Origin of the sequence: Methanococcoides sp. LMO-2 (genome assembly GCF_038432375.1) — an archaeon.
In the GTDB taxonomy this organism is placed as follows: domain Archaea; phylum Halobacteriota; class Methanosarcinia; order Methanosarcinales; family Methanosarcinaceae; genus Methanococcoides; species Methanococcoides cohabitans.
In genome coordinates, this window is the sequence record NZ_JBCAUS010000003.1 from 1 (window position 1) to 57671 (window position 57671).

Annotated in this window: 42 protein-coding genes, 1 tRNA gene and 3 pseudogenes (1 of these 46 running past the window's edge); 24 read left to right on the forward strand and 22 right to left on the reverse strand. The window is 40.5% G+C overall.

The window, feature by feature from the left end:
* The first annotated feature begins 738 nt into the window (after positions 1 to 738).
* The 4 genes from eif1A to WOA13_RS05230 all read left to right on the forward strand — a co-directional run bounded on the left by eif1A (position 739) and on the right by WOA13_RS05230 (position 2952).
* Positions 739 to 1059, forward strand: a complete 321-nt coding sequence (gene eif1A, locus WOA13_RS05215; RefSeq protein ID WP_342127172.1) for a translation initiation factor eIF-1A — start codon at positions 739 to 741, stop codon at positions 1057 to 1059.
* 2 nt (positions 1060 to 1061) lie between these two features.
* Positions 1062 to 1859 carry a serine protein kinase RIO gene (locus WOA13_RS05220; protein WP_342126902.1) on the forward strand — a complete coding sequence of 266 codons (798 nt, stop codon included), beginning with the start codon at positions 1062 to 1064 and terminating at the stop codon, positions 1857 to 1859.
* A 38-nt stretch (positions 1860 to 1897) separates the two neighbouring features.
* A complete protein-coding gene (locus WOA13_RS05225; RefSeq protein WP_342126903.1) occupies positions 1898 to 2434 on the forward strand; it encodes a KH domain-containing protein in 537 nt (178 codons plus the stop codon).
* A 110-nt stretch (positions 2435 to 2544) separates the two neighbouring features.
* Positions 2545 to 2952 carry a fasciclin domain-containing protein gene (locus WOA13_RS05230; RefSeq protein WP_342126904.1) on the forward strand — a complete coding sequence of 136 codons (408 nt, stop codon included), beginning with the start codon at positions 2545 to 2547 and terminating at the stop codon, positions 2950 to 2952.
* Between the two features lie 16 nt (positions 2953 to 2968).
* Here WOA13_RS05230 and WOA13_RS05235 read toward each other — a convergent pair whose 3' ends face one another.
* The 5 genes from WOA13_RS05235 to WOA13_RS05255 form a co-directional block, all read right to left on the reverse strand.
* Entirely contained in the window at positions 2969 to 4549 is a 1581-nt protein-coding gene (locus WOA13_RS05235) for a sensor histidine kinase (protein WP_342126905.1), read from the reverse strand.
* Positions 4550 to 4828: 279 nt separating this feature from the next.
* Positions 4829 to 5926, reverse strand: a complete 1098-nt coding sequence (locus WOA13_RS05240) for a (Fe-S)-binding protein (RefSeq protein ID WP_342126906.1) — start codon at positions 5924 to 5926, stop codon at positions 4829 to 4831.
* Positions 5927 to 7351, reverse strand: a complete 1425-nt coding sequence (locus tag WOA13_RS05245; RefSeq protein WP_342126907.1) for an FAD-binding oxidoreductase — start codon at positions 7349 to 7351, stop codon at positions 5927 to 5929. It abuts the gene before it with no gap.
* 10 nt (positions 7352 to 7361) lie between these two features.
* Positions 7362 to 8612 (reverse strand): nickel-dependent lactate racemase family protein, encoded by a 1251-nt coding sequence (locus WOA13_RS05250; protein ID WP_342126908.1) that lies wholly within the window; start codon positions 8610 to 8612, stop codon positions 7362 to 7364.
* 323 nt (positions 8613 to 8935) lie between these two features.
* Positions 8936 to 10135: a mechanosensitive ion channel family protein gene (locus tag WOA13_RS05255; RefSeq protein WP_342126909.1), complete on the reverse strand. Its 1200-nt coding sequence runs from the start codon at positions 10133 to 10135 to the stop codon at positions 8936 to 8938.
* 264 nt (positions 10136 to 10399) lie between these two features.
* Here WOA13_RS05255 and WOA13_RS05260 point away from each other — a divergent pair, with 264 nt between their 5' ends.
* Positions 10400 to 13075: a tetratricopeptide repeat protein gene (locus WOA13_RS05260; RefSeq protein ID WP_342126910.1), complete on the forward strand. Its 2676-nt coding sequence runs from the start codon at positions 10400 to 10402 to the stop codon at positions 13073 to 13075.
* Between the two features lie 43 nt (positions 13076 to 13118).
* Here the strand turns inward: WOA13_RS05260 and WOA13_RS05265 are convergent, their stop codons facing one another.
* The gene (locus WOA13_RS05265; RefSeq protein WP_342126911.1) at positions 13119 to 13631 is read right to left on the reverse strand and encodes a hypothetical protein; all 513 of its coding nucleotides are present in this window, start codon (positions 13629 to 13631) and stop codon (positions 13119 to 13121) included.
* 254 nt (positions 13632 to 13885) lie between these two features.
* Here WOA13_RS05265 and WOA13_RS05270 point away from each other — a divergent pair, with 254 nt between their 5' ends.
* The 4 genes from WOA13_RS05270 to WOA13_RS05285 are packed head-to-tail and all read left to right on the forward strand — an operon-like array spanning position 13886 to position 18957.
* On the forward strand, positions 13886 to 15649 hold the full coding sequence (locus tag WOA13_RS05270) for a PAS domain S-box protein (RefSeq protein ID WP_342126912.1): 1764 nt from the start codon (positions 13886 to 13888) through the stop codon (positions 15647 to 15649).
* Positions 15650 to 15697: 48 nt separating this feature from the next.
* Entirely contained in the window at positions 15698 to 17464 is a 1767-nt protein-coding gene (locus tag WOA13_RS05275) for a PAS domain S-box protein (RefSeq protein WP_342126913.1), read from the forward strand.
* 60 nt (positions 17465 to 17524) lie between these two features.
* Positions 17525 to 18250: a sensor histidine kinase gene (locus WOA13_RS05280; protein ID WP_342126914.1), complete on the forward strand. Its 726-nt coding sequence runs from the start codon at positions 17525 to 17527 to the stop codon at positions 18248 to 18250.
* A gap of 26 nt (positions 18251 to 18276) precedes the next feature.
* Complete coding sequence (locus WOA13_RS05285; RefSeq protein ID WP_342126915.1) at positions 18277 to 18957, forward strand: hypothetical protein; 681 nt, start codon at positions 18277 to 18279, stop codon at positions 18955 to 18957.
* A gap of 120 nt (positions 18958 to 19077) precedes the next feature.
* Here WOA13_RS05285 and WOA13_RS05290 read toward each other — a convergent pair whose 3' ends face one another.
* On the reverse strand, positions 19078 to 19239 hold the full coding sequence (locus WOA13_RS05290) for a hypothetical protein (RefSeq protein ID WP_342126916.1): 162 nt from the start codon (positions 19237 to 19239) through the stop codon (positions 19078 to 19080).
* Positions 19240 to 19393: 154 nt separating this feature from the next.
* Positions 19394 to 20968, reverse strand: coding sequence for a sensor histidine kinase (locus tag WOA13_RS05295; protein WP_342126917.1), 1575 nt, complete (start codon positions 20966 to 20968; stop codon positions 19394 to 19396).
* 353 nt (positions 20969 to 21321) lie between these two features.
* Between WOA13_RS05295 and WOA13_RS05300 the strand changes: the two genes are divergently transcribed.
* Entirely contained in the window at positions 21322 to 21984 is a 663-nt protein-coding gene (locus WOA13_RS05300; RefSeq protein WP_342126918.1) for a DUF7662 domain-containing protein, read from the forward strand.
* Positions 21985 to 22096: 112 nt separating this feature from the next.
* Here the strand turns inward: WOA13_RS05300 and WOA13_RS05305 are convergent, their stop codons facing one another.
* From WOA13_RS05305 to WOA13_RS05325, 5 genes are all read right to left on the reverse strand, one after another.
* Positions 22097 to 28609: a NosD domain-containing protein gene (locus tag WOA13_RS05305; protein WP_342126919.1), complete on the reverse strand. Its 6513-nt coding sequence runs from the start codon at positions 28607 to 28609 to the stop codon at positions 22097 to 22099.
* A gap of 335 nt (positions 28610 to 28944) precedes the next feature.
* A complete protein-coding gene (locus tag WOA13_RS05310; RefSeq protein WP_342126920.1) occupies positions 28945 to 29106 on the reverse strand; it encodes a hypothetical protein in 162 nt (53 codons plus the stop codon).
* A gap of 59 nt (positions 29107 to 29165) precedes the next feature.
* Complete coding sequence (locus WOA13_RS05315) at positions 29166 to 29462, reverse strand: hypothetical protein (protein ID WP_342126921.1); 297 nt, start codon at positions 29460 to 29462, stop codon at positions 29166 to 29168.
* Between the two features lie 63 nt (positions 29463 to 29525).
* On the reverse strand, positions 29526 to 30905 hold the full coding sequence (locus WOA13_RS05320) for a monomethylamine:corrinoid methyltransferase (protein WP_342126922.1): 1380 nt from the start codon (positions 30903 to 30905) through the stop codon (positions 29526 to 29528).
* Positions 30906 to 30914: 9 nt separating this feature from the next.
* A complete protein-coding gene (locus tag WOA13_RS05325; protein ID WP_342126923.1) occupies positions 30915 to 31565 on the reverse strand; it encodes a cobalamin B12-binding domain-containing protein in 651 nt (216 codons plus the stop codon).
* Between the two features lie 274 nt (positions 31566 to 31839).
* On the opposite strand from WOA13_RS05325, the gene WOA13_RS05330 reads away from it, so the two are divergent.
* The 3 genes from WOA13_RS05330 (at position 31840) to WOA13_RS11625 (ending at position 35120) form a co-directional block, all read left to right on the forward strand.
* Positions 31840 to 33282, forward strand: a complete 1443-nt coding sequence (locus tag WOA13_RS05330) for a trimethylamine methyltransferase family protein (RefSeq protein ID WP_342126924.1) — start codon at positions 31840 to 31842, stop codon at positions 33280 to 33282.
* A gap of 502 nt (positions 33283 to 33784) precedes the next feature.
* Positions 33785 to 34999 (forward strand): CRISPR-associated endonuclease Cas1, encoded by a 1215-nt coding sequence (cas1, locus tag WOA13_RS05335; RefSeq protein ID WP_342126925.1) that lies wholly within the window; start codon positions 33785 to 33787, stop codon positions 34997 to 34999.
* A 25-nt stretch (positions 35000 to 35024) separates the two neighbouring features.
* Positions 35025 to 35120 carry an SEC-C metal-binding domain-containing protein gene (locus WOA13_RS11625; RefSeq protein ID WP_419095407.1) on the forward strand — a complete coding sequence of 32 codons (96 nt, stop codon included), beginning with the start codon at positions 35025 to 35027 and terminating at the stop codon, positions 35118 to 35120.
* Between the two features lie 51 nt (positions 35121 to 35171).
* Here the strand turns inward: WOA13_RS11625 and WOA13_RS05340 are convergent, their stop codons facing one another.
* The gene (locus WOA13_RS05340; RefSeq protein ID WP_342126926.1) at positions 35172 to 35987 is read right to left on the reverse strand and encodes a hypothetical protein; all 816 of its coding nucleotides are present in this window, start codon (positions 35985 to 35987) and stop codon (positions 35172 to 35174) included.
* A 193-nt stretch (positions 35988 to 36180) separates the two neighbouring features.
* Here WOA13_RS05340 and WOA13_RS05345 point away from each other — a divergent pair, with 193 nt between their 5' ends.
* The 3 genes from WOA13_RS05345 to WOA13_RS05355 are packed head-to-tail and all read left to right on the forward strand — an operon-like array spanning position 36181 to position 39856.
* A complete protein-coding gene (locus WOA13_RS05345; protein WP_342126927.1) occupies positions 36181 to 36816 on the forward strand; it encodes a hypothetical protein in 636 nt (211 codons plus the stop codon).
* Positions 36817 to 36828: 12 nt separating this feature from the next.
* Positions 36829 to 37161: an HNH endonuclease gene (locus WOA13_RS05350; RefSeq protein WP_342126928.1), complete on the forward strand. Its 333-nt coding sequence runs from the start codon at positions 36829 to 36831 to the stop codon at positions 37159 to 37161.
* A complete protein-coding gene (locus WOA13_RS05355) occupies positions 37154 to 39856 on the forward strand; it encodes a DNA polymerase (protein ID WP_342126929.1) in 2703 nt (900 codons plus the stop codon). The genes WOA13_RS05350 and WOA13_RS05355 overlap by 8 nt, the downstream gene beginning before the upstream one ends.
* A gap of 591 nt (positions 39857 to 40447) precedes the next feature.
* On the opposite strand, the gene WOA13_RS05360 is transcribed toward WOA13_RS05355, so the two are convergent.
* From WOA13_RS05360 to mttB (WOA13_RS05370), 3 genes and pseudogenes are all read right to left on the reverse strand, one after another.
* The gene (locus tag WOA13_RS05360) at positions 40448 to 40915 is read right to left on the reverse strand and encodes a response regulator (protein WP_342126930.1); all 468 of its coding nucleotides are present in this window, start codon (positions 40913 to 40915) and stop codon (positions 40448 to 40450) included.
* A gap of 176 nt (positions 40916 to 41091) precedes the next feature.
* Positions 41092 to 41742, reverse strand: a complete 651-nt coding sequence (locus tag WOA13_RS05365; RefSeq protein ID WP_342126931.1) for a B12-binding domain-containing protein — start codon at positions 41740 to 41742, stop codon at positions 41092 to 41094.
* A 27-nt stretch (positions 41743 to 41769) separates the two neighbouring features.
* A pseudogene (mttB, locus tag WOA13_RS05370) lies at positions 41770 to 43236 on the reverse strand ([trimethylamine--corrinoid protein] Co-methyltransferase).
* A gap of 224 nt (positions 43237 to 43460) precedes the next feature.
* On the opposite strand from mttB (WOA13_RS05370), the gene WOA13_RS05375 reads away from it, so the two are divergent.
* The 5 genes and pseudogenes from WOA13_RS05375 to WOA13_RS05395 all read left to right on the forward strand — a co-directional run bounded on the left by WOA13_RS05375 (position 43461) and on the right by WOA13_RS05395 (position 48733).
* On the forward strand, positions 43461 to 44558 hold the full coding sequence (locus WOA13_RS05375) for a DMT family transporter (protein ID WP_342126932.1): 1098 nt from the start codon (positions 43461 to 43463) through the stop codon (positions 44556 to 44558).
* Positions 44558 to 44845 carry a hypothetical protein gene (locus tag WOA13_RS05380; protein ID WP_342126933.1) on the forward strand — a complete coding sequence of 96 codons (288 nt, stop codon included), beginning with the start codon at positions 44558 to 44560 and terminating at the stop codon, positions 44843 to 44845. The genes WOA13_RS05375 and WOA13_RS05380 overlap by 1 nt, the downstream gene beginning before the upstream one ends.
* 172 nt (positions 44846 to 45017) lie before the next feature.
* Complete coding sequence (locus WOA13_RS05385; RefSeq protein ID WP_342126934.1) at positions 45018 to 45665, forward strand: cobalamin B12-binding domain-containing protein; 648 nt, start codon at positions 45018 to 45020, stop codon at positions 45663 to 45665.
* 44 nt (positions 45666 to 45709) lie between these two features.
* Positions 45710 to 47074: pseudogene (gene mtbB / locus WOA13_RS05390) on the forward strand ([dimethylamine--corrinoid protein] Co-methyltransferase).
* Positions 47075 to 47365: 291 nt separating this feature from the next.
* Entirely contained in the window at positions 47366 to 48733 is a 1368-nt protein-coding gene (locus tag WOA13_RS05395) for a monomethylamine:corrinoid methyltransferase (RefSeq protein WP_342126935.1), read from the forward strand.
* A 554-nt stretch (positions 48734 to 49287) separates the two neighbouring features.
* On the opposite strand, the gene WOA13_RS05400 is transcribed toward WOA13_RS05395, so the two are convergent.
* Entirely contained in the window at positions 49288 to 49575 is a 288-nt protein-coding gene (locus WOA13_RS05400) for a response regulator (RefSeq protein WP_342126936.1), read from the reverse strand.
* A gap of 333 nt (positions 49576 to 49908) precedes the next feature.
* Positions 49909 to 51369, reverse strand: a pseudogene (gene mttB, locus WOA13_RS05405) ([trimethylamine--corrinoid protein] Co-methyltransferase).
* A gap of 223 nt (positions 51370 to 51592) precedes the next feature.
* Between mttB (WOA13_RS05405) and WOA13_RS05410 the strand changes: the two are divergent.
* From WOA13_RS05410 to WOA13_RS05420, 3 genes are all read left to right on the forward strand, one after another.
* Positions 51593 to 52690: a DMT family transporter gene (locus tag WOA13_RS05410; protein ID WP_342126937.1), complete on the forward strand. Its 1098-nt coding sequence runs from the start codon at positions 51593 to 51595 to the stop codon at positions 52688 to 52690.
* The gene (locus WOA13_RS05415; RefSeq protein ID WP_342126938.1) at positions 52690 to 52977 is read left to right on the forward strand and encodes a hypothetical protein; all 288 of its coding nucleotides are present in this window, start codon (positions 52690 to 52692) and stop codon (positions 52975 to 52977) included. Before WOA13_RS05410 ends, WOA13_RS05415 begins: the two co-directional genes overlap by 1 nt.
* 358 nt (positions 52978 to 53335) lie before the next feature.
* Entirely contained in the window at positions 53336 to 55450 is a 2115-nt protein-coding gene (locus WOA13_RS05420) for an S-layer protein domain-containing protein (protein WP_342126939.1), read from the forward strand.
* A gap of 424 nt (positions 55451 to 55874) precedes the next feature.
* Here the strand turns inward: WOA13_RS05420 and WOA13_RS05425 are convergent.
* The 3 genes from WOA13_RS05425 to WOA13_RS05435 form a co-directional block, all read right to left on the reverse strand.
* A tRNA-Thr gene (locus tag WOA13_RS05425) sits at positions 55875 to 55946 on the reverse strand.
* A 53-nt stretch (positions 55947 to 55999) separates the two neighbouring features.
* The gene (locus WOA13_RS05430) at positions 56000 to 56995 is read right to left on the reverse strand and encodes a class I SAM-dependent methyltransferase (protein ID WP_342126940.1); all 996 of its coding nucleotides are present in this window, start codon (positions 56993 to 56995) and stop codon (positions 56000 to 56002) included.
* A 72-nt stretch (positions 56996 to 57067) separates the two neighbouring features.
* On the reverse strand, positions 57068 to 57671 hold the 3' portion of the coding sequence (locus tag WOA13_RS05435) for a LysE family transporter (protein ID WP_342126941.1). 8 nt of this gene lie beyond the right edge of the window; 604 of the gene's 612 nt are visible here — the last part of the coding sequence; its start codon lies off the right edge, out of view; the stop codon is at positions 57068 to 57070.

Consider the following 57671-nt stretch of genomic DNA (forward strand, 5'->3'; position numbering starts at 1 on the left):
ATCAACCAGAGTTATTTGTTAAAGCACACAAAATTTGGAAGTTAACTAAGAATTGTCGGAAAAGAACTCTATTTAATTAGAGAGTTGTTTTCTATGCACAATAGTTGGTTATTTCTTTTTGATAGATAATGTCACTATCAGTCAGAATTAACCGAACTGCCACTTTCAACGTCAGACCGGAAAAGCTCCGGTCTCCACCAATGATTTTGATTTGGAGGTGATAAATCCACACACATTGTGCGGAATTGAATATATGTCGTTTTTAGTATATAAGACTTTGGATTGCTTATATACTTGCAGACTCACAATAGAAAGCGATAAAGCGAATCAAACGTAATTGTTGACCCGTATTATTGCCCGCCTTGCGAGGTCTCCTAAATGCACGGACTTGTATATAAGCGTTTTGATTGCCCACATACATCCATGCTCGCAACGAAGAGCAAAAGAAACGACCACTGATCATAGTGATCCGCATTCTTACTCGCCTTGCGAGGACTCCTACATATACAAACTAGTATAAATAGATATCCATTGCCATACTTTTTACTTATCTACTCGAGGAGAAACTCGCGATATTGCCATACTCTAATAAGGCCAATAATGCAATACAACTTCATGACAAAAATAGCAGAATAATTACAAAAACGGGTCCAAACAATAGAAAACATACGCAACCTTTAACAATATATGGTGCATAAATGATGCGATATATTGTATAAATTTGAAAGAGGAATCAAACTGTACAAAAAGAACTCCGGTAACAACAATGCTGCACCTCAGCAGGTAACACGTGTAAGAACACCACGAAAAGAGAACGGAGAAATCCTTGCAACCGTAGAGAACCTTCTGGGTGCAAACCGACTAAGACTGCGGTGCATGGATGGTGTGGTCCGCATGGGACGCATTCCCGGATCTATGAAAAAGAGAACATGGATACGCGAAGGTGACATTGTTATTGCAGTACCATGGGATTTCCAGGATACAAAAGCAGATGTCATCTGGAAATATACCCGCCCACAGGTAAACTGGCTTGAACGCAAAGGTTTCCTCAAAGGATAATTATGAAAAAAAAACTAGAAGGCAAAATAAAGCGTCTTGACAATGATGTCGATAAATTACGTGTTCGACGCAAAGACAGCGATACGCTCAAAGTGATCGAGAATGTATTTGATAATGCCACTTTAAAAGCACTCTATACTCTCTCAAACAAGGGGATTGTAGAAGCCCTGGGCGGGTCCATCAGTACAGGAAAGGAAGCAAACGTGTTCCTCGCCAGTGGCGAAAACGAAAAGGATATCGCAGTAAAGATCTACAGGATATCTTCAAGCACTTTCAGATCAATGGAAGATTACATCCTCGGAGATCCGCGTTTTAGTAACGTACGCCACAACAAAAGGGACATAATCTTTGCATGGACAAGAAAAGAGTTCAGAAACCTTATGCGTGCAAAGGCCGCCGGGATCCGCGTACCAGAACCCATTATAACTGAAAGGAACATCCTGATAATGGAATTCATGGGCGAGAATGGAAATCCTTACCCCCTGCTCAAAGAAACAAAACTGGATGAGGAAGAAGGACAGAAAATCTTCGAAACAATAGTAGAAGACATGCATAAGCTTTACAAAGAAGCAAGCCTCGTCCATGGTGACCTGAGCGAATACAACATACTTATCGATCCAGAAGACATAACACCCATTATTATCGATATGGGACAATCTGTGACTCTGGAGCACCCGCGCGCAGACCAGTTCCTGAGGCGAGACATAGAGAACCTGCTCAGGTACTTTAAGCGATACAAGATCGATGCGTCACCTCAAAGCATCTACGAGCGGATAAAAAGAACAGAACCTGATAACTAAAAACGTAATTAAGATCACAATAATCAACAGGAATACATATGACCCATATCAAAGTACCACAGGACAGGATCGGCGCGATCATCGGCCCAAAAGGCAATGTTAAAAAGATGATCGAGGAAAAATCCACCTCTAAATTGGAAATTGACAGTGAAAACGGAACCATCGAGATCGTACCCGGAGACGACCCGGTAGGGGCTATGAGAGCAGCCGATGTAATACAGGCCATAGGAAGAGGATTCAATCCTGAAAAGGCCTACAGCTTCTTTGACAACGATATGCTGATGCTTGAAATAATTGACCTCTCACATGCAGCATCCACTCCAAAAGAATTGCTGCGCCTCAAAGGAAGGATCATCGGCAAAGGTGGAAAGACCAGAGAGATCGCAGAGAGCCTCATCGGTGTAAAGATATCAGTCTACGGGAAAACAGTAAGCATAATCGGTGACCCTGAACAGATAATCATAATCAGGACCGCAATGGAAATGCTCATCGACGGTGCGAACCACGGTTCAGTATACAGCTTCCTCGAAAAGAAGAAGCAGGACCTTATGCGAGCACAACTTGATTCATATTAATACCAGATCTTTGAAGGGGTACCATACAGCACATACAAAACCCCTTCATACCACATTATTCCTTGAGCCGGACACTTCATTCCTGTAAATACCTCCCGGAGGCTAATGAAATGGGTGAAACAAAGACCATCGTACAAAAAGCAATCGAAATGGGTGATTTTTCAACACTGGTAGATGCGGCTAAAAAATTAGGCCTTGACAAGAAGTTCGATAGCGACGGACCATATACAATATTCGCACCTATGGAAAAGGCATTCGAACCAATACCCGATAGTGTGATAGATGAAGCTTTTGATGACCCTGATTACCTCATGAATGTCATAAACTACCATATCGTAAAAGGAAAATACCTGATATCAGACCTTATGGAAACTGACTCATTGACCGCACTCAATGACAAGGAACTGGAAATTTCAAAAGATGGTGATGTAAAGATCAACGGGATCCCCATCGAAAAAGAAGATATCGAATGCAGCAATGGGGTAATTCATGCCATTGCAGATATACTGATACCCTGAATCCTGCAATAAAGGCTTAAAGTGGAAGCATCACATGAACCGTGGTGCCCTTCCCCTGTTCACTTTCTACCCACATCTGCCCTTCATGCAGACCTACAAGTTTCTTCGTGAGCGCAAGCCCCAGACCGGTGCCACTATAAAGCCTCTTTGTAGAACCATCTACCTGATAGAACTTGTCATAAAGATGAGGCAATTGCTCCTTTGGAATACCAATACCATCGTCCTTAATGGTGATATGCACCATCTCACCAAGCGTTACGGCATCAATGGCAACAGTTCCCCCCTCTGAAGTGAATTTTACAGCATTTGATAATAGGTTGTAAATAATATGCCTGAACTTTGCCTTGTCGGCATTGACCTGTGGAAGATCCGGATCCAGATCATAAGAGAATGACACATTCTTTTCCAGAATAGAATGCATTATAGAATCTTTTGCCTCCATGATAACCGGGATCATAGCAAACGTTTCGAAGGTTACTTCCTCTTTACCTGCTTCTATCATTGAGATCTCAAGAATATCATTTATGATCTCAGAAAGGTGGTTGCCGTTCTTGGAGACGTTCTGCAGATATCTTCGCTGAACATCGTTGAGCTCACCGCATCTGCCATCAAGCAGTATCTCCGAAAACCCTATAACTGAATTAAGAGGCGTCCTGAGTTCATGACTTACATTAGCAAGGAACTCACTCTTGGAACAATTAGCAGCATCCTCAAGAGCCTGTGCACGTTTAAGACATTCTTCAGCATTCTTTGTTTCACTGATATCATGGATCATTATAGAAAGCTGAGAGGGTACATTGTCCTTGTCAACCATAACATTACAATCAACCATAGCAGGGAAAATACTGCCATTCTTCCTCATATTCCAAACCTCTTCCTGTTTGAAATTACCATCTGCAAGCACCATGTCAAGCAAATATTTCAAGCGAGGAACCTGATCATCGTCACAGAACATAAGGAAGTCACCTCCGGGAATCTCTTCCGGAGAATATCCATGCATTATTGCAAAAGCCTCGTTAAGATAAAGGAGAGTTCCCTTCATATCCACGATTGCAACCCCATATTTTGCCGTATCTGCAAGAGTCTTAAAAATAACCAGGTCCTTTTCCACAAGTATTTGCTCGGCAAAACTTCCAAGGAAATCTGAAATGCAGTCGATGAGATCCTTTTCTTCATTCAAACAAGAGAGAATACCGGCACTATCCGGCATTTCCTGAAAATAAACCTCTAACTTTCCATGGACAGTCCCTTCAACAAGTATGTCAGAAGCATATTTCGAAGACGAAAGATTAAACTCCCCTGACTGAAAAACCATATCATCGAACTTGATCCTCGAACAGGATATGGAGGATTTTTGCATCCCCGATGGAACCATGTTCACAACATTCCGAAAACCAGCCTCCAGAGAGGCGGAATCATTAATAGCTTTATGAACCGAATTCAAAAAACGCACAAAACTCATCCGATTATCATGAGTTGGGGCCTGCCCTTTTGGAACACTGGCCAGGTCAGACCTATTAATAATTTCAACATTACCAGGGTCGTTACTATTGACCATTACGCACGAGGAGCGTCCATTTTCCTTTTCTGAGATCATCTATCTTCCACATCTACGCCTGAACTAACTGCAAAGACAACTACACAGAATTGCTTTACAAAGACATGAATGACATCTTTTTCAATGTCACCGTACTACCACCTTTACCGGAATGATTGAACCATGATACCTTTTGGTTCCAACAATACCTATAGGTCAATTGATACAAAAGATATTAAAGACTTTCTTCATAAAAACAGAAAAAAGATAGACCGAACCGCCAATAAATGAACGATTCGGGAAGCAGATTGTCATTAAAGGATGAGCTCACTACAAACGTTAATCCGTTTCCAGAAGTTCATCAATAAGCTCAAGCAGATCACGAATCTCAAGATCAGAAGTTCCATCCAGTCCAAGTGTCAGGTTATTGACACAGAAAGGACATGTTGTAAGCAAAACATCTGCTATCCGGGCCTGTTCAACTCGTTTTGCTGCGATCTGTTGTGAGATCTCCGGGAACTGTGACCTGACACCACCGCCGCCACCACAGCAACGTGCAGATTCCCGACTATCTTTCATTTCCAGAAAATCGATCTCAGGTATCATGTTGATAAGATCACGGGGTGCATCATAAATACCCAGATGCCTTCCGATGTGGCATGGGTCATGGTAAGTCACTTTCCTGTTGAAAGGCTTTAGATCGAGATCCTGCTCGCTGAGCCACTCTACGAAGTGCATGGCTTTGAAATTCATATTCACTAAATGAGGGTATTCTTTCCTGAACATCCTTAAACACCCCGCACATGAGAAAAGCACGATCTTAGCACCGGTGTCTTCTATAGCTTTAATGTTAGCCTCCGCCTGCCCCCTTATGACCTCATCGGAAAAACCGATCCTTCCGAGTACGCTGCCACAGCAGACCTCATCAAGCAGTGTATAATCAACACCAAGTTTCTTCAATATGGAGATCCCTGCCATAGAAGTCTCCTGGTTACGGTAAGCTGCGCTGCACCCTGTAAAATATGCGATCTTAGCGGGATGAGGATCTTCTCCAAATACCTCCCTTCGGCTTTTCGATTCACCGAACGGATTTCCCAGTGTAGCTATTGAATCTGCTATCTTCCTGTGAGTTGAACCTACGGCACCTGAAGCCACGATGTCCTTCCTGGCAGCTTCGATGACCCCAACTACCTCCGTGGACGAAGGGCACCTGCGGGTACAATCGGCACAGGTAGTACACTGATATATGCGTTCCAGCACCGATTCATCAGGTTCGATGTCACCTGCGTATAGCCCATAACAAAGAGCCATCTTACCCCTTGCTACTGACGAATCCCATTCAAGATTATCAAAAATAGGGCAGATCTCCTTACAGAAGCCGCACTGCGTGCAGTTAAGCATCTCCTTTTTCCATTCCTTCAGATTATCTGTCCTCATTCACTCTTCCTCCAGATGATACCTCAGACGGGAAATGAAATTATCCTCCCAGTCCATGATCTTGTTCGGGTTCATAATATTATTAGGATCAAGAGCCATCTTGATCGTTCTCATGGCATCAAGGCTGCATTTTCTCTCCCTGAGGAAGAAAGGAGCTTTGGTCATACCAACCCCATGCTCCCCGGTGATCGTACCGCCAAGATCCATGACCTTGCTGTAGATCTCCTCCACTGCCTTTTCTGCCTGATCCCAGTGAGACCTCTTCGTGGGATCCATTAAAACTTTTGTATGCAGGTTCCCATCACCTGAGTGACCATAACTTGCAATTACAATGTCATATTTATCGGAAATTTCCTGAAAAGCTGTTACGGCTTCAGGAACCTTGCTCATTGGCACAGCCATGTCATCGGCAAGCATAACGGTCACCAGATCATCATCATACTTCGACAATGCAGGGATCATCGCCTTTCTGCCCTTCCAGAGCTCCTCCTTTCTCTCAGGATGATCTGTGAAGTCAACAGAAAGCGCACCGGAAGACTTGCAAACTTCCATCACTTTTCGTATCTGGTCCTTCACATCATTAACACTACCATCAACCTCGATCAACAAAATGGCCTCCTCATCAGGAAGTCCCATGCAAACAGCCTTGTTCACTGCCTCGATGCAAACCCTGGACATCAGTTCAAGCCCCGAAGGTATCAATGGCCTTGCGATCATGTTAGCAACACACTGACCTGCTTTTTCCAGGGTATCGAATACCGCCACTGCAACCGCAGTTGCCTCCGGCAATGGGGCGATCCTCAGTGTTATCTCGGTTATGATTCCAAGAGTACCTTCCATGCCACACATCAGCTTTTCCAGCTGGTAGCCAGCGGAGTTCTTCAGAGTCCTTGAACCAAGCTTTGCAATATCCCCCTTGGGGAACACAACCTCCATGCCAAGGACATAATCTCTTGTAGCACCATATTTCACAGCATTACCACCCGAGGCATTGGTAGCCACCATTCCCCCGATGTTAGCAACATTCCCACTGGATGGACCGGGGATGAAAAAACCATATTTTTCAAGCTCTGCGTTCAGGTCCTTGTGGGTCACACCAGGCTCTACCACCACATAAAGGTCCTCAATATGCAACTCCTTTATTGTGTTCATCCTCTGCAGATCAATGACCAAGCCACCTGCAACAGGTACACTGTGACCACAAAGTGCGGTTCCGGCACCCCTCGGTACTATCGGGAAAAGATGCTCATTCGCAAGCTTCACTATTTTCTCGATCTCAGCAGTCGTCCTTGGCCTTATCACAGCATCAGGCATACTACGGTGGATGCCGGCATCGGTAGAGTAGGCATACAGCTCAGCCGTGGAGGTCCTGATATGAGCCTCACCTACAATATCCCGCAACTTGTTAATGATCTGCTGGTCCATTATTTCACCTTTATTCAATAAGAGGAATTGTCAGACTGCCCTGTGGCAGAATAATAGCATGTGGTTCCTTGCCCTGTTCCCTGATAAGACCGACCGCTTTATCGAAAGCTTCCTGGATCCCTTCCTGTGATTCCAGTTTCGCAGACCTCAGGACATCACTATCAAGGTCGGAAACTGCCCACATCTTAGCCCACGTACCTATCTGTGCCATCCTTGCTGCCTTGTGGAATCCAAGCTTGTAACATTCGGATGTCTTCTCCATGACTTCAGAGCAGGTCGCTGAGGAACCAAGCAGATTAAGGAAAGTATCCTCCCCTACGCCATCACGGCACTTGGACACTAATATAATGATACCGCCCTCTTCGAGAGCAAGCCTTCCATTTTCGAGAGCCTTTTGCGACTGGTAAAGATCTATATCCATTGGATATGGTGCCGCTGTGAGTACGATGTTCCCTTTTTTGCTGAGCTTAGTGCAGAATACCTCATTGGCCTTATCAACAGCAGCATCAAAGGACCCGAACAGGTCCCCTGCTGTCATTGCATAAAGACCATGGTCTGCAGTAAGAACTGTCTGGACCGAGAATATATTAAGGTCCTTAAGCACCTCCATGGCATCGGTCATGTCCTCTGCCACAGGATTGCCTTCAAGTGCAAGCGATTGTGCCGCATTGGAAAGAGCATGCTTATGGTTCATCTCAATTGTCTTATAGCCTGCAACTCCCGGAAGGAAGGCTTTTCTGCCACCGGTATAGCCTGCAAAATAATGTGGCTCCACACTTCCGATAACAAGAATGTTGCCTGCCTGGCGCACCATCTTGTTGATATACATTTCAGTGCCATTGGAGGAAACACCCAGATACTCCATATCTTCGTCCTTTCTGGCATCATGCACGAAGATCTGTTCCTTCATTTCATCATAGATCTCACCGAAAATAAACCTGAACTCATCCTCTGTAGGTGCCCTGTGTGCACCGGTCGCCACTATGAACTTCACATCAGGATGATCCGCCAGGATACCTTTCATGTCCTGAAGGACACGGGCAGTTGGAGTCGGGCGGGTGGCATCATTAACTATGACCAGAAGGCTGTCAGTATTCTTCACAAACTCATCAAAAGGTTCCCTGCCGATCGGATGTGAAAGTGCATGTGAGATTATCCCGGACTCATCCCCTACCTCCGGCTCATTTGGCGAAAGTACCTCATGCGGGATATTTACTTCAAGATCAACAAAATCCTTACCATAGGGAATCTTCACATTCATTCCATCTTCTCCTTTTACGCGCATCAGGACATACAATTAATACTACCATAACCGGACCAGACCGGATTATAACATAACAGTGTATAATTGCACCACTGTAAGCAAAGTTAGTATAAAAAGGCTAGCTATGGTACAAAGAAACAAGTTACAATATAAAAGAATAACCCTTGTGATCCTCAAGGACAAATAAAAGAGATAATCAAGAGTATATCAAAAAAATGACTCAACCCTCACAGAACAAGGTCATCGATTACCAAAAGGACTCATCGGAAATTAGCAGTGATGTATTTTATTTTTCCCTTCAATTGTATTATTACACCGTCTTATTTTTTTTGTTCAATTTCATTACTGACCCTGTCCAGCAGTTCCTTAAGTCCAATATTGATGTCACCTGCCCTTGAGTCGAGATACTGGAGAGATTTTAGCCGGACACCATCCGTAGAAGTATTCTCTTCATTTCCCAGGGACTCGATTACAGAAGCCAGATCTTCTTTAAGATCTTCCTTTTGCCCCAATAAGGAATCAAGAGCTTTTTTTTCCGTTGCCCTGAGATTCTCATCAGCTACCCGATTGACAAGGCCGACAAACTCATTCTGCTTCTGTTCCATATCTTCTATCATTTTGGAGATCTTCTTGGTTATCTCAGCCTCAATGGCCTTTCCAAATATGACATCCTCTGTGGTAACCTCCGTAACATACTCATAGGTCGCTGGTGGCTTAACAGTTACCTTATCGTGATCAGCAGGTATGAAAATAGCATCATCGGGATAAACTCTCTGGTTCATGAATGTCGGAGATACTATTTCGATGTGATCTTCATGAAGGCTGTCAAACATCATCTTTTTCAGGTCTGACCTTTTGGTTATAAGGCTGGATACATCCTTCAAAAGACCTCCTACCTTGTATGTAACTGAAAAATCCCCCAATTCGACCACATGCACAAAGATGTTCTCAAGCTCTACCTCCTCTGCTGCCTTGACAAGAGACTTTTCAACCCTTTCCCTTGACACATTATAACCTAACGAAACAGTGGTAGAAATAACCGTACCGGATGAACTAATAGTTACCAGCGGATTAGAGATCAGTTTCAGATTCGGGATCGTTATGAGATCACGATCAATTGACTGGACCTGAGTATGCAGGATACCAATGTCAGAAACCCTTCCAAAGGTATCTTCAACCCTGATAAAATCGCCCGCCTTGAAAGGCTTTATGCGGCTTAGCATTATGCCTGACATACCATTTGCCACAAAAGTTGTAGATGAAAGAGCGATGGTAGCACCAATCAGGATACCAAAAAAGCTCAGAAGGGTCTGCTTCGTGTTGTCCGGTATCGGAAGGCTAAGCACGAGAACAACTAGCCCGATAAAAGCGACCAGCAGTAAGATAAATTGCTCAAAGGTCTTTTGCTCTGAGAATATACGGGTCTTACGGAAAACGAAGCTCAATAATGCCAAAAGGATAAGAGTACCCGCAACTACAATGATGCTAAAGTAATAGTCTTCCAGTACTATAATGTTCATAGCCCCCAATACGTGCAAACTGTACAGATTATTAGATAGATAGTAATTTCACATTTTCTTTATAAAAAACTGTTTGTAAAAAACACAACTAAAAAAACCTAAAGAGGGGGACCACAGATCCAACGGAATCAACATATATTTAAATCATTCTACATCCCCCATAATAATGTAGAAACGGTGCCAGAAAAAGACATCTAAATCGGAGAAGAAGCAACCAAAAGTATCAATAAACAAAAATTGATGCAAAATTATTTAAATCTAAAAATGGAAGTAGTATATATGCATCTTGATTATGCTGAGAAGTGGATTAAAAAAGGGGACAGTTTCTTTAGTTTGAAGAAGTACGAAGAAGCCATTGACGCATACGATAAAGCACTTGAGATATATCCAAAGGATGAAGGAGCATGGGAAAGTAAAGGAAATGCTTATTTTAATCTCAGGAGATACGAAGAGGCTATCGAAGCATACAATAAGGCACTTGAACTTAATTCGGAACTTGAAGGCATCTGGATGAACAAAGGAAATGCTGCCTTTAACCTTAAGGAATATGAAGAAGCCATTGAAGCATACGATCAGGCCATAAACATTTATCCGGAAAATGAAAATGCCTGGATAAACAAAGGAAACGCTTTTTTTAACCTCAAAGAATATGAGGAAACAATTGATGCATACACTAAAGCCCTGGACATATACCCTGAAGAGGAAAATGTATGGATCAATAAGGGAAATGCATTCTCACACTTGAAAAAGTATGAAGAGGCAATTGAAGCCTACAATAAAGCCCTTGAACTTAATCCTGAATCAAAGGATGCCTGGGAGAACAAGGGAGTTGCATATTCCCATATGAAAAAGGGTGATGAGGCCATAGAGGCATTCAACAAAACCCTGGAAATAGACCCTGACAATGAAGAAGCATGGGAAAGTAAGGGCAATGCACTCTATGAACTTGAGAAATATGAGGAAGCAATAGAAGCATTCAACAAGACCCTGGAAATAGACCCAAAAAATGACAAGACATGGGCTAAAAAGGGTAACTCCCATTTCAATCTTAAAGAATATGAAAAAGCAATAGAAGCTTTCAATAAAACTCTGGAGATAGACCCAGAAAATGGAAAAGCATGGGCAAAGAAGGGTAACTGCCATTTTGACCTGAAAGATTATCCGGAAGCAATAGGGGCATTTGATAAGGCCCTGGAGATCGATCCGAAGGACGGAACAATATGGGCAAGCAAAGGAAATGCATCCCTGATCCTCAAAAAGTATGAAGAAGCTACCGAAGCATACGGAAAAGCTACCGCTATCGATCCGGAGAACGGGATAATATGGGCAAGCAAGGGAAATGCATCCTTAATTCTGGAGAAATATGAGGAAGCGGTCCTGGCATATGAAAAAGCCACACAGCTTGACCCGGATAATGCAAGCATATGGGCAAGTAAAGGAAACGCCCACACCAACCTGAAACAGTATGAAGATGCGATCCAGGCATACAATAAGGTCACAGACATTGATCCAAAGGATGAGGAAATATGGGTCAGCAAAGGAGATGCATACTTCAACCTGGAAAGATATGAAGAAGCAATCCAGGCATACGATAAAGCCCTGAAACTCGATCCGAATGATGAAATGGCATGGACCTATAAAGGAAATGCCTGTTCGATCCTCGAAAGGCACGGGGAAGCAATTGAAGCTTACGAAAAGGCCACTGAGATCAATCCCGACTCAAAGGATATCTGGATCAACAAAGGAAACACACTTTTCACTCTCGAAATATACGCAGAAGCTATAGAGGCTTATGACAAAGCAATTGAGATAGATCAGGGACAGGAAAGTGTATGGACCAACAAGGGAAATTCATGTTTCTGCCTTGAAAGATACGAGGAAGCGATATATGCATACGACAAAGCCACGGAACTCGATCCGGAATATGAATTTGTCTGGGCCAACAAGGGTAATGCATATACACATATTAAAAAATACGAAGATGCAATAAAAGCATATACTAAGGCACTGGAGTTGAAGCCAAATGACAAGAACGCCTGGGCCAACAAAGGAAATGCATATTCGCACCTTAAAGCATATGAGGACGCCATCGTAGCTTATGAGAAAGCTTTGCAGATCGACCCTGAAGATGAAAAGACCTGGATCAATAAAGGAAATGCATATTCCCAGGTGAAAAAGTATGAGGAAGCGATCAATGCATATGAGAAAGCTCTTCAGTTGAATTCGAATGATGAGAATGTGTGGATCAGCAAAGGAAATGTTTACTATCATCTGAAGAAGTACGAGAAAGCGATCGAGACATACGATAAGGCCCTTGAACTTAATGCGGAAGCAGAGGACGTGTGGACCAACAAAGGTAACGTATTGTCACATATGAAGAAATTTGAGGAATCCTCTGAAGCATACAATAAGGCCCTGAAGGTCAATCCGGAAAATGTGGCGTCTCACCTTAATTATGCAAATACATTAAGAGAGAATAAAAAATTCAGTGAAGCTGAAACAGAAGTAATGCTCGTACTCCAGATGAACCCTTCAAATTCATTCGCATTAGGAGCTCTTGGAGATATCCTCTCAGACGAAGGATATTTCGAAAAAGCGATCGAGGAATACGAAAAGGCACTTTTCAATTCTGAGGAAATGCACCCTTCTTCGATCTCGGAGATCTACAACAATATGGGCAGAGCATATGGAGAACTGGAAGATTACGAGAAAGCTGAGAAATATTTCCGGAAGGCTCTGTCAGAAGACGAATATAACGTAAAAGCAATAAGGAACAGTCGAATTCTTGAGAAGATGAAAGAATCACGAGGATTGTTGAAGAGGATGTTTAAAGGCAAGCGTTCAAATGAAGCGAAACCTGAGTTTGAGCTGAGCAGCAGTTATGGCCTCATCGAATCAAAGAACCAGATCCATGAAAATACTCTTGAAATTGAGTACTGATGCTCGTACATTCAAAGAGTTGGTAAAAGTATAACACACAAATTCAGGAGAGCATTTTTTTGAACATTCTCCTGATAAGTGTCTTTTTTAGAAGGAAATAATCTTCTGTTGCATTCATGATAGCACGCTTTTCCAGCAGTTTCCTGTCCTCGGACCACCGGGACATTGCTTTCTCCAGCATGTCCATTAGATGAACACGCTTTTCTTTCGGAAGTTTTGTGAGAAGATCCACACGGGTAGTTACTATCTTGAAAAGGTCCGCTTCGGATAATTCTCCTTCAGCATCAAGCATTTTGCTTATAGCTTCCAGTCTTTGGTCATCCGGCATACTATAGAATTCATCCAGCTTCTTGCATAATGCATCGCACTTCTCTTTCTCAGATTTTGAGGCAATATGCTTTATTGTTTCTGTGATGCAGCTGACGGTCTCTACCTGCTCTTTGTACAACTTACAGACCGGACATTTTTGAAAATGCTCATCGATCGAACCGGAATCGTTACCAATACATTCCTCACACGCTTTTGCAAGCTCTTCCAACTTCTCTTCTGCGATCATAATTCAACAACTCCAATAAGAGGTTTGGATTCACTTTTATATATATCTGAGCTTTGAGCTTTGCAACAATGAATCAGAAGAATTGGGCCAAGAGAAACAACTGAAAGATTAATATAACCTATATAATTTGATTGAATAATAACTAGACTATTAATCGAAGGGTTTATATATAAATTTATTGTAAGATTCAAAACAAAGAATTATATCAAAAAAATTTATTAAATCATTTATAAATAATCCGATGGAGTAATATAATGGCTACATATTTGGAAACACAAAGATCAATACTTGAAAATGAAATATCATTAAAAAATCAGGCTATTGAATCAAGCATTAATGCCATTGCTTTAACAGACCTAAATGGGGAGATTATTTACATAAACAAACCTTTTTTAAAATTATTCGATGTTAGTAATAAAAAGAATTTTTTGAAGAACCATTCGACCAGCTTCTGGAACGAACAAACCGAAGCAATAGAAATTATAAAAAATATTCATCAAACAGAGTTTTGGTCTGGAGAAATTGAAGTTACAAAAACGAACGGTTCAAAGATTATAACATTATTCTCTGCCAATGCCATAAAGAGCAAAGCAGGCAAATCAATTGCCATAATGATATCGATTATTGATATTTCCAAAGAAAAAGAATTGGAAAAAGATCTCGAAACAATCTTTAATTCTATTAATGATGAAATTGCAATATTTGCACTTGATGGGCACTTCTTAGAAGCTAACAGAGTTACGTTTGAGAGATTGGGATATAGTAAAAGTGAATTGACCCAGATGTCGGTAATGGATGTAACACCGCCTGAATATAGAGAGAACTTGCGCAAGCAGGTACTTGAAAAATTAGAAAGAGGAGGTGGAATCATTGAAACTGTCAGCAGGCATAAAGATGGTTCATTGATTCCAATCGAACTCAATATCCAATCTATTGAGTACAAAGGAAAACCTGCCATCATAACTGTTGCCAGAGATACAACCGATCGTAAAAAGGCAGAAAATGCCTTGAAAGCAAGCGAGGAAAAATATTCGAATCTTGTTGAAAATGGAAATGACGGAATAATCATAATTCAGGATAATTTACTAAAATATATAAACCAAAAATTTGAAAATATGGCAGGGTATTCAAAAGATGAAATACTCGGTAGATCATTTTTTGATATTGTTTCAGAAGAAGATCGAGACATCACATTGAACAGGCATAAAAAAAGATTTACCCATAGCGATTTTACCAATAATTATGAGATAGAGATATTGTCAAAGAATGGTAAACGTGTTCCAGTAGAGATCAGCGGATCAATTATCGATTATGAAGGCAGGCCTGCAAATATGGCAATTATACGCGATATAACTGAGAGAAAGAAGCTGAAACAAAAAATAAGAGAAACTGACATTAAAAACGAAGCAATCCTTAATGCTTTACCTGATCTAATCTTTCAATGCAATAAAGAAGGAACTATTCTTGACTTCCGCCCATCAACTGAAATAGATACATATGTTCAACCTAAAGACTTTTTGGATAAAAATGTCAAAGAAGTGTTGCCAGAAGATATTGCAGCTAAAGTAATTTCATCGATCGACCAAGCCATCAAAACAAAAGAATTACAGCGTTTTTATTACGAACTTAGGACAAATAGAAAGTTGAATTACTTTGAAGCCCGGGTTGTGCTTACCGGAGAAGACTCCACATTAGCTATTATATCAGACATTACTGATCGTAAGTTAGCAGAGATCAAGCTGAAGAAAAGTGAAGAGAAATATTCAGCTCTCGTAGAAAATGGGAATGATGGCATCCTCATTGTTCAAGACGATTTAGTAAAATATGCAAATTCAAAAATGACAGAGATGGTTGGATATAGTCTTAAAGAAGCAATTGGAAGCCCTTTTTTAGAATATGTACATGAAAATCACCGAGAATTGGTTTTCGATAAATATGAAAAGAAATTAAAAGTAGGAAATGAAATTCGGTCCAGATATGAGTTCGACATTCTTTCCAAAGATGGGGGGAAAATATAGGTAGACACCACTGCAGCCATTATAGAATATGAAAAAAAGCCCGCGGTTATGGCTATCTTGCGTGATATAAGCAAAAGAAAAGAAATGATAGAGGCACTTCAGGCATCTGAAAAGAAATTCAAAGATATTTTCAACAATTCTAATGATTCAATTTCTATATATGAGCTAAATGGTAACATTATTGAAGTGAACAAAGTTGCTTGCAGATTAACTGGTTACACACGAAATGAAATATTAAAGAAGCAAATTACGGATTTAGTTCATCCCGACCATAGTTCAAAACTAATTGATGACATAAAAAAACTTCATAAAGAAAAATACTCAATATTTGAAACTCTGGCCCTTTCAAAAAATGGAAACACTACCCCTATTGAACTAAGTAATCGCATTATTGAATATGAAGGAAGAGTTTCCGTACTTAGTATTGCCAGAGATATCACAGAACGCAAAAGGTTAACTGATGAACTGAAGAGAAAAAATAAATTACTCCAGGTAAAACTTGATTACCTATCTTCATCCGAAAGTGAACTTGAAGAGCTAACACTACTTGATATAATAGATCCTGAACATCTTCAAAAGATACAGGATTCATTTTCAAAGGCAAATAGAGTAGCTTCCATAATTACCAAAATTGATGGCACCCCCATTACCAGACCAAGCAATTTCTCAAAGATCTGCCAGATAGTACGCAACACTGAAGCTGGAGAAAGGAACTGCTATAGATCCGATATGATATTAGGAGAGAAAGCCAACAAGGTCATGGAACCCAGTTATGGCAGATGTCACAGCCTTGGACTTATAGATGCCAGTGCTCCGATAATCGTTGGTGGACAACATGTTGCAAACTGGCTTGTCGGACAGGTCAATGTGGAAAAAATGGAACCAGCATCAGTAGAGAACTACGCCAGAAAAATTGGGGCAGATGTGGATGAAATGCTGGATGCATACAATGAGATCCGCTACATGTCTCAGGAACAGTTCGAGAATATATTGCATTTGCTATCATTGTTTGCAAAGGAAATATCCACACTGGGATATAATAATCTTAAACTGTTAAAAGAGATAAACGAACGCAAGGTCGCAGAAAAAGAGCTAAGGGAAAGCGAAACAAAATACAGGGAAGTTGTTTCATCAATTGATGCCCTTTTCTGGAAAGCTGATGTCGACGAGAATGGAGGTTTCATTAACACGTACATGTCACCTTTTGCAAATCGGTTGCTGGGAATTGATACAGAAAATAAAGAGCAGAACTGGCAGTCATTTTTTAACTATGCGCATCCGGATGACCTTCCAATAATACTGCAAAATATGAATGAAACAGTAAATAGAAAATGTGCATTAAATGACTATGAATATAGGATCATAAGGCCAGATGGAACTCAATTATGGTTGCATGAAAAAGCGATATCAACCATAAATTCAGAAGGTAAAGTCCAGCTATTTGGAACTACTGTAGACATAACAGAACTTAAAAACGTTCATGATGAGCTAGTTGTAGAAAGAGATCGTGCACAAAAGTATTTTGATGTGGCCAAGGTCATTATGCTGGTTCTGGGAACCGACAGGAATGTAGTTCAAATCAATAACAAAGGTTGTGAGATCCTTGGTTATGAAAAAGAAAATATTGTCGGTAAGAACTGGTGTGAGAACTTCCTTCCTGAAGAATTCTGTGAGCAGGTCGAAAAACAAATTGAATATTTGATATCAGATAATAAGAAAAAAATCGAATATCATGAGAATCCTATTCTGAACTCTTCCGGTGAAGAAAGATGGATAGCATGGAATGTTTCTGTACTATATAACAAAAATAGTTAGATAGAGGGCTTTCTCTGTTCGGGCCAGGATATCACAGAAAGGAAGAATCTAGAAAATAATTTGCTTAATACAAAGATAGCCTCTGAAGTTGCAAATCGCTCAAAGAGTGAGTTTTTGGCAAACATGAGCCATGAACTCAGAACTCCACTTAATTCTGTAATTGGTTTTTCCGACATATTGTCTAATGAGGTTTATGGAAATCTCAATGAAAAGCAAATGAGATATACAGAAAATATCCACAAGAGCGGACAGAACCTGTTGAAGATCATAAACAATATACTCGACCTATCTGCTATAGAAGCAAGATCAAGCGAGCTAAATTACGAGAAGTTTATTTTATGCGAGGTCCTCAAAGAGGTTCGTAAAAATGCACTTCCTCTTGCAACACAGAAGAATATATCCATAGAAATGGATATTGAGAAAATGATCCTGATAGATGGTGACAAAAACAAGATCAAGCAGATAATCAACAATGTTTTGAACAATGCTATCAAATTCAACAATAATGGCGGTTCGGTCTTTGTCAAAGCACGAAACATTGATAATGAAATAAATATTCTGGTAAAGGATACAGGAATCGGTATTCCTGAAAAAGAGATCGGAAAAATGTTCGACCCTTTCTATCAGATAGATGGTTCATCATCACGCGATTATGGAGGAAATGGAATTGGACTTGCTCTTGTAAAGCATTTTGTTGAAATGCACAAGGGAGATGTCTGGATCGAAAGTGATGAAGGATTGGGAACTGAAGTTCATATCAAACTTCCTGCTGAACAAAGGATTTAAAGTCGAAACGGTCATAATTATTTACAATGGAACCACTAACAATTATCATTGTAGCTGTAATAATAATCTTCCCGATCTTACTTGTAAAGGAAGCAAAAAAACAGAAGAAAACCTCTATCCCATTATTCGAGAACTATGCGAAGTCCCATAATTGGACATACATGCAGGAAGATGATGGAACGGTTCAGAACTTAGCAAAGGACCTTCAGGGTATCGGTCGTTTCAACTCACCCTCCCTTGGAAAAATAGCTCCAGAGAATGTAATAATAGGTTCAGTTCCAAAGGGAAGGATTCACTATTTCCAGCATCATGTCCGTATTTCTGAAGGTAATGCCATCCATTTAAATGTATGTCTGTTGCAACTGAAAAATACGATATGTGATGCGCTCATTGTTCGTTTTAAGAAAGAGAGTTCCAGATTGACAAATGAACTCTATACGATGCCAGAACTGGAATTGGATCAAAACTGGTCAAAGGATGTAGTTATCTATGGAAACTACACTGACATCAACGAGGTACTGGATGACATAACCCTGACTAAAATTGTTGAAAAAGCAAACGAGCTGCCATGGAGGATAGACCTGCAGATCAAAAACAACCTCGTTGCAGTTTACATTGCTGAGAGGAATGCATCAGTTGAAAATGAAAGCGACCTTTCTGCATTGAAAGACTTCACAGAATACGTAGCAGGCAGTATTCAAAGATAAAACCCTTAAAAAAACCTAATAATACGACTGTCCGTAATAGCAGGTCAGCTATCGAAAGAGAAATTTATCTTGTTTTGAAGCTTCGATGTAAAGCAAAGTATGCAATTGAACAAACAGATATCAGGATTCTTTTTTCATCCTGCAGAGTTCCTTCTTGTACATTACCTGGGTGCGCCATCTCGCAACATCTGGTGTAGGTTCCCTTCCGGCCTGTTTTAGAATGATCCCATCCAGATATTCAAAATCTTTCTTTATATCCTCACATGGAATTTTCTCGGACATATTTTAACCCCATTCGGTGTTATTTAGGTAATATGAAAGAGGAGATTCATAATATTCTTGGGCTAAATGGATATAAATATGAATTAATTAGAATTATAACTAGAGGTTCATTTTAATGAGAGAACGTAACCCATTGCCCTACATACGGAATATTTCAAACCCATTTCCTCAAAGTAACCCAAAAGACACTTCCCTGCCCATCAGGATTGTCCACAACTCCAACACTCCCACCATGAAGATCAACGATCTTCTTAACAATTGCAAGACCAAGCCCTGTACCTTTTATTCCCTTTTTCGTGACACGCTTGAAGCGCTCGAACAGTTCCGGCTTGTTCTCATCAGGAACACCATCACCCCGATCCGTTACTGATACCATCCACTCATCACCGGCATCTGAAATGGAAAAGATGATCCTTTCTTTTTCAGGGCTGTACTTTATCGCATTGGAAAGCAGATTTGAGAACACTTCCTCGATCATCGGGTTCGCCTTTACAGCATAAGAGCCCTGATGGTCAAATTCAACGAGCATCTTTTTCTCTTCGATATTGGGATGAAAATTTCCGATCACACCCTCAATAATAAGAGCCAGATCCATTTCCTGGAATTCGATATCCTCAAAAGTATCCAGTTTTGCGAACCTTGCTGCATTCTCGATCATGTCGATCAACTTCTTGTTGTTGCGATCGATTGTCCGAACCATCTCCTGCTTCTTTTCATCATCCTCCATCTCAAGCAGAAGCTCGGCATAGCCTTTGACGATACCTGCAGGATTCAACAGATCGTGTCTCATGATATCGGAGAACAACTCCTTTAGCTCGTTTGAATGTTCAAGATCCTCTGCATACTTCTTAAGTACCTCAATCGATTCCCTGCGCTGGATAAGTCTCCACAAGCCCTGCATCAGTAATGTCAGCTGGCGAACATCAGAAGCATCATACTCCCCATCCTTGTTACCAACACCAGCAGTTGCGACTATCCTGCTACCTTCAAAAACGGGGACTGCCATGTAATTTGTGAGTTCCACATGACCTTCAGGATACCCCCTCTTGAGAGGATGAGGCATTTCATAGTTGCTGATTATAACAGGTTTCCGTTGCCTTATCGGTTCACCCCAGAGACCGATCTTCTTCACGTCATAGACGAACTTACGATCAGGCACAGTGCATTCTTTCATCACACTGTTCGACCATGTATGCATTGTAAGAACAGATTCATCCTCGTTCAGAAATGCAAGGTATCCGATCGTGCTGCCGGTAAGCCGGACAGCTTCTTCATGAACAAAATCTGCGATCTCCTGCATGGGAGCATCCATCATCTGCTCAAGTTCCAGAAGAGTTTCAAGCCGGGATTCATCCAGTTTCAGTGTATCTTCAAGATCTTTTCTTTGTGTGATATCCTCTATCATGCAGATACCACCACCGATAGAGCCATCTTCCGACATGTCAGGACTGCAATGCACTTCTACCTGTACAGGCGAACCGTTCGAACCGGTCAGAGATTCATCCTCATAAGTAACAGACTCTCCTGAAAGCACTCTCTCTATAGCAACCCCGACCTGTTCAGTATTAAAAAAAGATAAAACATCAAAACCGATGATGTCTTTTTTGTCTTTACCAAAGATCCTGGAAGACCTTTCATTGCAAAGTGTAACGACACCGTCACGGTCAAAATACATGATCCCTAGAGGGGATTTCTCAAATATCATGCGATATTCCTTTTCGGATCCCATTGAATCACTCACGTCCCTAATTTTTGAAACTTTCAGAAAATGTACCCTACAAACATATGAATCAGATACAATTTAAACGTTTTTAGAAACGCTCTGACAACTCAAAAATATCACTGAAAAACTAAAAGACAAATTTAATAAATTACATTTAATAGCCTTAAATTTCACCAAACTTGTCTTAGGTATTCTGCTGAAGTACATAGATGATGATAACTACTATCCTAAACCAATAACCATAATTACCGTGAAAATAATCTGCTTCATGGAAATAGATATCACGATATTTGATGAACATAGATTCTGGTAATATTACGTTTATCATTTGATATTTTTCAAATACGGTGGGTAATAACATGGGTAAATATTCAAATCTTGGGATATATCTTGGCAATCAAAATGAAACTCGAGTCCAACTTACTTTTTCAAAAATTGATGAAATATTAGGTTTTTCATTACCACCTGCTGCCAGGAACCACCCCGCATGGTGGACCAATGACAAAGATAGAACTCATGCAATGGATGGGTGGCTTGGTCAGGGATGGAAAGCCAAAGTGGATTTAGAAATGCAGCAAGTGAGTTTTATCAATCCGGAAAATATCCTCCATGCAAAAGCCAAGACTAGGGCTATAAGATCTACAACAACAGATGCCCATGATTTCCAAAACCAGGTACTTGATGTAATGTCCGGCTTTTATTCAAAGGAGCTTGTTACAGATCAATTTCCGGGAATTCCAACGTCTATTGCCATGATCTCCAATGATAAAGAGATAGTTGGTTATGCACAGTACATTGCAATGGATAACGATAAGACCCTACCAACAACAAAGTTCTCCGTCATTGCCGAACATGTATGGTTGTTAGAAAAAGCTGCTGCATTACATAAGTTTTTGGTCTTTGGAAATGACCGCCGCGTTCCTGAGGAATGGCTAAAAAGATATGGACATCTCGTATATGATGTTAATTTTTTCTATTATAGCCTTGAAGATGATAGATTGGAAAGATTTGTTTTTGAATGAATCTCCAAATTTAGATTATTCAATTTTTCTGTGAGATCTAAATCAAAAATAGCCCAGAATAGCTTTCTAAAGACGTCGAGAGGATTTATACATTAAAAATAAAAAGGGGTTTTTAGCTCCTCTTCCTAATTAGCAGATGGACTCCAACCAAAATCAGGATCAACAATCCTGTTGAAATCCATGGTATACCCTCGGGCTCTGGTTGCATATCCTCGTCCTCCACTACAGAGATACCCTCTTCTGATGGTGGTGTACCGTCTTCTATAGATACCGTTTTATCTTCTTCTGCAAACCCGACTATTGCAAAAGGTGAGAAGCCAGTGGTTTCCGCCTCAAAGTAGATGTATTCACCATCTTCGTCAATCTTGGTTGTAGAAAGCTCATTCCACTTCCCATCACTATAGCGATATAATGCAATGCTGGATGCATCGATACCATTTTCAGAGAGCCATTCTTTACTTACTCTGAAGCCTATAACAGCATCTTCGATCTTATCATCTCCAAATGCAGCATTACCAACCCAGATGTTCATGTTCTGATAAACGATGCCTGGAGCTGGAGAATCTACAAGCGCAGAAGTATCTATTAAGATCTCAATCAGGGTACTGATTAGGCCTGCATTGGCTACACCCCTGAACTGAATGTAGACAATGTGGCACTTTTCTTCAGTGAATTCGTATCTGGAAAGCTCTCCTGAAACTACATTAGAAGTTGCAGCATCTTTCACAAGAATATTCTCAAATGCTTCACCGGTAGCGCCACCACCGCCTCCTCCACTTCCGCCGCCACCGCCGGAGGATGTAGAAGTGCGCGTAACATTTACAGATGTTGTGTTGGTATTTCCAGCAGAATCGGTAACGTTTGCATAAATGGTGTTAGCACCTATAACCAGAGCTACTGTTGCCGTGAAGGTACCATTGAAGCCCAGAATTGTGGTTTCTGCAACAATGTCATTCACCGTAACCACTGGCAGCGATCCTGTACCATTAACAAGACCTGATACTGCAATTGAGCTTGAAGTTGTGGAAGTTCCATCCGCCGGCGAAGTAATACTGATCACTGGCATGAGATCATCAATGACAATAGCAAGCGGCAGGTAGTCAACTTCAGTTTCTGATAGGTTGTATTGCTCATCACAGATTCCATCATTGTTGGAATCTGCTGTTTCAACACTGAATCCGGTTCCATTAGGATGTACCCAATAGTTTCCACCAACGAAAGAACCGCCAACAATGTTTGTTCCAACATTCAGAGTGATGTTCCATGTATTTCCAGTATTTGTTCCAGCAAATTCAACGTTATTTGTATTGTTGAAGTAGTTGTTGTAGATGAGACTGTTGTTAGAATTCTCAAGATAAAAACCATCAACAGAGTTATTCAACACGCTGTTACTACTCAGAGTGTTACTGCTGGAATTCATCATCAAGATACCGGCATCGTAGTTCGAGATTGCAACGTTGTCGAACAGAGTGTTGTTATCGCTGGACTTTTCCAGTCGGATGCCACAATTGCTATTCAAGCTTGCAGTGTTACCGTTCAGAGTATTGTTAGTAGAAGAATATAAAAAAATACCGTGATAGTTGTTAGATGCAGTGTTGTTACTCAGCATGTTATTATTGGACTGACCGAGCAAGATGCCGAAATCAGAGTTCGAGTTTGCAATGTTATCATTCAGTGTGTTATTGCTGGAAGAAGATAGCCAGATGCCTTGGATGCTATTCATTCCAGTATTATTGCTCAACGTGTTATTGCTGGACTCATCCAGCAATATGCCGTAAAAGTTGTTCGAGTTTGCAGTGTTATTGCTTAGCGTGTTGTTATCGCTGGACTGTTTCAGCCAGATACCGTAATAGTTGTTCAAGCTTGCAGTGTTATTGCTTAGCGTGTTGTTATCGCTGGACTGTTTCAGCCAGATACCGTAATAGTTGTTCAAGCTTGCAGTGTTATTGCTCAACATGTTGTTGCTGGACTGATTCAGCAAGATACCAAAATCGGTGTTCGAACTTGCATTGTTACCGTTTAGCATGTTGTTATCGCTGGACTGTTTTAGCAAGATGCCGACACTGTTCGAGTTTGCAGTGTTGTTACTCAGCAAATTGCTGCTGGAAGAATTCAGATGGATGCCCAGAATGTTGTTCATTCCAGTGTTATTGCTCAGCACGTTATTGTTTGAACTCAACAGATCAATACCGATAAAGTTGTTAGATAAACTGTTTTCAGAAATATTACAGCCCTCAAGTTCACCGAGACCTATTCCCATGCCCCCTGTTGCACCTGTCACATTGAAGCCGCTGATAGTGACGTTGTTTACAGTTACGAAAAAGACATGATCATTTGGATCGGCAGCCTGGACAATGGTATCGTTCGGATCTCCAGACTGTGAGATGATCATTAGTTCCTTGTTCACATACACATTCTCTGTGTAGGTTCCAGGATAGACAAGGATAGTATCTCCGTTAGTTGCATTATTTACAGCAGCCTGTATCGTGGTATAATCCTGCCCACCGTTGTCATCCACAGTGATAGTTACAGTTTCAAGCTTGATTATTACAGTAGCTGAATCAGCAGCAGACCAGACTCCGTCATCATCCTGTACACTGAAGGTAATGGTATGAGTACCGAGAGAAAGAGCGGAAGTACTGAAATTGGCAGAACTGCTTAACAAACCATCAAGATCGGAAGTCCAGTTGTAGCCTATGATCGTACCATCTGAATCAGTTCCAGAGCCATTGAATGTTACTGTTGCACCTTCAATAGCAGGATTAGGTGCAATTGAATCAATGTTTGGAATAGGAGCTACGTTCGGAAGCTCATTGATTATCACAGTAGCTGAATCAGCAGCAGACCAGACACCATCATCATCCTGTACACTGAAGTTGATGGTATGAGTACCGACCGAAAGGCTGGAAGTACTGAAATTAGCAGAACTGCTTAACAGACCATCAATATCGGAAGTCCAGTTGTAGCCTATGATCGTACCATCTGAATCAGTTCCAGAGCCATTGAATGTTACTGTTTCACCTTCAACTGCAGGATTAGGTGCGATAGAATCAATGTTTGGAGTAGGAGCGATGTTTGGTGGTATTGGCTCAAGCGTAACTGGCCAGAACAGCAGTGGATAGTTGTCATCACCATAGGGTGCATCACCAATACCATCCCCATTGTTGTCCGTGCCTGTGTAGTCAGAATAGTAGTTACCTGTGTAGTTCACGTAGTTGCTACCATTGTAAGTATATTCCAGCATCTCGGTTGAGTTCCAGATATTTCCGGTATTACTTCCAGAGAATTCAACATTATTTGTGTTGTTGAAGTAGTTGTTGTAGAGGAAACTGTTGATGGACTCAGACAACCAGATTCCATAATCGTTATCCACTGCCGTGTTGTTGATCAGATTGTTATCGCTGGAATACAACAAGCCCATGCCATAGTAATTGTTTGACGCCGTGTTGCTGTTCAGAGTGTTGTAGTCGGAATTCCCCACATAGATGCCGTAGGCGCTATTATTCGATGCCGTGTTGTTGGTCACAGTATTGTAGTTGCTGTAATCCAGAAAGATGCCGTTCATGTTATTGCCAGCTACTGTGTTGCTGGTCAGGTTGTTGTTGCTGGAATACAACAGCTCGACGCCGTGGCCGGTATTGTTCGACGCCATGTTGCCGGTCAGGTTGTTGTTGCTGGATGAAGATAGCCAGATACCTGAGTTACTATTGTTCGACGCGGTATTGCTGGTCAGCATGTTGTAGTTACTGGATAAATACAGCCAGATGCCGTATTCGGTATTGTCCGACACCGTATTATTGGTCAGCATGTTGTAGTTGCTGGACTCAGACAGCCAGATGCCGTGACCGGTATTGTTTGATACCGTGTTGCTGGCCAGATTGTTGTCGATGGAACTAATCAGATAGATACCGTAGATGTTGTTCGATGCCGTATTGCTATTTAGGTTGTTGTCGATGGAACTAATCAGATAGATGCCATAATCATTGTTCACTACCGTATTGCTAGTTAGCTTATTGTGATTGCTGGAATAATACAGAGAGATACCGTCGTTATTATTCGACACCGTGTTGCTGGTCAGAGTGTTGTAATTGGAATTCCCCACATAGATGCCGTAGGCGCTATTATTCGAAACCGTGTTACTGGTCAGGTTGTTGTAGTTACTGGAAGAATACAGATAGATGCCGTAATTGTTGTCAACTGCCGTGTTGTTGGTCAGTTTGTTGTAGTTGCTGGATGGATTCAGCCAGATGCCGTAGTTATTGTCAGCTGCCTTGTTGTTAGTCAGAGTGTTGTTGCTGGACTCGGACAGCCAAATGCCATAGCCAGTATTGTTCGAAGCAATGTTGCTGCTCAAGTTGTTGTTGCTGGAAAGCCACAGATTGATGCCGTGGTGGGTATTGTTCGACGCCGTGTTATCGATCAGGTTGTTGTTGATAGACTGTCGTAGATTGATGCCGTAGGCGTTATTCGATAAACTGTTTTCAGTAACAGTACAACCCTCAACCTCATAGAGGTAGATGCCGGAAGATGAAGTGCCAACCGTTGCAACAGTGGCACCAGTTGCATTAAACCCGCTGATGGTTACATTGTTTGCGGTTACATTGAAGGCGTGATCGTTTGGATCAGCGGCCTGGACAATTGTATCATCCGGATTTCCGGACTGCGAGATTATCGTTAATTCCTTGTTCACGTCCACATTTTCAGTGTACGTTCCTTTATTCACAACGATCGTGTGTCCATCAAGTGTTGCAGGATCATTGATAGCAGCTTGTATTGTAGAAAAATTCTTGCCAGAATCTATGTTATAAACAGGCAAGGTTGCCATTTCTGTAAGCGGTAGATAATCTCCACCATTAATTATATCGCCTGTAGAATTGTATGGAAGCAAAGTATCTCCCAACCTATCATTATCAGTATCAACACCAGCATAATCTGACCAGTAGTTTCCTCCAAGATAATATCCACCAATGATGTTTGTACCTGTTGTTTTTGTGATATTCCAGACGTTATTTCCATTATCATACGCATTATTGGTGTTGTTGAAATAATTGTTATAGATGAGGTTGTTGCTGGAAGAATCCAGATAGATGCCAACATTGTTGTCTGCAGCGGTGTTGCTGGTCAGCTCATTGTTGTTGCTGGACACAAACAGCCTGATGCCAATATCATTATCCACTGCCATATTACTAATCAGATTGCTGTAGTCGGAAGAATCCAAATCGATGCCGTTGTTATTGTCCAACGCCGTATTGCTAACCAGCGTGTTGTTGCTGGATGAATACAGAAGGATTCCAGTATTGCTGTTTGACACTATATTGCCGGTCAGGCTGTTGTTGTTGCTGGAGAAATGCAGTAGGATGCCGAAGGCGCTATTGTTAGACGCTGTGTTGCTGATCAGCGTGTTGTCGCTGGAATTCAATAGATCGATGCCGTAGGCGCTATTGTTCGAAGCATTGTTGCCGGCCAGGGTGTTGTTGCTGGAATAACGTACATAAATGCCGTAATTACCATTGTTCGAAGCCATGTTGCTGGCCATATTATTGTTATCGGAAGAATCCAGCATGATGCCATAATTGTTGTTCGAGGCCGTGTTACTGTTCAGGTTGTTGTAGTTGCTAGACCCAGACAAAAGGATGCCGTAGATGGTATTGTTCGAGGCCGTGTTGCTGACCAGCGTGTTGTCGCTGGAAAAATCCATAACGATGCCGTAGGCGCTATTGTCCGAAGCCGTGTTGCTGACCAGCGTGTTGTTGTTGCTGGAATCCAGCAGGTAGATACCGTAGGCGCTATTGTTCGAAGCCGTGTTATCGGTCAGGGTGTTATTGTTGCTGGAATCAAACAGCCAGATGCCGCGGGTGTTGTTCGAAGCCATGTTGCCGGTCAGCGTGTTGTTGTCGCTGGATAAATACAGATAGATGCCGTAATTGTTGCCCGATGCCGTATTGCTGATCAGAGTGTTATTGCTGGATGAAGACAGAACGATGCCGTAGTCGTTATTGTTAGACACCGTGTTGCCGGTCAGCGTGTTGTTGTCGCTGGATAAATATATCCAGATTCCGTAGGTATTGTCCACTGCAGTATTGCTGGTCACATTATTGTAATTGCTGGATACAGAAAGCCAGATTCCGTAGGTGTTGTCCAACGCCGTATTGCTGGTCACATTATTATAGTTACTGGAATTATACAACCAAATGCCGTAGTTGTTGTTTGATAAACTATTTTCAGTAACATTACAACCTTCAACCCCATTGAGATAAACACCTGCGACAGAATCGGTGGCACCCGTGAAATTAAACCCGCTGATGGTCACATTGTTTGCGGTCACACTGAATACGTGCTGGTAAGAATTAGCAGCATGGACAATTGTATCTTCTGGATTTCCGGACTGTGATATGACTGACAGTTCTTTGTATACGTCCACGTTCTCTGTATAGGTTCCCGGATAGACAATGATAGTATCGTCATCAATTGCATTATTTATAGCACCCTGTATCGTAATATAATCCTGGTCATCGCTGTCACCCACAGTAATAACAGCTGCATTTGCAGAAGCAACTGAAAGAATCAAAAGTAAAAATATGGAAATAATGTTTTTAAGCACCAATTTCGAGCAATTAGAATACATCGAACCCCACCATTTAAAATTATATTTTAATGCTATAAATTCATATCGAGATATAATTTTCAAGAACAATTACTTTTTAACAGCATGCAAATACTTGTCTAAAACTAACTCGCTGTAGGAAATCAACATCCTTAGAGTTAGAAGGAAACTGCACTCCCCCAAATAATAAAAATATGGAGATTTTTTAGTATTACTAAACCCCCGACATTAAACAATTTTAAATAGATTTTTAGCATTTTTTCTCGATCCAAAACTTAATATTTCGCACAACGAGTAAGCTTTGAACTCAGATAGAGATATAGAAAAGAAAAGAATAGCAAGAGCACACGAAAAACTTATGGGAAGCCGTCGAGAGGATTTGCATAATATGTTGCATCAGATTTGTACCAATAGGTTCTTCCTTTACAAGTCCTGTTATTTTTCCATTCCTTGTAGAACATAGTAAGCTTTTCATCTTTATCAAGAAGCCATGCATCTATTGATATGCTACCTAACATTATCACACAGAAAACCCAATTTCTACCGATTTATGCATACTCGACATTGTTGGCTTTGATTATTTTGTGAGATTTTTATTCTTTAAAATCTCATTCAATTTTTCACTTAATTCATAACGACTATCCATGCAGTTAGGTTCAACTTTTTCACAAACGATCAATCCACTTTTCTTTAGCTGAACAACCTGTGGAACTAATTTTTTGGCACAAGGTCTCTTTGACAGGCTATGTAAAATTTCTTCTAAACTAAGACTACTTTCTGAGTTTGAAAGTACTTTTAATACCCCACGTTGTAAAGATGATATATTTTGGAGACCAAATTCCTCTGCACAAATTTGGATAATGTGGGATGACATCAAAATCTTCCTGAAAAGAAAAGATACCGTCCAAGAGGTCGGCATCATTGCTTTTTTGAGTTCTTACTCAAAGTCAAATCCCATATCGGACAACTTTGCCTTTGAAGATGCCCACAGGTCTTCAAATTCCTGTGATGGTCTAACGTTCTTCAGGTCATAACATTCGTAGAACTTCTTACCTGCAGGTGCTTTGCCAGATGTTACTGCTTCGGTATATGTTTTTGCAAGTTCAAGTCCAAATTCGTTCATGTCCTCCAGACTCATTTTAGACGCTGCCATGCTTATTTCAGCACAGATTCTGCCATCCATTCCAGAGCTGCAATCAGTTTGAGCACCAACTAGACCGCACGGTCCAACGAAGTGAGATGCACCGGTCACTGTTGTTGCACCAGCAAGGACTGCTGTTTCATTCATGAACATCTCTGTGCACATTCCAGCAGATGGGAATACATAAAGGCTGGTCATAAGATCAGTATTTCTTGCAAGTGAAGCCATCACCAGTGATGTGGACCAGACGGCATGAGGACTTGATCCCTCCCCTGTCATCATATTGAGAGGGGCTGTCATTACATATAACTCAGATCCGGTAAGTAAGTAGGTGTAAATACCCTCTGCCACTGTAGCGATTGCTGTAGTTGCCGGACCGCCAGTATATCCACCCAGGATTGGACACATGCATGAAAGTGGTTTATAGTTATTCAGGCTTGTGTTCGCAATTTTGTTGAGAATTGCCCAATCTAGTTTCATATCATTCATGAAACAAATCGTATGCATATCTTCAGGTCTCAATGCTCCTGGAGCATCTGCAAAAAACTGGCCTTCAGTAGATACTGCTGACATAACACCGATTATTGGAAATCCCGGTTTTCCAGCCCTGTATAAACCTTCTCTGGTCCACATGATTTCAGATCTTGCAGCCATTAATTCTATAGGAGTACCTGCTTTTATGTCCATATCGTATAGATAAGGAAGAGTCGGTGTATGGATTCCTTTTACAAGTGGCTCCTGGGCGATAGACTGGGCGTGCTTTACAATATATTCCTGGCTCATACCGCCACCGCCGGTGCCTCCAAAAACGACAGGTGCTCTGGAATTATCTTCCATATTTCTCTTTACAAGGGTAATTTTATCATTTCCAGAGCCATATTCTTCTCTTCCAGCACAGGTAGCCATATGATTTTTGATTTCTTTTTCATCAAACTCAATAACACGACTCGTACTTGCGTTATAGACTCCTACATCGACAAGCAGATCAATCGCTGCACTATAAACAGAATCAATTAGATCCATGTCGAGTGGCATGATTTCTTCACCAGTGTATTTAATATCATATTCTTTTGCCAGTTCCATCAATTTCTGAGGAAGGACTCTATTATCAAAGTTTTTTTCTTCAATTACCTTTCCCGAAAGAGATCTATTGAAAGTATCAAGAATGTTTAACATAATATCACCTCACATTGCCATTGCTTTCTTTGTAATTTCTACTGCTTCAGCTGCATTTTGGGCATAGTAGTCAGCACCAATCTCATCAGCGTATTCCTGTGTAATTGGAGCACCACCAATCATGAGTTTAAACTGATCCCTGATTCCCATTCCATCAAGAAGTCCCAATATATCCTTAAAACTGGACATTGTAGCACTCATAAGAGCCGAAGCAGCTATTAGATGAGTATTATTTTCTTTAGCCGCAGCTATGATCTTTGATGCAGGAACATCTGTGCCGAGATCTACAACATTAAATCCTGCTGTCTTTAACATTCCACCAACCAGATTTTTCCCGAGATCATGGATATCTCCTTCTACTGTTGCAAGAACAACGGTTCCCAGTGAGACAGATGTTACTCCTTCTGCAGCCATTTTATCAGACAGGGCTTTGTTTGCTTTTTCCATTATTTCAGCACCAATCATAACTTGCGGAAGGAAGTATTCCATTGATTCAAATTTTTTACCAACTTCAGCCATAGCTTCTGCCAGTTTGTTCACTAGTTTGACAGGATCGAAATTCCCTTCTATCCATTCATTGACCACTTCTTCTACTTTCCCTTCGTTTATTTCTACGAGAGCAGTGTAGCCCTCTTCAAGTAATTCATCTTCAACACTCATTTTATCTCCTTCTTTTTTGGCTTTCAATTTTTAAGTACATAGATTTTGCATTAACTAGTATATATCTTTATTGTAGCAATACTTATATATTACATTTTAAAGACAATATGTTTATATATAATAAGATCAAACTTTAAAATAAATAACAATCGACGAACACGCAACAAAAAAATAGCATAAATGTGGAAATCGATTTATACACTAGTTTTTTATTGTGACCTCGTATACATGGACAACAAAAACAAAAGCGAACATACTTTGATAAGAGGTTTTTATGTTAAATGGTCTGCAAGATAAAATGAGTGGAAAATTAGAGTTCCTTTCAGAAGATGACTGTGAGAAGATTCACTATGCTTCCCTAGAGGTACTAAGTGAAGTGGGTCTTAAAATTGAACCCGGATACGCATTGGATGCATTGGAAGAGATGGGTTGTGATGTGAACAAGCGAACTTCAATAGTCAAATTTCCAAATTATCTTGTTGAAGAATGCTTACGTGCTTGCCCTCATTCAGTTAAATTATATGGACTGGATTCAAAGTATGATATTAAGATGGAAAAAAAGAGAACATATGTCTCTACAGGTACAGGCTATGGCGTAATTGATGAAAAGGAAAATCTAGCGAGAGCTGGAAATTTAAATGATGTTAGAGAAGCTACACTGATTGCCCATCATCTGGATAATATTCATTCAATATCTCCCCCATTGGTGGGAGTTTCAGATAGCCCTGCAAATATCGCAACAGAGACAATATTAGCTGAGACTTTGAAAAATACTAACAAAACTATTGAATTTTACCTGACAGGAACCTCTGATTCAAAGCCGGAAGTTGATGACCTAATTTCTTTATGTGAACTTGTCGCCGGAGGGGCTGCAGAACTAAAGAAACGTCCATTTGCGATGCTTGCTCTCAACCCTGTATCCCCTTTAATATACCCTGAAGAGCAGATCTCATCTATTTTTAAGTGCGTAGATGCTGGAATACCTGTCGCGATTATGCCAGGTGCTGTTGGTGGTGCCACTGCACCCATAACAATTTCAGGAATACTCACACAGAGCAATGCTGAATTCCTTGGTGGCGTGGTACTTGCAAACATAGTTAAGAAAGGTGCACCGGTTGTTTACGCGCATTACAATTCAATAATGAATATGCAAACAGGAAACTATTCTGCCGGCTCAGTAGAGATGGGGTTAATAGGATCTTGCGTAGGACAACTAGGTAACTGGTACGGCATCCCAACAAATGGTTTTTTCCCTATGTCCGATTCGCACATTCCAGACCAACAAGTCGGTTATGAAAAAATGATGCAATGGGTCCTTTCTACTCTTGGAGGCATGAATTATTTAAATGGGGCAGGAAGTGTCGAAAACGGTACTCTGATCTCACTAGAACAGCTTGTAATTGACAACGAAGTTGTTGGAATGGTCGATCGCATGCTCAAGGGCGTTCAAGTTGATGACGAAAGGATAGGAATAGACACTATCAGCAAAGTCGGACCTGGAGGAAATTACTTCAAACAAGCCCATACATTACAATGGTCCAGAGATGAGTGTTTTATCCCAAAGATAAGTGAAAAGGAATCTTTTTCAAATTGGGAAGGGGAAAACGTCATAACAAAAGCAAAAGCAACAGTTGATGAAATGCTACGCAATGTTGAAACGCCAGTGGATAAAGATATAATCAAAGATATTGAACAGTTCCAGAAAGAGTTGCTGTGAAAAGTAGCAATCTTTCACTTAAGGAATATTAAAAAATAAGATATTTGAACTCAAAGTGTAATATAAGATAAATAAAAAATAATAGGGCTTTTAACCCCGTACTTCATAGCCGGGATATAGGTAAAGTGGGAAAAGGCAACTCCCGAAATTACTTTAACTATTCGTATTGGTAAGGGCCTAGCTCTATCAAATTTATTTGGATAAGTTGTGGGATGGTAACTCCCTAAACTTCTCGGTAATTATCTCTATATCCAAAATATCATTCATAAGCCCTGTTTTTTTTTAATAAGTTATAATCTTAATTTGTGTATTTTCAAATTTGTTAAAACGTAATCAGTAAGCACATTTTATGCATAAATTATATAAACTAAAAAGTACATTTCATATATGTACATTTCTATCAAATTGTTCAGCTAATTATCTGTAAGATTCAAAAAAAAAATGGTATTAAAATCGATGCATTAGCTTAGCTGATCTTTGGACTAATGGAAGGTAATCTACAATGAAAATGCTACTTCTAAACGGTCATGGAATTAACATGAGGGTTGATGCTGCTAAACTCCATATCAAAGATGGAAGATTTTCAACCACTGAAAAACCGCAAAAGTATGTGTTCTATCCAAAGAGGATAGATATCGATAGTATTGTTGTGTATGGTCGGAGCGGATCATTGAGTTTTGAGGCTATCAGATGGTTGATCAAACATAATGTCCAGATCTCTATACTCAATTGGGATGGCAAGTTATTGACAACAATGCTACCTTCTGAAAGTACCAATGTAAAGACTAAGTTTGCTCAGTATCGTGCCTATGAGGATGAGACGACACGAATCAAAATAGCAAAAAAGTTTATCGAAGCTAAGTTTGATAAGTCTCAGATCACGCTGGATTATCTCAAAGAGCGCTATCCTTCAATTGATTATGATTTCTCTGAAGAAACGAAGAAATTGGAGAAGGCTAAGAGAGTAAACGATGCCCTAGGTGCTGAGGGTGGTGTAGCCTCCAAGTACTGGAATGAATTCTTAAAAGCTATACCTGAGAAATACGATTTTGAATCTCGACTTAACCAGAGCGGGAGAGCCATAGGGGCTGGTGATATGGCAAATGCCATGCTTAACTATGGCTACGCATTGTTAGAGGCAGAGTGTCTGAGGGCCATTAACTCTGTGGGGCTAGATCCTCATGTGGGTTTCTTGCATGAAATGAATCCAAGTAAGAATAGTCTGGCTTATGATCTTCAGGAACCTTTCAGATTCCTTATTGATCTTGCTGTCCTTAACCTGATTGAGACGAATGGCATAGACAAGAAGGACTTCATCAGGACAGAAAATTATTCCTTGAGGCTCAGGCCCAGTGGGGCTAAGAAACTGACTGAAGAGATTAATTGGTGGTTTAACAAACGAGTTAGATATCAAAACAAAAATCCAATGTGGAATTATGTTATTCTCCTGAAAGCTAGAGAACTAGCTTATTATCTAACTGGTAAACGCAAAGAGATTGACTTTTTGAAACCACAATATCCGACAAAACGACAGGATTCAAGCAACATGCGACAGAAGATACTCAGTATATCATATTCGGATTGGAAAAAGCTAGGTTTTTCGAAAGGAACATTGCATTATATGAAGAAAAATGCAGAAGCTGATAAGCCTTTTACTCTTAACGCACATGTTAGGGAAAGGTTGGAGAATTGGAATAATCTTATTAAAAAAGTTTAATATCATCAAAATCTGGGAGCTTTTTATGTCAAATAATAAATTTGTTAGAAATGATTTATGTCCTTGTGGTAGTGGTATAAAACATAAAAAATGCTGTATGCCAAGACTTCAGTTCTCCTGATCCACCCTTTAGGTCTGAAACGTCTAATAGATTCCCTAGCAGCTCATTTGGTTACATAGAACTCTCAACGTTAACTTTGGATTCGTCTCTTATTCTGGCAAGAATATCTGCTGTTTCTGTCTCTCCTTCTTTTCTCAGTCGATTTTCCAGATAAAACAGTTCTGTCCTTCCATTTTCAATGACCTTGGCTGTGAACTTATCTCCATAATCACCTTGGAATATTGATAACTTGCCCACTTCAATGTCCTTTTTCAATCGTTCAAGAACAGACTTATCATTATAATATCCAAGGAGCTGGATAACAAAACGTCTTAGCATTGGACCATTTTTATGCCCCTCTGGATAGCTTTCTAACAAATTCCTTAATCCATCCAAAAAAGCAGTTTTATCACTCGGTTTTATTCCTTTAGTTGTGATATGCTCATGGAGAATCCTCAATAAGCTTTCTATTAAAATAGCGTCCTTACCATCTAAATTTAAAGCTAAAATGTCTAAATGACTTGAATCCAAAACGTACTTCTTCCCATATCTTTTTAATTCAGCCAGTACCATTTTTTTATCAATGTCATCTCCTTCACTGAGAAACTTAAATATCTCGTCCAAGTGCCTCTTCATCTCAGCAGTTTCTTTTAAAATCAGATACTTTGCTCGGTCATCCGGCTCTTCTTTGCCATACTTTCTAACCTGTTCAGCGTTCAAAGTTTCAAGTGGACCTTCATCTTTGGTCATTTGCTCCAGTTTTCTATAAATTGTTCTTTTACTCCCACTTTCTTCAGAATGGTTTTCTAGCAGGTGATCAACGAGTTGCCCCGTCCTCACAAAGCCATTTTTTGCTATGTATTCAATAATTATTATGTCAATATCCATGTTATAGTTCCTTTTTTTAATGTCAATAACTTTAATGATTAATGTAAAATTTAATGTCAAAAATCATGTCATTATGAACATATAGTCATTGATTGTTTTTAAATTTTGGTGATTAAAGTGCGCACGAAGTCGCTGATCAGAATTGTGCTTTCTCCTTACTTTATAGGAGGGGGTACAGAGAAGAGGTAGTAAAATGAACAGATTCTCAAAAAAATACAAAACATTTGAAGAATGGCTCAAAAACAAACCCCGAACATCCAAATATGCAAGAAGAATCATTGATTTGCATGAGCGATTTCCGCACCTAACTCTTGGAAAGATTCGTGAGCTTCACCAACATGACTATAATATTAGCATTGTTCCTTGGACTGAACTGTCACCGAAGGACAAAAGAGACAGAACACAGGTTTTGAGAGTTTTAAACTCTATCAGAAAGGGGAACTCGTTAACACATACACTTGATGAGGCTGGTGTCAGTAGGGACATAGTAATGCGACATCTTGGAAGAAATCTTCTCAAAAAAGCAGGAAGATGGAGTGCCAGACCTGTAGATAAGATACAGGTTGAGATGCCGATCAATACAAAAACTGAAGGAAGGACCTCAATAATAACTTCCAGTTCACAGGACAGAGCATTGATTGGTAAATACTTTGCGCATGTCCAAATTGCTCTGTATACTGGTGAGCCTTCAGAGCTTGATGATTTTAAAGATGTGGTTATCGTAGATGCCGAAGGTAAACCGCATAAGCTGGAAACGGATTTGGAGACCATTTATGAGATTGAAGAGGCGATGGAAGAGCCTGAGTTCTTTGAGATCTACAAGTATTGAGGAGGTGATTAAATGAACAAAATGACTTACAAGAACAGCATTAAGAAGCAGATACGTGAAGGAGAGCTGAAAGTTTGCTGTCGCATTTGTGGAGAGGATGATCCCCATGTGATCGAACAGCACCACATAGAAGGAAGAGCAAATTCAGATGTAACGATACCACTGTGCAAAAATTGCCATGCAAAAATCACCCATGAGCAGAATGCCTTGAAACCAGAATTCAGGTTCCGTAAAGCACCACCTAAGAATAAAGGTGGGTTCAGCATGGTCTCGATTGGAGCCCTCTTGGAAGTGGCAGGCAACATACTGATCAAAAATGCACATGAGGGATTGGACAATGACTAATGTAGCTGTCAGGACCTTTGCCTCAAGACCAGAAGTAAAGGCCCGAAACTATTCATTGAAGATGGATTCAGATATAAGCTATCCACGAGTCTTTGTTTTTGATACAGAGACAACGATTGATAGGTATCAGAATCTAAAGATTGGATACTTCCAGGTATATCAGGAGGATTTTTACCAGCAGGAGGGGGTTTTCTATGACCCCTCTATGCTCAACGAGAAGGAATCGAGATGTATTGTGGACTATGCATCAAAACATAATATTGAACTGTACACCTTAAAAGAGTTCGTGGAAGATGTATTTTATCCTGAAGTTTATAAGCTCAGGAGTCTGTGTATTGGCTATAATCTGGCATTTGATATCAGCAGACTTGCTCATGCTTGCAATCCATCTAGGAAGTGGTCAAAGGGTGGGTTTACATTCACCCTCTCCAAGAAGAAGGCAAATCCCCAGATAATTATCCGTAAGATGGGGGATGCAAATACCTTCAAGTTCACTACCACTAAGGAAAACAGGAAAAATGACTATTTTCCAGGTGATTTCTTGGATGTGCAAAGGTTAGCAGAAGTGCTACTCGAATCGGATCATATTTCACTCGCAAAGGCCTGTGAAAGATTGGGGACAAGAACGAGGAAAATAGCTGACATTGAATATGGAGATGTCACTGAAGACTTGATCGAATACCTCATTACTGACGTACGTGCAACTTATGAGGTCTACCTGAAATTGATGCAAGAACTGAAACTGTACAGCATACCCGTTCCGCCTACACGGATATACAGTGCTGCCTCAATGGGAAAGTATGCATTGGCAAGTCTTGGTGTAGTTCCATTCAGGGTACAAAACCCTGAATTTCCTCCTGAGATCGTTGGAAACATCATGGCTTCCTATTATGGTGGTAGATGTGAATGCATGGTCAGAAAAAAGACCAGGAAGACGACAGTTCTCGACTTTACGAGCATGTACCCAACTCTGGTACTTGAGATGGATCTCTGGAAATACATCATTGCAGATTCGATTGAAACACATGATGTTACTGATGAAGTTAAGGAGATGCTTCCAAACATCAATCATTCATATCTGCAGGATAGCAACAAATGGAAAGATTTCGTTGTTCTTGTGAAGATGGTTCCATGTGGAGATATCCTGCCAGTGAGAATGGATTACAAGAAAGAAGGGATGCTCAATGTGGCTCAGAACTATCTATCAATAGAATCTGAAATGTGGTATACTCTGCCTGATGTCATTGCTTCATGTCTGGTGACCGGTAAAGAACCAGAGATTAAAGAAGCTGTACGATTTGTGCCAAAGGGAGTACAAAATGATTTGGTTAAGTCTACCATCTTTGGAACTGAGATCGATCCGGCTAAGGACAATCTCATAAAATTTCTGGTGGAGGAAAGGCAGAGAGTTAAAGAGCAGATCAAAAAGATGGAGAAGGCAAATCCTCAATACAAACAGTTGGAGGACAGGAGCCGTGCGATTAAGATTCTTGTCAATGCCATGTGTTATGGGATTTTTATAGAACTTAATCCTGAAAATGAGAAGAGCAGTTTCAATGTTTATGGCCTTGCTGAGACCATTGCTTCAAACAGCTATTTCGAGAGACCGGGCAGATATTTCAATCCACTCATTGCAACAATGATCACGGCGGGTAGCAGACTGTTTCTGACCATGGCTGAAACACATCTGAAAAAGTCAGGACGCAGTCATATCTATATGGACACTGACAGCATCTTTGTACCACCAGAAACCGCTGATGATCTGATTAATCATTTCCAGCCCTTAAGTCCGTATGACACCAAGATCCCATTGCTCAAGAAAGAATGGAATAATGTTCTGTTTTATGGGATCAGTAGTAAACGGTATTCCCTTTACACGCTGAATGAGGACAGGATTGAACTTGCAGGAATGGGTGAAGACAGGTCATACAAACTTCATGGTCTTGGCCATCTTGCCAATCCATTTCCCAATGAGAATGATGACTGGCATGCAGAAGTATGGTATGATATACTCCGCTTACATCATGAGAAGACTGCATTGGAAGAGATAGTAGAGAAGTACGGTATGCTCTATTCACTATCCAAGTTTACTGTGAGCACTCCTGAGATCCTGGATTATTTCAAAACCGTTAATAAGTTGAGACCCTGGAAAAAAAGGATAAAGCCATTCAACTTTGCGTATACAGGATTCCAGACAATTCTGGAAGGGAATATGCCTGTGAAACCTCTGGTACCTTATACCAGCGATTCACAAACGGTAGTTTACGGTAAGTTTATCGACCTCTATACAGGCAAGGTCAAAGAAGGCATGAAATACTTCAAACCTTTGAGCAAGACCATAATCCAGTATGTAGACCATCGGGAGGTAAAGTTCAACTGTGTCACTGGTATGCTGGAAAGAAAGCAGATACTTGCCGATGGAATCATGCCCATTGGAAAAGAGACAAACAAGATAGATGAGCAGATATTGGATGGCAGGCAACCACAGGTATTCCTTAGTAATGATGAAAGGGAGAAGATCCTCGATAAGTTGCTGGAATTTCCTCAGAAAACTGCTGAAAAGCTGGGTGTTAACAGAGGGACCTTGGCAAAAATCAAACGAAAAATACGTAAGAACAGGTCTAAATTCAGGATGGATACTAAAGCTACTAAGAAACTGGTGCAGTATCTGTACTGGAACAATGTAAACGAGTGATCTTAAGCAGGATTCGTGCTAGTAAGTATAAAAATACTTCTAGCTACGTATTCTTAAAAAAAACTTTAAACTATCGAGTATACCTCTTAGGTATATATCTATGCCTTTAAAGTATATATTTATATTTTATATAGGCATATTTATGCCGCTTAACGGCATATCTATTACGTATATAGTTAGGTTTCTAACGGTTTTAGTTAGAAGATTAACGCTTTTAGTAAAATCCTTAACGCCTATAGTTATCGATTTATCCCTTAGAGATAAGTTCTTATTCGTTAAAGATAATTCTTTATCTCTTAGAGATATATACGTATCGTATAGATATTTATACGATATTATTTCTAGTTCGAATATAAACTTAGATATTTTGAGTAAAAATTGTAAATAGTCTATATCCTAGATTATAGTCTATTATCTTAGTCTAAATAAGAAATATACTATTTTTAATCTATTAAGCGATGTAAGAAGCAAAAAAAGAAGATTATCCCAAAATGAAGTTACTTTGATGTCATCAAAATCTCTTCGAGAACTATACCGTCAAAGTGCCTTTCCAAGAATTCTCATTTTTCCAGATATCTTATCCTGAATTCATCATACTTTGCAAAGTGTGGGTTTTGTTGCGTTTTCTTCCTCAATGCAATCTACAGAGCCGTCGAAGATAGAATTAATAATATGTGCCAAATGTTCATATCGAATGGGTTTCTTCAGATAGGCCTGATAATCTACTAAATCTGCTCTTTTGCGCGTTTCGATAGAGTAGTCGGCAGTAACAAAAACTATGGGAATGGAAGACAAATTCCGAATTTTCATAGCAGCTTCAATGCCATCCATACTACCTTTTAACCAAATATCCATAATTACAAGGTCAGGGTTAGTGGTTTCCAACAACGAAATAACATTTTCTCCTTTTGAAACTATGCCAGTTACAAAATAACCTTTTGCTTCAAGCATTAATTTAAACATGGAGGCAACACTTGATTGATCTTCGACAATAAATATCTTCTTATATTTCATAATACAACCCAAACCATTTAATGATTTGTTCTCACCATTTCCCATTAGCACCTACATTCATTCCAGACTTTTTTGTAAATCAATGGGAAATCTCCCCCCATTTCGTTTTCAGAAAAAGTGGTGAAATGGGGTTGTAAAACAATCTACGAAATGAGGGGGAGTTGGGGAGTTGTCAGAAAATGGTAGATACGTTCATAACGAACGCATCTTCATTCATGCCATTATTCAACCAATGCCTTGCACTTTACGACTGCATCGTTTGCGTTCTCAGCATAGATGTCTGCTCCGATCCTGTCTGCCCAGTCCTGGGTAACAGGTGCGCCACCGACCATTGTCTTTACAGAGTCACGGAGGCCTGCTTCCTTAAGCTGCTCTTCGATCTGCATCTGAAGGACCATTGTAGTGGTCATAAGTGCGGAAGAACCAACTGCAATTGGCTGATGTTCTTTGACTGCTGCGACGTAGTCTGCGACTGGTACATCACGACCAAGGTCGATGATATTGAAGCCAGCGATCTTGAGCATTGTTGCGACGATATCCTTACCGATTGTGTGGATGTCACCCTCGATTGTACCGATTGCGATCTTACCCTTGCTCTCTGTTGCTGCACCTTGCTTCTCAAGAATAGGTGTGAGGACTGCAACACCACCGCTCATTGCTTCGGATGCTGCAATAACGTGTGGAAGGAAAAGGGTACCCTGCTCGAACTGGTCACCGACTTCATTCATACCTGCGGTAAGACCATCCTGAATAAGGGATACGACGTCAACACCTGCGCCGATTGCTTCTTCACACACTTCTTCTACTGCTTCGTCATCGAAATCCATGACTGCAGCTTTTGCTTTTGCGTTAATTTCATCCTGTGTAACCATTTTTAAAACTCCTGAATTTCAACAAGTTTACATCAATGATCTGGCAACTTCATCAGCCTTTGCTACTACAGCTTTCATATCTTTCAAAATATCAGAATCAATTGGTTTGACTTGATGATTTTTCAATATGTCTACCACTTTATCATGTGCTGCACTCGCGAGGTCCTTTGAACCTGCAGACTTCCATTCATCATACATCCTACGATCTATAAGTTCAGGATTTGAAGGGAGGCTGATGTTCTTCAATGTGGTTTTGTGTCCAACAAAGTTACCGCCAGACCCTACTTCTCTAATCGCTTCATAGGCAAGTGTTTCTTCTGTAACTGGTATACTTTCACTGGATTTGTTTATCATACTAATAAACTCAGAGTCCATTACAAGCTTTTCAGGTGAAAAGGTCATACCCATTTCAAGCATACCAGCACCGTAGATGACATTGGCACCTGCATATGCAGGAAGAAGACCAGTAATTGTTGCTTCATGTCCAGCTTGAGAATCTGGTAACTTGGAATCTACCTACATGCCTGCTACATAAGATGGGATATTGTAATATTTTCCAAGCTTTGCAACACCTGCATTTATCATTCCTAGTTCAGGGCAACCGATTGATGCTGTTCCTGACTTTATATCAAATGAAGTTGTTGAGCTACCATAGAATGTGGGATGTCCTGGTTTTAATAGCTGAATTAAGACCAAAGCGGCAAGTATCTCGGCATTATGAGTCACGAGTGTTCCTGCCAGGAAGATTGGTGCTGATGCTCCACTCATTGCCATACTAAGATCTATAATTGGCATATCATACTTAGTGGCTTGGAAAATTATTTCGCAGAAATATTCGTCAATTTCTAAAGGACTGACAGGACAGCCTCCTAATGTAATTACGGACTTTTTATGTGCTTCTTCCTCATCTCCACCATAGAGTGCCTTATTCATCTCGAAGTAATAGCTTATCTCCCATGGTTCAGCTTCGGCCATAACCAAATTTTTAGAAGTATTTTCATAACAACACATTACTTCATGTGTTGACTTCGAAATGGGCTTATCATTCAAATCCATTGCTGTTACTGGAGATGCAACAACATTTATATCGGACAAAGAATCTGCAATTTTTGTCATGTCTGCAATATCCTGCAGATAACTATCCCTCATATGATATGTATTAGGTCCCTTGTACTCCGCTATTTTGGTTCCAACACCAAAATTACACCAGTTAACCTTCTTCCCATGGGCATCCATATTGACAGTATTCTTTTCATCACGACCATACATTTTGAATGACGATGGTGCTGTCTTTATTGCTTTATTGACAAGTTCTTCTGGGAATTTAACAACCATTGTAGCTTCGTCGACCTCACATCCATTTTCCTTTAAAACTTTCCTCGCATTGTCATGTGATATCTTTATTCCAGGATCTGCCAACACTTTTAGCGTAGCCTGATGAATATTTTTTATGTCATCGTTGTCAAAGAGTTCCAATTGAAGTAAATTACTCATTTTCTTATCTCCTTATAATTTATGATGGTGTAAATCTTCTGGTTTTTGACTCACATCCACAATCCTTCAATTGACATAACTAGTATTTATTTTTTTCTATCCAATAGGTATATTTATATACTAGAACATTAAAAACATTTATATATCATCACCTGCAATGTTTTGTTGATCCATATGATTCAGTAAGAGAGAAATTGTAACAATGGATCAAATGAGGTGTCTATATGAGAAAAGACCTTGAATCGATAATTAGAAATGAAAACAAAAACCGCGTAAAATGGGGCTTTGTAATTGGTCTCATCTGTTCAGTTGTGTGGGGTGCCGGATATGTGGCACTGGATCTTATGTGGCGTGTTACACCATTTGCAGAATGGGCTGTATTTCCCGAAGGTCCGGCAGGATTTTTTATAGCCACGTTATGCATAGGTTCTGCATTTGCCCTTAGTGCATTGATTATTCTAACTGTATTTTGGCTCGGTGGCACTGGTAAAATTGCTGACCTCCCGAGAACCGTTCTTAATTTTAAGCTTTCTAAATGGTATCTTATCTGTGCGTCATTTGGAGGGCCTGTTGCAATTTATGGAAGTGTTTTAGCAGTAGGTTATGTTGGGGCAGCTTTTGCAGCTTCAATTGCACTTCTTTGTAGTGTGGTTGCAACCATTGCTGCGAAAATTTGGTACGGTGAAAATATTTCCCAAAAAACATGGGTGGGACTTGCTTTTATCCTTGTAGGCGGCATATTTATTGTAAACCCGATACAAATGCTGGCAGAAATTGCTAACCCTGCATCTCCTGATGGGGTTTGGCTTGGTTATCTTGGAGGAATGATGGCCGCTGTTGGTTTTGGGCTTGAAGCTGCAGTTGCTGGTCGTATTTTGGATGTGACAGATGCAGATTCTGGTTTACTAACCCGTATAACGGCCGAAGTTTTGCTGTGGTTTGTTATTATTGTACCATTTTTCATGATTATTTTTGGACCTGGTGCTATTGTTACAGCCATGTATGCAGCTTTTACAAGCATACCATTCATAGCATTGGTTGTATTAGGCACACTCACGCTAAATCTTGCATATGTCTTCATGTATAAGAGCTATCCACTGATTGGCGTGGGACGTGGTGTGAGTATTTCCACACTTTATGCAGCCTGGTCAATATTATTCCTGATGATATTTTTGGGGATCCCGATCGGGTGGTGGATTCTGACAGGTGCTGCCATGGCAATCGTTGGTACTTTTGTAATGTACTGGGAAAGCGGTGATTCTTTGCTAGAATGTACGCGTGATTGCAATGTCGCACTGGATGAAGTTAAAGGGGGCAAATAATGATGCGGTTGCCAATGAAATCAAGGCTTATTCAACTTCTTTATGAAAAGGGTGAAGCATGGGACTTTGAATTGACTAACTCTTTGCTTATAGAATATGGAAAGTCTGGTGACTACTGGAAATGGATGGCTCGTTTCTGGATGACTGAACTTGCTGCAGGTGGCATCCTTAATATTGTTGATGTGGAGGCAGACGATGGAAGTCATTTTGCAAACGATAAGGTGTTGTACAGATACAACCTGACTGACTTTGGAAAGTCACGTGTTGAAGAAGTATTGGGGGCTTAAACATGTTTCTCGAAGGATTATGGGCATTTGAAGGTGCAGGTTACCTCTATTTGATCCTGGTACTGTTCCTGGACATAGTAGCCCTGTATATAGGTCGGACGTTTATAAAAAAAATTTGATTCATCTATGATGATACTGAAAATTTGATCGAACAAAAGAAAGGTGACAAGATATGAATGAAAATGAAATATATGAACAGCTGAAAAATGCAGTATTGAACATTGACGAAGAGTCTTCTAAAGCTGCGGTAGAGGCAGGCTTACATGAAGGACTGGACCCAATGAGCATGATTGAGAATGGGTTTGCTAAAGGAATGGTTATAGTGGGAGATGAATTCGAAGCTGGTAGGCGTTTTCTTCCGCAGTTGATGATGTCTGCGGCTTTGATGACTGAATCGATAGAACAACTTAAAGAGAGCATTGAAGGCGAAGTGACACAAGAAACTCAGGGGACAATTGTAATAGGGACCGTGGAAGGAGATGTGCATGACATCGGCAAGAACATTGTAAAGATATTCCTGGGCGGAAATGGCTTTAAGCTGTATGATTTAGGGCGAGACGTACTGCTACATAAGTTCATAGAGAAAGCAGAAGAGGTGAACGCAGATATTATTTCAACTTCTGCCCTGATGACATCTACCATGCAGAGTCAGGCTACACTGGAAGAAATGTTGAAAGAAAAAGGACTGAAAGGTAAGATCAAGACAATGATAGGCGGGGCCCCTATAACAGAACGTTGGATGAAAAAAATAGGTGCAGATGGCTGTGCAGAAAATGCTAGTGAGGCGGTAAAAGTAGCCCGTCAGTTAATGGAACAATAAATCAAAATGAAGAGAGGTGTTTAATAATGGTTATTTACACAAGAATGGGTGACGGTACACGCATCGATATTACAAAGGAAGCACTTATAAATGATATTGAGGATGGCTCTAATTTTGCAGCCGAAAAAGGCCAAGTTCCGGGACTTACTGACGATGAAAAAGAGCGACTTCTGGATATGTTTCTTGCCCCCGAGCGAATTGCAAGCATAAAGCCCGAAGATCAAGTTGTAACCAGTGCAGATGCTGGGCCGGCCTCTATATACGGTAACTACGGAGAATTCGGAGGAGTAGGAATTCCAACGGATATGACCACTTCGAATCTGGTACTAGAAAGAGTAAATGGTCATGATGTTGTTCTTCTTCCTTTTGTAGCCAGTTTCAAGGATACAAAACCTTCGACCACCCAGTTTAAGCAAATTGTGGAAGACATACTTACAAGAACGATCAGTCCGCTCTTGCTTATATCTGCTCCTACTCTTGGTGCTTACTTCAAGCCAGAGGGACCCTTTGGGAACGCAACTGCCCTCATCTCCGATGGTAAGATTGAGGAGGGACTGAGTGAATATGTAGCAGCTATGCCATCTCTTATAGACGACCTCCTCTGGGCATCTCAAGCAGTGCTTGATCCATTGGGTGGTGATTGCATTAACATGGATACAACAGCAGCTTCAGGAGATGGTGAATTCGTTGCTGCACTTAAAGCAACCGAAGAAATCAAAAAGACGACTAAAGTATCTGTTTTGATGGGTATGGCGAATGAGTATGTTATGGGTGTACACGGTGGACTTCAATATGATGGGAAAACCGTGGCAGGCATGTATCCTCATGAGCAGGTGAAAGTTGCTGGAACCGCGGGTGTAGATGTTTTTGGAAGTGTTGTAAATACAAACATCAAAAAATCCACTCCATGGAATCTAGCAAAAACAGTTGCTCTTACAAAACAGTGTGTTAAGGATGCAGATATTCCAGTCCATGCAAACTTGGGTATGGGTGTCGGTGGAATACCAATGGTTGAAATTGCACCAATAGATGCGGTTACAAGATCGGCGAAAGCACTTGTAGAGATAGCAGGCGTCGACGGAATATAGGTAGGAATTGCTGACCCTCTATCAATGATTGGTGCAATTGGCTTGTCAACAGGTATGAATGGATCCAGAACTGCTGGTGACCTCGTAATGAGGTTGCAACTGAAAGGAATGAAGCTCAAAGATGCAAAGGAATATGTCGCCAAGAAACTCGGTACGGATGTGTTCACTCTTTCTGACGAGTATGCAATGAAGGAAATCAGGGAAGAACTTGGCTTGGGAACTATTAATGCTGTTCCAGGTCAGCCAAAGGGACTCAAAGCAAAAGCAAATATTGCAGAAGTTCTTGATATTGAGATTCCCTGCGTAGATATCCTTAGATAAATCAGAAAATATAGTTCTGTTGAAGGAGATTTTCCCTCTTCAACAGACTTTTTTTACTTAAATGTATCATTTTGCCTCCTAAATGATGGATTATTTCAAAAGAATAAGGAATTCATATCTTTATTCAGGGAGGTTGCCTACTATGTGCTTGCCAGGAAAAGTACCAACAATTATTATAAGCAAATTGCTGCTGCTATCGGAAATCAAAATGTAATACAGAATCATGCGATGAAGATAAATTCAATCTAGAGTTACAAAGAAGTTTGATTTATATAGTAATGAGGATTTATAATGAATAATATGTATCTCAGAAAGCAGCAAGCACTCGATAAAAGGCAAAAACGGACTAGAGGTGAACATGAGACTCTAATATATGAAACCTCTTTGGAATTGGTTGATGCATATGACATCTTTTATGACGAGGGGGAATTAATTTCCTCTAATTTTCATATGGCAGACCGAATTTATAATGCCGCAATTGAGCTCTTAGAGCATGTAGGAGTTCTTTTTGATGATGAAGATAGAGTGCTTGAGTTGAATAGAAACGAGATTATAAGTGCCATTCGAAATAAAAAACGTTCATTCAAAATTGGTGAAGGAATAGATGCAACAACTCTACATTTCAGAGATGTCCTTGATAATCAAATGCCACTAATAATGGGTGGACCAAATAGTAGTCCTATATCCTTTGAGATGTTTGTTCCAATTCATCGTTCGTATGCAAAAATAGGCATGCTTGATTCAATTGCTCCGGGTATCATTCATGAATTTCCGAATTCAATGTTGATAAAGCCCTTTTACGAACTTTACTCTGTGCATGAAGCGGCAAGTAATCTGAAGCAAGCATGTAATCTGGAGGGTAGATCTGGTTTATGTTGTGTAAGTCCTCCTTTTGTTGAAGATATCAGAGCTTCAATATCCATTGCCAATTCTAATTCTATGGGTACGGGAGATTTCCAGGAATTCTATCCAAGGCCTGATTTGACCGCAACTAATGACGAAATTGTAAGGGCAGTTCATTATAAGATGGTGGGGTTAAATTATCTATGTACGCATTCGGTGATCATGGGAGGGATGACCAGTGCTAGTGCAGGGCAGTTTGCAATCGAATTGGTTGCAGAAGCTATAAAATCAAATGTTCTTTACTCGGGAATTTTTTTCAAAAATCCAACTAATGTTCAATTACCGACCTCTACAACTCTGAATACTTTATGGGCATCTTTTATGTCTTCAATCGCACTTTCCAGAAATATTCATATTCCCTACGGGAACGTTATCCGCAATTCAGCAGGTCCCTGCACAAAAATGTCATTTTATGAGACCGCCGTTCAAACAATAGGAAGCGTCGTTTGTGGAGATGATATAGTTGCAGGCCCTATTTTGAATAATGGTAGTATGGTAGACCATGCAGCAGGTCTGGAGTCGCAGTTTATGGCAGAGATTGCCGAATTGGCAACGACATTATCGCTAGAGGACGCAAACCTTCTTTGCCTACAACTATTCAGCAAATACAAGAATAAAATCAAAAAGGTCGATACTGGCAAGACTTTTAGCGAGTGTTACGACATTACGACACTTGAGCCTTCGGCGGAATATCGCACAAAATATGATGAGGTAATAAAGGAAATATATGGAATTCTGACCGATGGAATCGTATGAATTTTATTATTTAATTAGGCTTTTTTTATTGCAGAGAAGTAAAAAAGGCAAATAAACCATTCACCCGGAACAAACATATCAAAAAAAAGTGAATAATTGGAATATTTTGTCACGACTTTTAAAAAAATACCGCGTAAAGAACATTCGAACTTTAAATTAATTCCACAACATGTTTATTAGAGGATGTGATTGTGTGAAAAATTTGTTGTGTATGATTGGTTTACATAAATGGGGGAAAGCTGGAGGACATTCTAACTTCTCGTCAAATGTCAGGGAAGCTTATTTTGAATGCAAGCGATGTAAGAAACAAAAAAAGAAGATTATCCCAAAATGAAGTTACTTTATATCACCACAATATCCTTCGGGAAATATACCGTCAAAGTTCCTTTCCCGAGTATCTTCATTTATGCGGACATCTTATCATGAATCTATCATTTTTTGCATATGCGAGTTTTGTTGCATTTACTTCCCCCCATATTATCCTCAGAACAACAGAATATAGAATGAATAGCAACTTCAAGATCTTCATGCATAATAGGTTTTTTCAGACAAGCCTAGCCTACTAGATCTACCCTTTTGCGAACTACTTTTGAAAAGTCTGCAGTAACGAAAATTACAGGAATACCATACCCCTCACGGATTACCATAGCAATTTCAAGGCCATTAATAGTATCCTTTAGATTAATATTCATAATTACAAGATCAGGAGGAGTGGATTCTACTAGAGAAATGACCTCCTCAACATTTGGAGCCATACTCAGTACAGAGTAACCTTTTAACTTAAGCATCAATTTGAGTATCGTACTATCAATCAAATCATCTACAATAACAACTTTCTTCATAGATTTCATGATAACAACCAAAACCGTTAAAAAACTGTTCGAATAGCCATTTCCCAATAACTCCTACATTCATTCCAGACTTTTTTATTAATCAGTGGGAAATCTCCCCCCATTTCGTTTTCAGAAAAGGTGGTGAAATGGGGATTGTAAAACAATCTGCGAAATGAGGGGGAGTTAGGGAGTTGTCAGAAAATGGTAGATACATTCATAACGAACGCATCTTCATTCATGCCATTATTCAACCAATGCCCTGCACTTTACGACTGCAGCTTTTGCTTTTGCGTTAATTTCATCCTGTGTAACCATTTTTAAAACTCCTGAATTTCAATAATTTTACATCAATGATCTGGCAGCTTCATCAGCCTTGCCTACTACAGCTTTCATATCTTTCAGAATGTCAGCATCAATAGGTAATACTTCGTAATTTTTGAGTATATCAAGAACCTTTTCATGTGCAGCAGTTACAATTTCTTTAGAACCTGCAGCTTCCCAGTCCCCAGCCATCTGTCTGTTAAATAGGGCAGGGTGTGAAGGCAGTTCAACATTTTTGATTGTACTCTTGTGAGCAAGGAAGTGTCCACCTACCCCAATTTTATTGATAACATCAACAGCGAGGGTTTCTTCTGTAACTGGAATTCCATTCATCGATTTTTTTACCAGTCCTATTATTTCATTATCGATTAGAAGCTGTTCAAAGGAAAATGACATTCCTAATTCTAGCATACCTGAACCGTATATGACACTGGAACCCGAATATGCAGATAACATTGCGGTTAATGTTTTTTCATGGCCTGCCTGTTCGTCAGGGACCTTGGAATCTGCCTAAGAGCCTGCAACTACACTTGGAATTCCATAGTATTGTGCCAATTTTGCAACACCTGCACTAATCAGTCCAAGCTCAGGTGAACCTACGGGTGCAGCCCCTCCCTTTACGTCAAATACTGTGGTAGAACTTCCATATGTTGTAGGATGGCCTGGTTTAAGCAATTGGGTAAGCACGATTCCTGAAAGCACTTCTGCATTGTGTGTAACCAATGTACCTGCAAGGAACACAGGTGATGATGCAGCACCCATAGCCATACTCAGGACCACCATTGGGATATCGTATTTGACTGCCTGAATGCATGTTTCGCATATTGCATAATCTAGCTCAAGAGGACTTGACGGGCAGCTACCAGCTGTTATCAATGACTTCTTTCTAGCTTCTTCTTCATCCCCCCCATAGAATGCTTTATTTAATCCGAAATAGAATTCCACATTATTTGGTTCAGCTTCCATCATCAGGTGTTTGGAAACATTTGTCACTATGGAATATACTTCATGCACGTTTCTTGCAATCGGTTGATCTGCAAGATCCATGGCAGAAACGGCGTTACACATGTAGCCCAGATTTTCCGCCCAGTCACAAACTTTTGCAATGTTCTCGAGATCATTTATGGTACTATCGCGGGTTGTAAATTTTCCGGGTGCATCATATTCGCACATTTTTACGCCAGTACCAAAATTAATCCAGTTAACTTCTGAACCATCACTTTTCAATCCAATTGTGTTCTTTTTATCTCTTCCATGGATGTCATAAGAGGATGGTGAACTTTTGATGGCTCGATCCACGAGTTCTTCAGGGATTTTTACGATTCCTGTTTCATGATTAACTTCGCAACCGTTATCTTCAAAGATTTTTCTTGCGCTTTCGTGTGAAACTCGAATTCCAGAACCCGAAAACACTTTTAGTGTAGCTTGATGTATTGCATCCAAATCATCTTTTGTTAACACTTCGAAATTAACATTTTGCATTTATCCACTTCCTTCCAATTTATGATGATGTGATTCTTCTGATTTTCAATCCACATCTCCAATGTATCGAAAGCATAACTCATATATAAAATTTTCTATTTAATAGATATGTTTATATACTAGAATATAAGAAATATTTATATACTGCCACTTACAATGGTTTGTTGATCTATATGATTCAGTAAGAGAGAAATTATAACAATGGATCAAAAGAGGCGTCTATATGAGAAAAGACCTTGAATCGATAATTAGAAATGAAAACAAAAACCGCGTAAAATGGGGCTTTGTAATTGGTCTCATCTGTTCAGTTGTATGGGGTGCCGGATATGTGGCACTGGATCTTATGTGGCGTGTTACACCATTTGCAGAATGGGCTGTATTTCCCGAAGGTCCGGCAGGATTTATTATAGCCACGTTATGCATAGGTTCTGCATTGGCTTTTAGTGCATTGATTATTCTAACTGTATTTTGGCTCGGTGGCACTGGTAAAATTGCTGACCTCCCGAGAACCGTTCTTAATTTTAAGCTTTCTAAATGGTATCTTATCTGTGCGTCATTTGGAGGGCCTGTTGCAATTTATGGAAGTGTTTTAGCAGTAGGTTATGTTGGGGCAGCTTTTGCAGCTTCAATTGCACTTCTTTGTAGTGTGGTTGCAACCATTACTGCGAAAATTTGGTACGGCGAAAATATTTCCCAAAAAACATGGTTGGGACTTGCTTTTATCCTTGTAGGTGGCATATTTATTGTAAACCCGATACAAATGCTGGCGGAAATTGCAAACCCTGCATCTCCTGATGGGGTTTGGCTTGGTTATCTTGGAGGAATGATGGCTGCTGTTGGTTTTGGGCTTGAAGCTGCAGTTGCTGGTCGTATTTTGGATGTGACAGATGCAGATTCTGGTTTACTAACCCGTATAACGGCCGAAGTTTTGCTGTGGTTTGTTATTATTGTACCATTTTTCATGATTATTTTTGGACCTGGTGTTATTGTTACAGCCATGCATGCAGCTTTTACAAGCATACCATTCATGGTATTTGTTGTATTAGGCACACTTACGCTAAATCTTGCATATATTTTCATGTATAAGAGCTATCCACTGATTGGTGTGGGTCGTGGTGTGAGTATTTCCACACTTTATGCAGCCTGGTCAATATTTTTCCTTGTGATATTTTTGGGGATCCCTATAGGGTGGTGGATTCTGACAGGTGCTGCCATGGCAATCGTTGGTACTTTTGTAATGTACTGGGAAAGCGGCGATTCTTTGTTAGAATGTACGCGTGATTGCAATGTTGCACTGGATGAAGTTAAAGGGGGCAAATAATGATACGGTTGCCAATGAAATCAAGGCTTATTCAACTTCTTTATGAAAAGGGTGAAGCATGGGACTATGAATTGACTAACTCTTTGCTTATAGAATATAACAAGTCTGGTGACTACTGGAAATGGATGGCTCGTTTCTGGATGACTGAACTTGCTGCAGGTGGCATCCTTAATATTGTTGATGTGGAGGCAGACGATGGAAGTCATTTTGCAAACGATAAGGTGTTGTACAGATACAACCTGACTGACTTTGGAAAGTCACGTGTTGAAGAAGTATTGGGGGCTTAAACATGTTTCTCGAAGGATTATGGGCATTTGAAGGTGCAGGTTACCTCTATTTGATCCTGGTACTGTTCCTGGACATAGTAGCCCTGTATATAGGTCGGACGTTTGTAAAAAAAATTTGATTCATCTATGATGATACTGAAAATTTGATCGAACAAAAGAAAAGTGACAAGATATGAATGAAAATGAAATTTTTGTTGAAATCTATGAAATCAAACTCATAGAAGATTTTGACCTATATTTTAGCTAAATCTTGCTTTGTAATGTCAAAAAACTCTACAAAAATATTGCATCAGCTCTTATAAGTATATATATTTTTGTTCACTCGAGCTGACAGCTTATAAAAATAAAAGGTGTATAAATGAATATAATAAATACAAAACGAAGTAAGAAAAACATATCATTCTGGATAAGTACTCTACTGATATTCGCACTCTTGCTTCCAACTATCGGCCATGCAGGAGCAGTTGATCTTAGGGGTGAGATTTTTGAAGCAGGTGCTGATGAACTTTCATGGGATGCCACTAACTGGAATTTCATGTTTGCAGACCCTAATGATTATACCTCCTGGACTGAGAGACTCTACTATGAGGATTCCGAAGATGGATCTAACGGTCCACTTGGTGTTGGAAACCATACTATCGATGCAGGAGAACTTATCTACTCCGCAAAACCATACGATGTATTATTCGGACTTACCTTGAATGAAGGGATTGTAGTCGGAGAGACTGGCATGTATTCTGGCTTCCCGTTCCAGCAGGGATATTATGTTGCAGTCAATTCAGATGCAACCACAATTGCACCTGTATTATTCGAATACTATTGGCCTGAGGATGTTACCACTCTTGCAGTCGGAGAAACATTTGACCTTGGAGCAGGTTACAGCATCGTGTGCAACCAGATCGATGTGGAAGGTAACAAAGTATGGCTTTCCCTTTTCAAAGATGGTGACGAGCTCGAGTCGGAGATCATTGATACAAGAACTGAAAACGGAAGTCTTTTTGTTGCAAGGGACGACTTCGGTGGTCAGGAGGATGCAATCTACTTCACAACCTATGTTGATGCACTTTTCCAGGGTACTTCTGATAGCTTTGTAAAATTGCAATACACATGGCTGATCGACAAGGATGACGTAAGGACCATAACAACCGAAGAGACTTTCGGGGTATTTGAATGTACAAAGGCAGAAGCAGATGAGATCGTTTTCGAGAATTCAAATGCAATTTCATTGAAAATGGATGGTGTCACATACCTGACAGATGATATGTACCTGTATACATCCGTTGATAATGGTTATGCTGGTCCAACTGGTGGATTCAACATATTCCCTGCAATTACAATGAGTTCACCTGGTTTTTATGAAATGAGGGGTGAGATTTTTGAAGCAGGTGCTGATGAACTTTCATGGGATGCCACTAACTGGAATTTCATGTTTGCAGACCCTAATGATTATACCTCCTGGACTGAGAGACTCTACTATGAGGATTCCGAAGATGGATCTAACGGTCCACTTGGTGTTGGAAACCATACTATCGATGCAGGAGAACTTATCTACTCCGCAAAACCATACGATGTATTATTCGGACTTACCTTGAATGAAGGGATTGTAGTCGGAGAGACTGGCATGTATTCTGGCTTCCCGTTCCAGCAGGGATATTATGTTGCAGTCAATTCAGATGCAACCACAATTGCACCTGTATTATTCGAATACTATTGGCCTGAGGATGTTACCACTCTTGCAGTCGGAGAAACATTTGACCTTGGAGCAGGTTACAGCATCGTGTGCAACCAGATCGATGTGGAAGGTAACAAAGTATGGCTTTCCCTTTTCAAAGATGGTGACGAGCTCGAGTCGGAGATCATTGATACAAGAACTGATAACGGAAGTCTCTTTGTTGCAAGGGACGACTTCGGTGGTCAGGAGAATGCAATCTACTTCACAACCTATGTTGATGCACTTTTCCAGGGTACATCTGACAGCTTTGTAAAATTGCAATACACATGGCTGATCGACAAGGATGACGTAAGGACCATAACAACCGAAGAGACTTTTGGAGTATTTGAATGTACAAAGGCAGAAGCAGATGAGATCGTTTTCGAGAATTCAAATGCAATTTCATTGAAAATGGATGGTGCCACATACCTGACAGATGATATGTACCTGTATACATCCGTTGATAATGGTTATGCTGGTCCAACTGGTGGATTCAACATATATCCTGCTTTGGGAGTGTCAATTGAAACTGAGGACACAGAGTTTATCGAAGAGGAAGTGACCACTTACGAAGAACTGGATAATAGCACCGCGTCTATGAACGAAACATCAGAAGACGTGATTGAAATAGATGAATCTGATTCTCATGAAGATTCCAATTCCAGTACCATGGCCTCAACCACTGAAGATGCCCCTGGCTTTGGAATTGTATTGAGCATACTTGGTCTTTGCATGGCAATTGGATATTCAAGAAGACGATAAGTTTGCTGGTGTTTATTGATCTGTGAATTGTATTGCAAAGTAAATTCAATAATATGGACTTGGGCTAAATTCTCCAGGTCCTTTTTTTTTTTATTTTCAAAATAAGGAGGTCGATAATTCTCTGTGACTGAAATTTACTATAAAATATGGATCTAAATTTTTTCCTCCTTTATTTTTTTTTTGGAGGGGTTTGGAGAAATGTTCTCTAGCCCATACAAAATATCTTCACCTCCATAACAATAAAAAAAAACAGGGCTTATGAATGATATTTTGGATATAGAGATAATTACCGAGAAGTTTAGGGAGTTACCATCCCACAACTTATCCAAATAAATTCGATAGAGCTAGGCCCTTACCAATACGAATAGTTAAAGTAATTTCGGGAGTTGCCTTTTCCCACTTTACCTATATCCCCGTACTTCATAGCCGTCGGGGGGATTCGAACCCCCGGCCTGCTGATTACGAATCAGCCGCTATACCACTAAGCCACGACGGCACATTGAACTTACACCTAATAAGGATTTTAGAATTTAATCGTTTCGCCCAGATTCATTTTATCCGGACCTCGATACAGACATTATACTGATGCGGTGCATACGAGCGAACCGTCCTGCATTCCACCACTTCAATTGTACGATTAGCCCTCTTTGCTGCTGCTTCTATCAGACCTATAGAACTCTCATACAGGTCATCTTCATGGGTCATTCCATAGTAGTGAATGATACCCTTCGGAGCTGTCACATAGATAGCAGCGTCAAGGAATGCATCGGCACTGTGGGGGAGATTCATGATAACATGATCTGCAATGCCCTCGAAGTTGCGGGCAATCTCGTTCGCATCCCCTTCGATTAACTCGATGTTCTCGATAGAATTGAGCTTCACATTTTCTTTCAGGAAATGGATAGCATCGGGATTCTTGTCCATGGCAATGACCCTTTTACATTTCCTGGCAATAGGGATACTGTACGGACCCACGCCTGCGAACATGTCAAGGACAACATCATCTTCCCCTACCTGTGAAACAATTCTCTGTCTCTCTGTGGAAAGGCGTGGTGTGAAATATGCACGTTCGAGGTCCACTTTGTATTTAAAACCATGATCCTTGTGAACCGTTTCCGTCCTCTCTTCCCCTGCAAGCACCTTGAATCTGCGGGTTCGGAACTCACCCTCTACTGCTGACACTGCACCAAGCACGGTCTGCACATTCTTGTGCACCTTCAGGAGTGCATATGCGATCTTTTCTGCTTCGACCTCGTCGGCTTCTATCAGTGCAATATCACCTACGATCTCGTAGCCAGGAGTGAAACCAAGGATGTCCTCGAGCTTGAGGATCTTTTCATGAGATTCAAAATCATGATCCACCTGCCTTGCTTCTTCAGGAAGCTCATCGAGCTCATCTGGTGTCAACTCCCTTTCAAGAGGAAGATAAAGCTCATCGCCTTCACTGAATATCTTCAGGGACTTGTCAAGGATATCAAGTTCCATAAGGAACTTTCTGGCAGGTTCACCTTTCTTTTTAGGAATAGCAATACAGGGCTGCTTCAAACTCATCTCTCCTGAAATAGCGCATATCGACATATCGGCGTATTGATATGTCAGCATATCGGCCTGCCCGGATCATCCGATCGCAAACCATCCGCCGAATAATATCAGGAATAGTCCGCATGATACAAGAATATGCCTGTAGGTCTTCGGGGAGAACATTCCCCTGCCACGGCTGAAGGATAGCGATACGGCAGTGAACCAGCCAAGATCTGCAAGCCAGTGTCCGACTATGAAGAATGCCACTGCGACCATTCCAAGTTTCATGCTCTCAAGTACAAGGGCACTTCCGGCTGCCAGCCACCAGAGCCAGAAATATGGATTTGAAGCAGAGGTAACTATGCCTGCGATCAGTGAATTGGAGATTACTTTGTCCTGTCCGTGAAGTTCTTCGGCTGAAGCTTTTGCCCCTCGTATCGTCATGATCCCGAAAATGATCAGGACTATACCGCCGGCTACCGAGATGAAGGACATCTCGCGTTCGCCCACAAGTGTGTTCATACCTAAAAGTATCAGCACAAGCACGGCGGTTTCGATGATAGCATGGCCCAGGAACACTTCGGGTCCTGCTGTCCAGCCTTTCTTCAGTGTGCCGTCAATGGTCACGAATAACATGGGGCCAGGTACAAGAGCACCGGTGAGGCCTACTATGAAACCAATGAACAACATCTCGAACAGT

Bases quoted from the DNA above. Each gene is read 5' to 3' on its own strand.
- WOA13_RS05235 (WP_342126905.1), bottom strand. From the start codon at position 4,549: ATGATCTCAGAAAAGGAAAATGGACGCTCCTCGTGCGTAATGGTCAAT.
- WOA13_RS05350 (WP_342126928.1), top strand. From the start codon at position 36,829: ATGAACAAAATGACTTACAAGAACAGCATTAAGAAGCAGATACGTGAA.
- WOA13_RS05300 (WP_342126918.1), top strand. From the start codon at position 21,322: ATGGGTAAATATTCAAATCTTGGGATATATCTTGGCAATCAAAATGAA.
- WOA13_RS11625 (WP_419095407.1), top strand. From the start codon at position 35,025: ATGTCAAATAATAAATTTGTTAGAAATGATTTATGTCCTTGTGGTAGT.
- WOA13_RS05250 (WP_342126908.1), bottom strand. From the start codon at position 8,612: ATGAATGTGAAGATTCCCTATGGTAAGGATTTTGTTGATCTTGAAGTA.
- WOA13_RS05220 (WP_342126902.1), top strand. From the start codon at position 1,062: ATGAAAAAAAAACTAGAAGGCAAAATAAAGCGTCTTGACAATGATGTC.
- WOA13_RS05255 (WP_342126909.1), bottom strand. From the start codon at position 10,135: ATGAACATTATAGTACTGGAAGACTATTACTTTAGCATCATTGTAGTT.
- WOA13_RS05290 (WP_342126916.1), bottom strand. From the start codon at position 19,239: ATGTCCGAGAAAATTCCATGTGAGGATATAAAGAAAGATTTTGAATAT.
- WOA13_RS05360 (WP_342126930.1), bottom strand. From the start codon at position 40,915: ATGGGAAATGGTGAGAACAAATCATTAAATGGTTTGGGTTGTATTATG.
- WOA13_RS05225 (WP_342126903.1), top strand. From the start codon at position 1,898: ATGACCCATATCAAAGTACCACAGGACAGGATCGGCGCGATCATCGGC.
- WOA13_RS05380 (WP_342126933.1), top strand. From the start codon at position 44,558: ATGATGCGGTTGCCAATGAAATCAAGGCTTATTCAACTTCTTTATGAA.
- WOA13_RS05305 (WP_342126919.1), bottom strand. From the start codon at position 28,609: ATGTATTCTAATTGCTCGAAATTGGTGCTTAAAAACATTATTTCCATA.
- WOA13_RS05320 (WP_342126922.1), bottom strand. From the start codon at position 30,905: ATGTTAAACATTCTTGATACTTTCAATAGATCTCTTTCGGGAAAGGTA.
- cas1 (WP_342126925.1), top strand. From the start codon at position 33,785: ATGAAAATGCTACTTCTAAACGGTCATGGAATTAACATGAGGGTTGAT.
- WOA13_RS05330 (WP_342126924.1), top strand. From the start codon at position 31,840: ATGTTAAATGGTCTGCAAGATAAAATGAGTGGAAAATTAGAGTTCCTT.
- WOA13_RS05365 (WP_342126931.1), bottom strand. From the start codon at position 41,742: ATGGTTACACAGGATGAAATTAACGCAAAAGCAAAAGCTGCAGTCATG.
- WOA13_RS05295 (WP_342126917.1), bottom strand. From the start codon at position 20,968: ATGGGATCCGAAAAGGAATATCGCATGATATTTGAGAAATCCCCTCTA.
- WOA13_RS05385 (WP_342126934.1), top strand. From the start codon at position 45,018: ATGAATGAAAATGAAATATATGAACAGCTGAAAAATGCAGTATTGAAC.
- WOA13_RS05245 (WP_342126907.1), bottom strand. From the start codon at position 7,351: ATGGACCAGCAGATCATTAACAAGTTGCGGGATATTGTAGGTGAGGCT.
- WOA13_RS05410 (WP_342126937.1), top strand. From the start codon at position 51,593: ATGAGAAAAGACCTTGAATCGATAATTAGAAATGAAAACAAAAACCGC.
- WOA13_RS05260 (WP_342126910.1), top strand. From the start codon at position 10,400: ATGGAAGTAGTATATATGCATCTTGATTATGCTGAGAAGTGGATTAAA.
- WOA13_RS05325 (WP_342126923.1), bottom strand. From the start codon at position 31,565: ATGAGTGTTGAAGATGAATTACTTGAAGAGGGCTACACTGCTCTCGTA.
- WOA13_RS05340 (WP_342126926.1), bottom strand. From the start codon at position 35,987: ATGGATATTGACATAATAATTATTGAATACATAGCAAAAAATGGCTTT.
- WOA13_RS05375 (WP_342126932.1), top strand. From the start codon at position 43,461: ATGAGAAAAGACCTTGAATCGATAATTAGAAATGAAAACAAAAACCGC.
- WOA13_RS05345 (WP_342126927.1), top strand. From the start codon at position 36,181: ATGAACAGATTCTCAAAAAAATACAAAACATTTGAAGAATGGCTCAAA.
- WOA13_RS05355 (WP_342126929.1), top strand. From the start codon at position 37,154: ATGACTAATGTAGCTGTCAGGACCTTTGCCTCAAGACCAGAAGTAAAG.
- WOA13_RS05420 (WP_342126939.1), top strand. From the start codon at position 53,336: ATGAATATAATAAATACAAAACGAAGTAAGAAAAACATATCATTCTGG.
- WOA13_RS05415 (WP_342126938.1), top strand. From the start codon at position 52,690: ATGATACGGTTGCCAATGAAATCAAGGCTTATTCAACTTCTTTATGAA.
- WOA13_RS05400 (WP_342126936.1), bottom strand. From the start codon at position 49,575: ATGAAGAAAGTTGTTATTGTAGATGATTTGATTGATAGTACGATACTC.
- WOA13_RS05240 (WP_342126906.1), bottom strand. From the start codon at position 5,926: ATGAGGACAGATAATCTGAAGGAATGGAAAAAGGAGATGCTTAACTGC.
- WOA13_RS05230 (WP_342126904.1), top strand. From the start codon at position 2,545: ATGGGTGAAACAAAGACCATCGTACAAAAAGCAATCGAAATGGGTGAT.
- WOA13_RS05395 (WP_342126935.1), top strand. From the start codon at position 47,366: ATGAATAATATGTATCTCAGAAAGCAGCAAGCACTCGATAAAAGGCAA.
- WOA13_RS05265 (WP_342126911.1), bottom strand. From the start codon at position 13,631: ATGATCGCAGAAGAGAAGTTGGAAGAGCTTGCAAAAGCGTGTGAGGAA.
- WOA13_RS05315 (WP_342126921.1), bottom strand. From the start codon at position 29,462: ATGTCATCCCACATTATCCAAATTTGTGCAGAGGAATTTGGTCTCCAA.
- WOA13_RS05310 (WP_342126920.1), bottom strand. From the start codon at position 29,106: ATGTTAGGTAGCATATCAATAGATGCATGGCTTCTTGATAAAGATGAA.
- WOA13_RS05270 (WP_342126912.1), top strand. From the start codon at position 13,886: ATGGCTACATATTTGGAAACACAAAGATCAATACTTGAAAATGAAATA.
- WOA13_RS05275 (WP_342126913.1), top strand. From the start codon at position 15,698: ATGGCTATCTTGCGTGATATAAGCAAAAGAAAAGAAATGATAGAGGCA.
- WOA13_RS05285 (WP_342126915.1), top strand. From the start codon at position 18,277: ATGGAACCACTAACAATTATCATTGTAGCTGTAATAATAATCTTCCCG.